The organism is uncultured Pseudoflavonifractor sp., from assembly GCF_944387805.1.
Taxonomy (GTDB): Bacteria; Bacillota; Clostridia; order Oscillospirales; family Oscillospiraceae; genus Pseudoflavonifractor.
Genome location: NZ_CALXGI010000008.1, coordinates 1 through 56,846, shown reverse-complemented (window position 1 = coordinate 56,846; position 56,846 = coordinate 1). Strand labels below are relative to the sequence as shown.

Here is a 56,846-nt window from a genome sequence, read left to right as displayed (position 1 = left end):
TGTTCACATCAGGTGAGAGTGGCCGGATTTTCGTGCGGCTAGAGCAGAGGCCTCTGGCCGCGGCGCTGTCTGTTGTGCCTGACAGCTGGCATTCTCCGCATATTGGAACAGCAGGGTGTATTATACCTGAATCAGTACTGCCGTCACATTGTCAGGTGCACCCCGAGACATGGCGATATCCAACAGCCGGCGGCAGCAGTCCTCCTTCTCTCCGCCGTGGATGATCTCATAGAGCAGCTCCTGATCCGTGACAATATTGGACAGCCCATCGGAACATAGGAGCAGGCAGTCCCCTACTGCTAAGTCCAAGTGGTACAAATCAGCACGCACACGCTCTTCTGCGCCTAAAGCACGTGTGATCAGATTTTTACGGGGGTGGAGTCGGGCTTCTTCAGGGGTAATCCGTCCCTTTTGAACCAGATCCTCTACCACAGAGTGATCACGTGTTACCCTGGAAATCCCAGTTTCTGTCACCAGATAGCATCTGCTGTCCCCGATATTGAGGATGTGGGCGCTCCGGTCTGTCAACAGTACCGCCACCATAGTAGTGCCCATGCCCTGACAGGCTGGATCACTGACTGCCCTGTCAAACACCGCTCTATTGGCCTGCTCCGCAGCCCGGGCCAGAGCATCATCCGGCTCCTGAGCATCAATACTGCCGCTGCGCAACGCCTCTACAAAGGTGTCCACCGCCAGTGTACTGGCCACATTGCCAGCCTTGGCGCCGCCCATTCCATCACAAACAACCGCCAGCGCCAAATTTCCTGGTACATCCAGGTAATAGGCATCCTGATTTTGATGTCTGACAGCACCACGATCTGTGATACCCCAAGCTTTTATCATGTCGATTGCCTCTTCTCTGTGGACAGTTTCCACACTGCCATCCATCCGAAATCGGGCGGCAGCTTCCGCTCAGTTCTCCTGCATAGCCTTTCTGCGCAGCTGACCGCAGGACGCGTCGATATCCCCGCCCAGCTTGCGCCGCACCGTCACCGTGATCCCGTGTTGCTCCAGCCGCTTTTGAAATGCTTCTACCCTGCGGCTCGGCTTCAGCAGGCTCTCTTTCACCTCGTTGAGCGGGATCAGATTCACATGTCCCGGCGTTCCCTTGAGATGCTTGGCCAGCAGGTCGGCCTGCCAATCAGAGTCATTGACGCCGTCAATCATGGCATACTCGTAAGAAATTCGCCGTCCGGTTTTTTCAAAATATTGGCGGCAGCTTTTGAACAGTCGCTCCACACCAACAGCCTTATTTACCGGCATAATACGGGAGCGGGTCTCGTCATCCGGCGCGTGCAGGGAGACAGACAACGTCAATTGTAACCGAAGATCGGCCAGTTTGTCAATTTTTTCGACCAAACCGCAGGTGGACAGGGATATATGGCGCATGCCGATATTGAGGCCATCCGGATGATTTACCAGCTCAAGGAAGCGCATTACCGTGTCAAAATTATCAAGTGGTTCGCCAATTCCCATCAGGACAATATTGGAGATGGGCGCCCCGGAATCCAGCTGGGTAAAGAGTACCTGGTCCAGCATTTCAGACGGTGTCAAGTTTCTCACCTTGCCGCCCAGAGTGGACGCGCAGAAGGCGCATCCCATCCGGCATCCCACCTGGGAAGAGATACACACAGTATTCCCATGGTGGTAGCGCATCAAAACAGTTTCAATGCAGTTTCCATCTCTCAGCCGCCAAAGGTATTTGATGGTCCCGTCCTGAGCTGAGACCTGTTTCCGCTCCACAATAGGCGCTGTAATATAGCAGCTGCCGCTCAGCTTTTCCCGCAAACTTTTGGAGAGATTGGTCATCTCATCAAAGGAGACGGCGCCCCGGTGGAGCCACTGGAACACCTGCTTAGCTCGAAAAGCCGGCTCCCCCAGCTCCCGGAAGTAGTCTGCCATCTCCCTTTGGTTCATAGATTTGATATCGGTCATAACTGTGTCGCTCCTAAATGGCAGCTGCCGTTCCGTTTTTTCTCCTCAGCTTCGCAATAAAAAAGCCGTCGGTCCCATGGCGCTGAGGCCAAAAGGTAAACATGCCGTTTTCCGCCCTTCCAAGGGGCGCCGGCAGTTGAAATTTCTCAAGTGTAAAGTCATGGTTCCTGTCAAGAAAACCTTGTATTACATCGCCGTTCTCCCGCTCCAGTAAGGTACAGGTGGCATAGAGCAGTACACCGCCCGGCTTTACATAGGTGGCAACATTGTCCAGAATAGCGCTCTGCACTGCTGGCAGTCCTCGCAACGGCTCCGGGTCCTTGTAACGAATATCCGGTTTTTTGCGGATAATACCCAGTCCAGAACAGGGCACATCGGCAATCACCAGATCAAATGCATTCTCAAAGGCGGGGCGATGTTTCTTCCCGTCCATTACAGCGGTCTTGATACAGGTAAAGCCAAGCCGCTCTGCGCCGGCCTGAATCAGCTTCTCCTTATGGGCGTGGATGTCGCAGGACAGAATCTCTCCCTCTCCGTTCATACGGATGGCGGCGGCAAAGGTCTTGCCGCCAGGCGCAGCGCAGGCATCCAGCACTTTCATCCCCGGCTTAGGATCCGCAGCTTCTACAGCCAGCCGGGCAGCCGGGTCCTGAATATAAAACAGGCCTTCCCGAAAAGCGGTAAGGTGCTCCAGATTACCTGTTCCTGTCAACACCAGGCAGTTAGGCAGCCACGGATGCGGCTGTGCCGCCACGCCGGCCTCTGACAAGCGCTCCAGCGTCTGCTCCATGGTGGTCCGGCAGATGTTGATTTGGGCCGTAATAGGGGGCTGGCCATTATCTGCCTCCAGCAGGGCCTCGGCCTCCTCGCTGCCCAAGAGATTGGTAAACTCCCGCACCAGCCACAGTGGGTGACTGTACCGGATGGAGAGATACTCCTCGCGGCTGTCGCTCTCAATCACTGGCAGGCGGTCAATGTTTCGGGATACGTTCCGAAGCACACCATTGACCATACCCGCAGCCCGAGGATTCTTGCAGTGCTTCTTGGTCAGCTCTACTGACTCGTTTACTGCCGCGTTATGAGGAATCTTGCTCATAAAGGCCATCTGGTAAACCCCCAGGCGGAGGGCATTACGCACCTTAATCTCCATCTTCTCAGGCCGTGTAGTAGAGAATTTTCCAATATAGAAGTCCAGCAGCATCCGGTTCTGGAGCACCCCGAAGCACAGCCGTGTAGCCAGAGCCGCGTCCCGGCTGTCCAGACCAGACTCCCGCAGTGTTTTTTTCAGGAACCCGTCAGACCAGGCTCCCTGCCGCTCACAGGCGGACAGCGCCAATAGCGCGGTCTCCCGGGCAGTTTGATCGGCGCTTGACATGGGTGTCCTCCTCTTTCTCTCTGTCTTTATGCGGCAGTCCATTGATTATGCCGCTGTATTTTTAAAATCATCCCTGAGACTGAACAGCAATGGGATGGCCCAGCAGATAATCCGCCGCCTTCATCCGCTTTTTGCCGGGAGCCTGGAGCTCGGTAATGCGAAGCACAGTGCCCTCTCCGCAGGCCACGTCAATCCCGTGCTTTCCAGCAGCCAGTACAGTACCAGGCTGGGCCTGGGTCTTGTCTCCCGTCTCTTCTGTACGGTAGACCTTGATAGTCTCGCCAGTCAGCTTCTCTGTGGATGCCACAGGCCAGGGCAGCAGGCCCCGAACCTGGCAGTGAAGGGCGTGGGCGGTACGGCTCCAGTCCATGGGTGAGAGCTCCTTGCTCAGCATGGGAGCAAGGGTGGCATCTGCCCCGTTCTGGGGGGTTCGCTGCGCGATCCCCGCCTCAATGGCGCTAACCGCCTGCACCAGAAGTCCGGCGCCCAGAACAGACAGGCGGCGATACAGTTCCTCCGCCGTCTCATCAGGGCCGATCTCCGTGGACTCCTGGACAATGATATCCCCTGCATCCAACTCCGTAGCCATATGCATAATGGTCACACCAGACACTGTGTCCCCGTTGAGCACCGCCCAATTGATAGGCGCTGCTCCCCGATATTTGGGCAGCAGGGACGAGTGGACGTTGATGCATCCCTTGGGTGGACAGGCCAGAATCTCATCCGGCAGAATTCTGCCGTAAGCTGCCACCACGATCAGATCAGGCGCCAGAGTCTGAATCTGAGCCAGAGCGGTGCCGTCCCTCATCTTCACCGGCTGGAAAACGGGGATATTGTGTGTGATGGCGCACTCCTTTACAGGCGTTGGCTGGAGCCTGTTCTGATGCCGTCCTACCGGTTTATCCGGCTGGGAAAACACCCCGCAGACTTCATGTCCGGCAGCCACCAGGGCCTCCAGAGAGGGGACAGCAAATTCAGGGGTGCCCATGAAGAGAATTCTCACGCCTGTCCCTCCTGCTCCATCAGCTTCTCCAGCTCATCTGAGGTGTAGAGCTTGTCGGTCAGCTCAGTGAAGAGGTGGCCGTCCAAATGGTCCAGTTCATGGCAGAAGCAGCGGGCGGTCAGGCCCTCGTCCTCTACCTCAAACCACTCACCCTGTCGGTTCTGCGCCCGGACTTTAGCCTTCATGGGACGCGTCACCTTGCCCCAGCGGCCGGGAACGGACAGGCAGCCCTCAAAGCCCACCTGCTCCCCTTCCGTGGCAATGATCTCCGGGTTAACCAGTTCAATGACCTGGTCCTCCCCATTAATAACCACTACTACCCGCCGCAGAATACCGATTTGAGGGGCCGCCAGACCTACGCCGCCAGAGTCCCGCAGGGTCTCTATCATATCGTCCAGCAGGACAGATAATTTCTGGTCAAAATTGGTGACAAGATGGGCCTTTTTCGTCAGTACAGGGTCACCTTTTGTAAGAATGGTCCGAAGCGCCATATTATGTTCCTCCTTAATCCGTGGGATTTACATCTGCAAACACAGATACCCCTTTCATTTCCTTATCACTGTGGGCGGCACAGAGCAGCGCGGCCACCAGCGTGCGCATAGTCTTTGAATTATGCCCAGATATGGTTAGATGGTAGCGATACCGATTGTTGACCTTGGCCACTGCGGCGGGTGCCGGGCCCAGCAGCTGAACATCCAAGCCCTGATAGGCCGGATCGGAAAACCAGCGCTCCAGAGTTTGGCGCAGCCGGACGCACATCCGTAATACTCGGCTCTCCTCCGTCCCGGAGGCGGTGAGTACAAAGAGATCCGCAAAGGGAGGGCAGCCCCGCACACGGCGCATGGTAATTTCCTGCTGATAAAAGGTATCGTAATCCTGAGCAGCTGCGGTGGTGATAACCTCGTTTTCCGGCGTAAAGGTCTGGATGATGGCACGACCGCTCTTTTCTCCCCGGCCGGCCCGTCCCACCACCTGAGTCAGGAGGGAAAAGGTTCGCTCTCCTGCCCGGTAGTCGTCGACATATAAGGAGAGATCTGCTGAGATAACGCCAACCAAAGTGACATTTTCAAAGTCCAGTCCCTTAGCCACCATCTGCGTACCCACCAAAATGGGCACCTTCTCCTTCTCAAAGCGGGAAAGCAGCTTCTCGTGGGACTGTACGGCGGACACGGTGTCTGTATCCATCCGCATAACCTCGGTGCCGGGAAACAGCATCTCCAGTTCTTCCTGTACCTTCTGGGTACCGCTGCCGATGAAGTGGAAGGCCCCGCCGCAGTGGTGGCAGGCATCCGGCAGGCGCTCCGAATGGCCGCAGTGGTGGCACATCAGCCGTCCGTTGGCTGAGTGGTAGGTCAGATAAGCAGAGCACCGGGGACAGGACGGCACCTCGCCGCATTCGCCACAGGCAGCCATCCGGCTGTTGCCACGGCGATTGAGAAAGAGGATGCTCTGCTCTCCCCGGTCCAAATTTGCCCTAAGCTCCTCCCGGAGCTGCTGGCTGATATCAGATCCGTTTCCGCTTCGAAGTTCTCGCTTCATATCCACGATATGCACCTGGGGAAGCGCCTGGGTGTTGTACCGGCTGCGAAGGATAAACAGATGATAGACCCCGGTTTTAGCCAGATACATGCTCTCCACAGATGGGGTTGCAGAGCCCAGCAGGAGTACTGCTCTGCTGCGGACACAGCGGAACTTCGCCACGTCCCGGGCATGATACCGGGGAACATTTTCGGATTTATAGGTATACTCCTGCTCTTCATCCAGTACAATGAGCCCCAGATTTTGCAGCGGCGCAAACACTGCTGACCGGGTACCAATAACCACCCTGGCTTTTCCAGTACGCACCCGTTTCCATTCGTCATACCGTTCCCCAGCCCGCAGAGAGCTGTGGAGCACAGCAATGGCGTCACCAAAGTGGGAGGTAAAAATGTGCAGCAGTTGGGGTGTCAGTGCAATTTCAGGCACCAAAACCATAGCGCTTTTCCCCCGCTTGAGGACCTCCTCAATAAGACGGATATAGACCTGAGTCTTGCCGCTGCCGGTCACACCGTAGAGCAGAGCAGCTGCTGACTCTCCCGCCTTACACAACTGGTTAATCCCCTCAAAGGCCGCTGTCTGTTCCCTATTAAGCACCACCGGCGGCGCGGGCTCAGTCTGCTCCGGTACGACCCGGCGGAATACCTCTCGCTTCTCCATTACGGCAATTCCGCTTTTTACCAAAGACCGCAGCGTGGCCGGAGAAGCTCCGGTAAAATAGCAAATCTCCTTGGATGAGGCCTGCCCCACTGCTGACAGCAGTTCTACCACCGCGTAGCGCAGAGGAGCGGTTTTCCTCTTCGGTGTCACCAGAGCAAGAGCCTCCTCCGGCGGCACAGCCAGGGATACCACCTGTTCGGTCTTGTCTCCTACACCACGGGACGCGCTGGTCTCCAGGGTCAGGATTCCCCGCTCTGTCAGCAGCTTAATGGCCGGATTAGGGTCCTTAGTACCAAACGCTGCCCGAATCTGTCCCATCTCAGCGGTACCGCCGCAGGCATACGCCAGATCCAGAATCCGGCGTGCATGGTCGGACCTGCCGGCTGCCTCATAGGCGGCCTCCTTATCCACACCCTTGGTGATGTGATACTGGTCCTGGAGCGAGAAATACAGCCCCGCCGGGAGCATGGCACGTGCCGCCTCATATACTGTGCAAAAATACCGCTCCCGCATCCACAGGGCCAGCTGGATACTCTCGCTGTCCAGCACGGGAGCATCGTCCAGCAGGGCAATAATTGCTTTCAGCCGCGGGCCGGGCTGCCCTTGGCTCAGAGCCAGGATAATGCCCTCAATCCGGCGGTTTCCCGCGCCAAAAGGCACTAAAACCCGCATACCGGGGGCAGCAGTTTCCCGCAGTTCGTCGGGGAGCAAATAGTCGTAGGGCTTATCAATTGCAAAGGTAGCCGCGCTGAGAGCTACTTTTGCCAGAATGACATGTTCCACGCTTCTGCTCCCCCCGATGATGAGACTTGTCCAACTATCCCGCAAAAGGCAAGTGACAGGCGCTGCCGCCCTTTCACTTGCCTTCCGGAGAAATCTGTGTTTCCTTTACTCCTCATCCTCGGCGTGAGGAATGCACTTACCTTCCGCTACTTCCCGCAGGGCCAGGGAGACGGGCTTATCCTCCAGGGAGATGCCCTCCTCCTCCGCCTCACTGGCAATCTGGCGGGCACGCTGGGCCACTACGTTCACCAGCATATAGCGGCTGGGGATCTGGGCGAGAAGTTCATTCATTGCGGGTTTCAGCATCATAAAGCATCGTTCCTTTCTTTGGGCCGCGTCCGCCGGAGCACGGCGGCGCGCGTTGGTGGCAAACAGTATGAACAACTGTTAGATTCCATCCACAAGGGCAAGGCGGTTTCGGGTCCGGCAGTCCTCCGCCGTCAGGATAGAGATAATCTCTGCCGCCGCGGTGGACACCTTGTCATTGACCACCAGGTAGTCGTAGTTGGGAATTTGGCGGTACTCCTCCCGGGCCTTCTGGAGTCGTCCTGCTATAACATCTTCATCGTCAGTAGCCCGGCCATGGAGCCGGCGGGAGAGCTCCTCAAAGGAGGGCGGAATAATGAAAATCAGCACAGCCTCCGGACATTTGCTGCGCACCTTGGCCGCACCCTGGACCTCAATGTCCAGCAGTACATCAATGCCGGCAGCCAGCTTGTCCTGAATAATCTTGAGAGAGGTGCCATAGTAGTTACCGACGTACTGGGCATATTCCAGCAATTCATCGGCGGCAATCATCCGCTCAAACTCCTCACGGCTGACAAAGTTGTAATTTACGCCGTTCGCCTCGCCTACACGGGGACTGCGGGTCGTGAAAGAGACGGAAAAATAGATGTCCTTCCTCTCTCCCAGCAATTCCGCAATTACAGTGCTCTTTCCCACCCCGGAGGGGCCGGAGAGCACGATCAGCTGTCCGCGAGTCTTCTTCTTTTTTATCATCCCTCGTCATCCTCCTCGGTTACCGGGTCCGGTGCGTCCTTGCCGCTCAGGCGGCCCGCCACGGTCTCCGGCTGAATGGCCGAGAGGACGATATGGTCACTGTCCATAATCAGAACGGCTCGGGTTCTGCGGCCGTAGGTGGCATCAATCAGCATGCCTCGGTCTCTTGCTTCCTGGATCATACGCTTGATAGGTGCGGATTCCGGACTCACAATGGCAATGAGCCGACCGGCGGAGACCATGTTGCCAAATCCAATATTGATAAGCTTCACTCTGAACCGCCCCTTTACTCAATGTTTTGGACCTGCTCCCGGATTTTTTCAATTTCCGCTTTGATGTCCACCACATGGCGGGCGGTCTCAATATCGTTGCATTTGGAGCCGATGGTGTTGGCTTCCCGGTTGAACTCCTGAATCAGAAAATCCAGCTTGCGGCCAATGGCGCCGCCCTGATCCAGCATATGGGACAGCTGGTCCAGATGGCTTCTCAGGCGCACCGTCTCTTCGTCCACAGCTACCTTATCCGCAAAGATGGCAGCCTCGGTGAGAATGCGGCTCTCATCAATTTGAGTATTCTGCAGCACCTCTGCCATCTTGGCCTCCAGCCGGGCCCGATAATCTGCCACAATGCCGGGGGCGCGTTCCTCAACCAGCGCCGTCAGGCTGCCGATGGTAGCGGCCCGCCCGCGGATATCCTCCTCCAGCTTGCCGCCCTCACGGGTACGCATGGCGTCAAAGTCTGCCAGGGCCATATCCAATACCGTACAGATATCGGCGGCCACCGCCTCCAAATCTTCCGGGCTCTTCTCCACCAGAAACACGTCCTGGAATCGGGAGAGCAGCGAGACAGAAATATCGTCCCGCAGGCCATAAGTATCCCGCATCTGGCACAGCGCGGAGTAGTAACCGTCTGCCACACCCCTGTTCAGGGAGATAGATACATCACCCGTCTCAGACTGTCCGATGGTCACAAAGATATCCACCTTGCCGCGGGAAATGCTTTTCTGTACCCGGGTCTTGATGGCCTCCTCCGCAAAGACATAGATCCGGGGCAGCTTGATGGTGCAGTCAAGATATCGGTTGTTAACGGAACGGAGCTCCACTGTAATGGTACGTCCGTGGAGCTCTGCCTCGCCTTTTCCATAGCCGGTCATGCTCTTCACCAAAGGGCTCGCTTCCCTTCTTTCGATTGTTTAGCAATATATTATATCAGATTTTTTTTACTTTGAAAACCCTTATCTCCGCCGTATCGCCTTATCTATTCTGGCTGCATAGAGCATCACCAATTTAGAGAAGCCGTAATCATAGACCAAGAATACCACATTCCCGCCCGCGTAGAGTACCCACAGCTGCTCAAACACTGCGGGGAGCCCGGCAAGCAGCGCATCCCGCAGCACAAACCAGCAAAAAGTGAGTACCACATTGAAGAATACCAGCTTGCACAGCCACTCCAGCGGGGCCCGCCGTAACCGCTCAATCAAGCTCTTTACCATGGGGTACACACCGAAAAAAATCAGATAGAGCAGTACATTTCCTTTATCAGGCGAGAGAATAAGGCCCAGAATACCAGCTACTGCCCAGCACAAGAAGCCGGAGTGAAGGCCGCCGGAGATGACAGCTGCAGCGTTGACCAGGCCAGCCACTGCCACAATTCCCATCCGTCCCGATGGGGAAACAGCTGCCAGCAGCAAAATTACCAGGGAAAGAGCGGCAAGGACACCAACCAGCGCTACCTGACGTGCCCCTGAATTTCGCTGTCTCATCTCAGTTGCAGCCTCCACACAGGCACTGCAAACACATCAGCGTGCTGCAGCAGTCACAGGCATCCATGCCTACGCCCGTATTGCCGTAAGGACGATAGGCTTGTCCACCCTGCTGCATCATGTTCAGCGCCTGACGGTACTCCATGTTGCCCGGGTCAGCGTTACAGGCAATTTGATATTGCTGCCGCGCCTCGTCCAGCCAGCCCCGGCGATAGGCAATGCAGCCGGAGAGAAAGTGCCACTCCGCATCCTGAGCGGGAGCCTGACGCAGCAGATTCTCTGCGGCGTCAATATTGCCGGCATTAATGGCCTGCCGTACCCGGCTGTACAGATTGCCGGCGGAAGAAGACTGACTCTGCTGCTGATAGCCGTAGCCATAGCTGCTGCCGCTCTGCTGGTAGGCGCTGCCGCTGTAGCTTCCGCCGCTGCGCATCTTATTGATGGCGTCGTAGGCCTCGTTAATTTCCTTCATCTTTTCCTCAGCCAGATCGGCCAAGGGATTGTTCTGGTAGTTGTCCGGATGGTATTTCCGAGCCAGCTCGCGGTATGCCTTTTTAATCTCCTCATCGCTGGCATTGGGGGAAACTCCGAGTACGCTGTATGGATCGCTCATGTATTTCTGTCTCCTGTCCTAAATCATTGACATCTATCTCTGTTGGGATCTGCCCGAATCAACGCCCAAAATTGTCCGCCGCTTCATCTGCTTCCAGCATCCGCGGAATACCATTTCTTCTACCATGGGCATTCCCAGACACAGGATATTTCCCAACACCGGCTCCCAGCAGCCCCGATTTAACAGGGCAAACGCAGAGAGAGCCAGATTGCGAGAGTGGAGCAGGGTAGTACGCAGGTATTCCTGCTCTGCCTCTTCCCTGCCGCCAAAGCGGGCATGGATGGGATTATATCTTCCGGCAGAAACATCTTCTTGAAGGTCATCCCATGCATCAATCAGATAAATCCATCGTCCCACATGATAGAGCAGCTGTCCCAACGCCCGATCCTCTGCCTCATTCTCTGTCTTAGGTGCTGCGGCCTGGAGAATCCGGGCAAAAGTGTCTGCCGTCCGGTCCAGTGAAGGCGTATCTGACTTCTCCAGCCGGCGCAATGTCTCCAGCTGACGGCAGACTTCACGGTCAAATTCCGGCCGTGCTGCCGCCGCCCGGCGGTAGCCTCTCCGAAGAAGCAGAGAGAGTGTGCGGGCGCCGATCCGCTCCCAGAAGCCGCCGTCCTCAATACTGTCACGCACTTTCCAGTAGCTGAGAATGACGCTCTCATCCGCCGCAGCCTCCAGCCACGGTCCGGAAGCGCAGGTACATTTCTTACGCAGGAAGAGCTTGGCGGGACAGCGGCGCATGCAGGTAGACGGTCTGCGTTCCGGCGGAGAAAGCAGCATGGCCAGAAAGGTAAAATCATAATTGAGCAGCATCCGGGCCGTAAAGCCGCAGCGCTTGCCCATCACCTGGCACAGGCCGCAGTACATGGCCTGGTAGTCCTCCAGTTCCCGGACCTTTAGCTCCTCGCGGTTGGGTCGAATATAGCCAAACATATCAGCTTCGCCTGCCGTCCTGATTTCTGCACTGCCTCAAACCGGCGGTTTCCGCCATCACATTTCCTCCTGTTGTTATTCCGCCAGGGTGAAATTGACCAGCACGTCATATTCGCCGCCCAGCACACCCACATTACTGCTGCCGTCTATAATGACTTGGGCCTGAACCGTCTGCCGTCCTGTGGCCAGTTGGGCCTGGGACAAGTCCACTACAATCCGCAGTTGAGACTGGAAGAGCGCATCCACCGCCTCCTCAGGTCCGCGGACAGTCACCAGCCGGGATTCGGTTATCAGTTCCGCATTGTATCCATCCGGCTTATTGATCATCTGGATATTGTCTACGGTAAACTCCCGGGTAGTCAGTTTTGTGTCATCAATGGTGACGGTCACATCCACTGAGCTGATACCGCTCTCATTCGTAAAGTCCTCATTGAGCGTCACCGGGAAGCTGAAGGTCTCCTCGGTATATACCTTGGAGAGGTCAATCTCGCCCAGCACAATCTTGTCATAGGTCTCAAGTTCGTCCTCGGGGCCAGAGATGGTGAGGTACATGACGGCCTCGTGACTGACACCGTAGGTGATATTCACATCGTCCTCTGTTGCGCCGCCGCCGGGAATAATATCAACTGTCACCGGCACCTGCTTGGTCTTTACAATGGGATACTCTACATGGACGGTATCCACATTGGCTGTTACCGTCAAGTCCGTCAGCTCCGTCCCATCTGCGCCCACATACACAAAGGGCAGATCGCCCTCATAGCTCTCGCTCATATTCTCAATGGTGAGGACCACCTTCGCATAGGCCACCTGATTTACCAGCTCCTGCTGCCCGCTGATATTGATGGTACCCGGCGTAATAGTGGGCTTGCCCGCCATATAGTCCTCGGCATAGCTCCCCTTGAACTCCAGCCGGACCGGGATTTCTTTGCTCTCCAGTTCGGAGACCGTGAACTCCACATAGAGATCGGAAACATCGTTATTTACCGTCACATCCAACTGGTTGACATTGATGGGATAACTGGGCTTTACCAGGAGCCGATAGGTGCCAGGCTCTGAAATCTGGGATACATCCACGCTCAGGGTAATGTTCTCACGGTTTAGCTTGGCAAATACATCCGACTTTGCTTCCAGCGCTAATGTCATGGTCTGGTCCGCTCCCTCAGAGATAATCAGGTTGCGAGCCGCCAGTATTTCCGTTCCGGTAAAGGTAATGGGAATATTGGAAATGGAGCGTTCAATTGAGGGGTTGGCCTCTTTTACTACGTAAATCCACAGGACGGAGGCCATCAGAAGAGAGAGCACAACGTAGAGCCATTTACTGTCTTTTATCTTTTTCCACATCGGCCTTCTCCCCTCTCTTTGACTTCAAGATGATATTGATCAGGTTGAATTTGGGCTTATCATTCTCGTCATTCTGGGGCAAAAGCTCATTGCGCAGCAGACGCTCCAGGGTTTCCGGCGCCAGATGGCGTTTCAGCATGCCGCCCACTGCCACAGAAATAGAACCCGTCTCTTCCGAGACAATGGCTACTACTGCGTCCGAGTTTTCGCTGGCTCCAATGCCAGCCCGGTGGCGCATACCCAGATCTCGGGAGAGGTTGACATTTCCGGACAGAGGCAGCATGCAGCCCGCGCCCACAATCCGCCCAGCCCGCACAATCACCGCGCCATCATGAAGGGGCGCCTTGTTCCAGAAGATATTTTTGAGCAGTTCCGCGTTGACCACGCAGTCCAAAGCTGTTCCGGTTTTAATGGCGTCATCCAGCTGGTTCTTACGCTCAAACACCATTAATGCGCCCGTCTTGGTTTTGGACAAGTCCGTATAGGCCAGCACGGTCTGGGTGATGGCGTTCTCCAGCTCACCGGGAGCCTCCTCCCGCACAAATACACTGCCAATGCTGCTGCGGCCCATCTGCTCCAAAAAGCGCCGTATCTCGGGCTGAAATAAAATGACCAGAGCCAGAACGCCATATTCCAGCACCTTGCCCATCAAGTAGCTGAGCATCCTGAGTTGGAAAGCACTGACCAGGACAAAGGCCACTATAACAAGGAGAACCCCCTTCATAACCTGTCCTGAACTGGTACGGCGGACAATCATCAGCAGTTTATAAAAAATAAATGCCATGATAAGGATATCCAGAATATCCGCTATACCGATGGAAGGAAAGGCCATAAAGCTCTCCTGAATCCACTGTATTATCTGTTCCATTCTTCCCTTCACCTGCATTTCAGCCGTCCGGGCATATTCGCTCATGGGCAGGTCAGACTTAGTCTCTTCATACTCTGCCTATTCTAAAGATTATACTTTATTGCTGAGAAAATGGCAATACAACAGAAGTGAATTTTCTATAAATTCCCTAGCCTCACCAAAGGCTCCACATTCCGTGTCATTTTTTCAGCGCAGAACCCGCTATGCTTTGGGACACAAAGCATAGCGGGTTTGTTAACGCGTTCTGTTGTTTTCCGTGCGTGCGGCAATACACCTCACTGCATGGACGAAATGTTCGGTTTCACAAGCGGTATTAAAGGCCGAAAAGCTGGCGCGAATTGTACCAGTTCCCAATGTACCTGCCGAACGGTGAGCCAGCGGGGCGCAGTGTAACCCGGCGCGGACTGCAATTCCCATCTCCCCCAGCGCAGCGCCAGCTTCCTCACAGTCCATCCCACGAATCTGAAAGGACAGCACACCCGCCTGCCCTAAGCCTTTCTCAGCAGCATACACGGTTACCGCAGGAATTCTGACCAAAGCCCGGGCTGCACGCTGGGTAAGCCGCGTCTCATGGGCCAATATATTTTCTGCCCCTGTTCGGGTCACATACCGGATGCCCTCCAAAAGTCCGGCAATGCCTGCGATATTGTGTGTCCCTGCTTCCAGCCGATCAGGCAGAAAGTCTGGCATCTCCTGAAGCGCAGACAAACTACCTGTGCCGCCCTCCAGCAGGGGCTGTGTCTGTGCGCCGCACAGCAGCAGTCCGGTCCCCTGAGGGCCGTACAATCCTTTGTGGCCTGGCATGGCGATAAAGGATGCGCCTAATTCGTCCATCCGTACCCTCAGACAGCCGGCGGACTGGGAAGCATCCAGAATGAACGGCACCCCCCGTTCTCTGCACAGAGCGGCAATCCGATCCACTGGGAGAATATAACCAAACACATTGGACACATGAGTACAAATAACCGCCCGCACCTCGTCAGTCAACAGAGCCTCGAACTGCTGGAATATCTGTTCCGGACAAAACAGCGGCCCGGATGCTACTCTAACCTGCACATCCTGCATACAGTGGAGCGGCCGGGTTACCGCGTTGTGCTCGTAGCCAGAGATAAGAACCGTATCGCCCGGGCGGATCAGAGACTTGATTGCCAGATTGAGTCCGTGGGTAGCATTCATGGTAAACACAACCTGCTCCGGGCTCTCCACTCCAAATAATGCAGCAGCGGCCTGGCGGCAGGCAAAGGCCGTATCTGCCGCCAGCGCCGCTGGGCGATGGCTCCCCCGCCCCGGACTGGCCATGTGGCCCATGGCGTAGGCTGCCGCCCGGGCAACGGACGGCGGCTTCTGCATAGTGGTGGCAGCGCTGTCCAGATAAATCATAGCAGCCGCACCTCTTTATATCCCCCGTCAGCCGCCTGAATAAAGACCCGCTTTGGCGGGAGGCCCACCCGCCCCAGAATTGCCAGCGCGTCTGCCAAATTGCGCTCGGACACCTTTACTGCATGACTGCATCCTTCGCCGGAAACGCTTCTGGGGGAGCGCAGAATATGGGCGGTAATGCCAGCCCGCTCCAGTACTTGGGCTGTCCGCTGGGCATAGGTCAGGGAGCGGCAAATAATTAGGTAGTACACCATCAAACATGACCATTCCTTTCCTGGGGATTTCTCAATAGCCGCAGCCTTACGAGAGGAATGTCACTGATTTAATATTTGTTCTGCTCTGTCCGTGCCGGCACGGCAGGACAAAACGCTCCTCTCACCCCAGTATATGCCGCGCTCTAAGGTCTGGTCACTGAATATAAGAAGAGGCGCCGCCTTTTGACGGCGCCTTCCGCGCTCTTATGTCTCTTCCAACAGGATAACCGCGTGGGCGGCAATCCCCTCCCCACGGCCGGTGAAGCCCAGCCCTTCCTCAGTGGTGGCCTTTACGTTCACCTGGCTTTCAGAGGCGCTCATATGCCGGGCCAAAACTTCCCGCATGGCTGGGATATAACCTGCCAGCTTGGGGCGTTGGGCCAGGATGGTCATATCTGCATTACCAAGTTTGAACCCACCGGCACGTATCCGCTCCATCACCCGGTCCAACAGTACCAGGCTGGAGATCCCCTCATAGGCCGGGTCGTTATCGGGAAACAGCTTTCCAATGTCGCCCAGTGCCGCAGCCCCCAAAAGGGCGTCCATCAATGCGTGGGTCAGCACATCGGCGTCTGAGTGCCCCAGCAGCCCTTTTTCCCACGGAATCTCCACGCCGCCTAAAATCAGCTTTCGCGTTGGCACCAGGCGGTGCACATCATATCCGTGTCCAATCCGCAATCCCGCTCACTCGCTTTCCTCCGCCCGGTCTGTTCGGACAGAATAATATTCCGGTATTCTATGTATCCCGGCTGCGCAGGATGGCCTCCGCCGCCAGCATATCCGCAGGAGTTGTAATCTTGATATTCTCATAGGAACCAGCGGTCAGGTAAACCTTCATGCCAATGCGTTCCACTGCACCGCAATCATCGGTAATAGGCGCACCATCTTCGACAGCCTTATGAAGAGCCCCCACAAGGAGGTCGCTGTCAAACACCTGCGGCGTCTGAATGGCAAAAAGCTGAGACCTGTCCGGCGTCTCAACCACCACTCCGTCCACAGCCCGCTTGATGGTATCCTTTACCGGAACTGCCGGCGCCGCTGCTCCGCACTCTGCCGCCTTCTGGATGGCCGCATCAATCACTTCAGTTGTTACCAGAGGCCGGGCGCCGTCATGAACCGCGATTAGCTCCGCTCGGCTGCTGACCTCTTCCACACCAGCCAAAACAGAATCTGTCCTGGTAGCGCCGCCAACCAGCACCTTTTTCACCTTAGCCAGCGCGCAATCCCGGCACAGCTGCCCCACTGGAACTATCAGATCCTCCCGAGTTACCACTACAATCTCCTGTATCCATTCTGAAGCGCTCAGTGCCTGGAGCGTATGAACCAGGACAGGAACGTCATCTAAAGGCAGCAGAATTTTGTCCTGCCCCTCCATCCGCTGGGATGAGCCCGCCGCTGGTACCACCGCCGCACACCACGGGCGATGAGGCTTCCGCTTTTTTCGCAGCCGTTTAAGCAGTCCCACGCTCTTTCTCCCTTCCGGGTCTGTCTCCCCATCTATTTTTATGACAAGCAAAAGCACAACCTTCCCCCGGACCTTGACGCCCCCGCGTCAGCCGAGGGAAAGTTGTGCTTCCGGCAAACCGCAGATGTTCTGCCCGGCGACAAGGCACATTTCTATCTTTATTATGCCATTGCGCCGTTTATACGCGCCTCCACGTCCTCATAGCTGGCATTCTGGGAGAGGACAATTTCAGAGATCAGAATCTGCTTTGCAGAGTGGAGCATTTTGCGCTCACCAGTAGAGAGTCCATGGTCCACGTCGCGGCGCATCAGCCCCTTGACTACCCGGGCAACTTCCAACAAATCACCGCTCTTCAGGCGCATCATGTTTTCCCGGTAGCGACGGTTCCAGTTCTGGGTCATTTCCACCTCAATATTCGGTATAGCCGCAAGGATTCTGTCTGCCTCGTCCCGCTTACAGACTGGGCGTACGCCGATCTCTTCGCTGTTCTCCGTGGGAACCATGACCAGCATTCCCCCCACAGGCAGCTTGAGAATGTAGTACTCCCGCACCACGCCGTTCACCTTCTTGCGGACAATGCTGTCTACTACACCTGCGCCGTGCATTGGATGGACAATTTTGTCGCCTACCTGAAACATGTTACACCTCCATGTACCCGTTTATACCTCCACTACGTCTTATAATAAATATTATAGTCACTTTTTAAATGCTTTGCAAGGGAACAACGGCAAAATCTGCAATTAGATTGCAAAAAATATGAAAAAAGCAGCCTGTTTTCAAGCGAAAACAGGCTGCTTCTGGCTCGGTATTGCGGGATTATTCTCCGTCAGTGCCGGCGAAGTCGTCAGACACTTCGGTGCCCTCGCTGTCGGAAGTGGCGACCAGAGTGTCAGTGCCATCGGCAGCAGCAGCGGCGGAACGCTGAGCATCCTCCAGCAGAGCACGGATGGACAGGGAAACCTTCTTGCGGTCCATGTCGATGTCGGTGATCTTCACATCCACCATCTGGCCCTCGCTGAGCACATCACCGGGCTTGTCGATGCGGTGATCGGCAATCTGGGAGATGTGGATCAGGCCGTCCACGCCGGGGACAATCTCAGCAAAGGCGCCAAAGGTCATCAGCTTGACAATCTTGACGTTGGCAGTGTCGCCCACGCTGTACTTGCTGGTGAACACAGTCCAGGGATCCTGGCTGCGGTCCTTCATACCCAGAGAGATCTTCTTCTTCTCTTTGTCGAAGGAAATAACGTACACCTCCACGGTGTCGCCCACCTTCACCACCTCAGAGGGGTGCTTGATGCGGCTCCAGGAGAGCTCGGAGATGTGGACCATGCCGTCCACGCCGCCGATATCCACGAAGGCGCCGTAAGAAGTCAGGGACTTCACAGTGCCGGTGTACTTCTTGCCCTCTTCGATGTTCTCCCACACCTCAGCTGCCTTGGCGGCGCGCTCCTCGGCGGTGACAGCACGGATGGAACCCACCACACGGCGGCGGGCACGGTTGACCTCGGTGATGCGGAGACGGACACGCTTCTTCAGCAGCTCGCTCATGGGAGTCTCGCGGGGCAGGCCGGTCTGAGAGGCAGGCACAAATACCCGGACACCCTTGATGTTGACCACAACACCGCCCTTGTTCTCCTCAGTGACAACGCCCTCGACAGTGGTGTGATCCTCACGGGCCTGCTCAATATCGTCCCAGCTCTTGACGGTGTCGAGACGCTTTTTGGACAGGGTGACAACACCCTCCTGATCGTTGACGCGCATAACATAGGTCTCGATCTCGTCGCCCACATGGACCAGATCTTCAACCTTTACAGTGGGATCATCGGTCAGCTCGGACACCGGTATGTAACCGGCGTGCTTGGTACCAAGATCAACATAGATCTCAGTGGGCGTGATGCCAGTGACAACGCCTGTAACCTTCTCCCCTGTATTTAAAGTTTTGATCGATTTCTCCAGCATTTCGGCGAAGGATTCCTCGATCTCCATGTTTTCGTCGCTCATTTTCTCATAGACCTCCTTTATAATCCACCCGGGCGTGGACGCACCCGCGGTGATTCCAATAGAAGCCTTCCCGTACAGGTTGGAAGGTTCCAGATCCTCTGCCCCTTCGATCCAGAGAACCTGAGGACAGAGCGCTGCGCACAGCTCCGCAAGCCGTCTTGTGTTGGAACTTTTACGGTCCCCGATCACAATCATGGCGTCACTTTTAGCAGCCAGAGCCTGGGCTGCTTCCTGGCGCTTGCACGTAGCACTACATATTGTATCAAAAATTTTTAAATTTGTACACTCTTTTTTTGCTTTTTCTACGCACAAATCCCAACTTTTTCTGGCAGCAGTGGTTTGAGAAACCAAAGTAAGGGGCTTTTTCCGATTTTCGGAATCTTTATCCAACCATTTTTCCAGCTCTTCAGCGTCTGCCAGAACCACAGGATGCGCACACCATCCGGCGATTGCGGTGATCTCCGGGTGATTGGGCGTACCGATGATAATAGGCTGCCGCCCGGTCTCCTCCGCCTGGGCCACAATTTTGTGGATACGGGACACATTGGGACAGGTGGCATCCAAAATATCCCCTCTGGCATGCAATGCCTCATAGACGGCCTTGGGTTCTCCGTGGGAACGGACGATTACAGTCGCCCCTTCCGGAACCTCCTCGGGCCGCGACACAATAGTCAGGCCCATAGACTCCAGGCGGCGCACCACACTGTCGTTATGGATCAGACTGCCAAGCATAACGCATCGCTTCCCGGATGCTGCTGCCTGCTCCGCCATCTCCACTGCACGCTTGACTCCATAACAAAAGCCGGCGTGCTCTGCCATTGTCACCCTGCTCATGCGGCCTTGGCTCCCAGGGCGTGGATGCGATCCATTAGTTCCTCCGCAATTTCTTTGTATTCCTCTGCAGTCCCCTTCTTGCTCTCCACATGGGGATAGTAGGGCTCACCGATGACAATATTGGTAAAACGGAACCATTTCTTCTTCTCCGGGATATAGACCGGCACGATAGGCACGCCGGTGCGGACAGCCAGCATGGCCGCGCCGCTCTTGGCCTCGCTCTCATGTCCGTGCTTATCCACGCCGTCCTTCACACGGGTGCCCTCAGGAAACAGCAGGACCTTTTCGCCGTTTTTGAGGTACTTCATGGCAGTTTTAATAGCGCCGACATCGGACTTTCCGCGGTCAACGGCAAATACTCCCGCCTTTTTCAGCAGCCAGCCCAAAACCGGAATGTTCATAAACTCCGACTTGGCCATAGGCCGCAGCTGATATTTCCGCCCTACCGCCATCACCAGGCAGACCGGATCATTAAGACAGGAGTGGTTGGCGCAGAACAGGGCCCCGCCCTGTGGCAGGTTCTCTTTCCCGATGGCCCGGCAGGGATGGCACAGGCTGAAGAAGGGCCAGATGATGGTCCAAAGAATGGAATATACTCTATATATACTTTTCATGCGTCCAGACGCTCCTTAATGGTTTTCAGCAGCACCTCAAAGCTCTCCTCCAGGGAGTTTCCGGTCGTATCCACTGGAATGGCGTCCTCCGCCTTGCGCAGAGGCGCAGCTGCCCGGCGGGTATCCTTCTCATCTCGGGCGACAATTTCAGCGAGCACCGTTTCGTAGTTGCTATCTACTCCCCGCTCTTTCAGTTCAGCGTACCGGCGACGGGCCCGGTCCTCAGAACTGGCAGTGAGAAAGATCTTCACGTCCGCCTCCGGCAGTACCACTGTGCCGATATCCCGGCCGTCCATAATCACATTCTGACGACGAGCCAATTCCCGCTGCATATCCATCAAAAACGCCCGAACTTCAGGTATTGCAGACACCATGGAAGCATAGCGGGAAATCTCAGGCAGGCGGATCTCGTCGCTTACATCCTCGCTGTCCAGATACATATGCTGGAGGCCGTCTGTTCCGTGGCGCAGGTCAATGGACAACCCGGGCAGCATATGGATGACAGCGGCACTGTCGTCCGGAGAAATGCCGTTGCGGTAAGCAGCCAGCCCTACCGTGCGGTAAATAGCCCCTGTATCTACATAGAGGTATCCAAGGGATTTTGCCAGCATTCTGGCCAATGTGCTCTTTCCAGCGCCGGACGGTCCGTCCACCGCAATGCTTTTATACTTCAACCTAAATCTCCTCCCGCCTGTAATACGGCTTCCGCAGCGGACTCCCCCGCCGCATGACCGGTAGACCATGCAATCTGAAGATTAAAGCCGCCGGTATAAGCGTCGGCATCCAGTACCTCGCCGGCGAAGTAAACGCCCTTTACAAGCTTTGACTGCATTGTTCTGGGGTCCACCTCAGTAACTTTGATGCCGCCAGAGGTCACAATGGCCTCCTCTACCGGTCGGGGGCCGGCAATCTCTACGGGAAAGGCCTTCAACAGCTCCAATAGCCGCCGCCGTTCCTCTCGGGTCACGGAGTTGGCCTTTGTCCCGTCTGGGACACCGGTCAGCTCCGCCAGCACAGGCACCATCAGTCGGGGCACCAAACCGTCCAGCACATTGTGAAACGCCCGGTTAGGGTTCTCGCCCAAGTCCCGCAGCAGGCGGGCATCCAAGGTTTTCTCATCCAGGGCCGGCTTCATATCAATCCAGACGGTGTAGTGCTCCTTGTCAAAGTCCCGCATATGGGCGCTGGCGCTGAGAATCAGCGGACCGGAGAGGCCAAAGTGGGTAAACAGCAACTCCCCTTGTTCGTGAAAGAGAACCTTTTTCTTGCTGTTTTTTACCTTAATTGCCACATTCCGCAGGGATAGTCCCTGCATTCTGCGGCACAGGTCTCCTTCAGCCACCAGAGGGACAAGAGAAGGCTTGGCGGGAATGATGGTATGTCCCAGCGCCGCCGCCATCTGATAGCCGTCGCCGGTGGAACCTGTCAGAGGGTATGACACGCCGCCGGTGGCAAGTATAACTGCCTTGCAGTGATACTCCCCCCGCTCGGTTCGCACTTGCAGGCCTGTTCTGGTGGAACAGATGCCGGCGGCCCGCTCCTCCCGGATTTCAACCCCCGCCCTGCGCAGCCCTATCAGCAGGGCGTCAATGATATCTGACGCCTTGTCCGACTGGGGGAATACCCGGTTGCCCCGCTCCGTCTTCAGTGCCGCCCCCAGAGAGGTGAACAGCTCCATCACTGACGCGGGAGGAAAACGGGTCACCGAACTGGTGAGAAACCGGCTGTTATGGGGGATATTCTTCAATACCTCGTCTGGGGAGCAGTTGTTGGTAACGTTACAGCGGCCCTTTCCAGTAATGTACAGCTTGCGTCCCAATTTTTGATTACGTTCCAGCAGAATAACAGACGCACCGCTCCGGGCCGCAGTCAGGGCGGCCATGCATCCTGCTGCGCCGCCTCCTATGACAATGATCTCTGTCTCTATGGTCAAGTTCCCGCGCTCCTATCTGTCCCATCTTCTATTTTTTCATAGACCTCGTACTCGTCCCAGATCTGCTCCAGTTTTCCAAAGGTCTCAGAGAGGTCGTCGTTCTTTTTCCGGCCAACCGCCACAATCAGGGCGTTAACTAGGGAGAGCGGCGCCACCAGAGAGTCCACAAAGGAGGCCATATCGCTCTTGGCCAGCAGGGCGTGGTGGGCAATGGCAGCCAGAGGCGAGGCTTCGCTGTCTGTAATGGCCAGTACCGTGGCCCCCTGCTTCCGGGCAAACTCCATGGCCCGCACGGTCCTCCGGGAGTACCGCGGAAAGCTGGCGCCGATAATCACATCCCCCTCCCCCACTCGCAGGAGCTGCTCAAAAAGCTCGCTGGCGGCAGAGGTGTGTACCACAACCACATTGTCAAAAATCAGGTTAAAATAGAACCCGAGAAAGCTGCTGATGGCCGACGCAGAGCGAATGCCCATAATATAGATCCGCCGGGCCGCCACGATAGCGTCCACGGAGGCGGTAAAGGCCTCACGGTTGGTCTCCTCCATAGTCAGCCGAATTTTCTCCATGTCCGCCTGCATTACCATGGAGAGAATATCATGATCCCCGATCCGGTCGTTGGATACCTCAATCCGCTGGATGCTGGTCAGCTTGTTGCGAATCATCTCCTGGAGGGCCTTCTGCATGGCGGGGTACCCGTCATACCCCAATTCTGCGGCAAAGCGAACCACTGTGGATTCGCTGACATTCACTGTTTTGCCCAGCTTGCTGGCTGTCATAAAAGCGGCCTTGTCGTAGGACTCCAAAATAAAGTTGGCAATGAGCTTTTGCCCCTTGGAGAAGGTGCTCATATTGGACTGAATAGATGCTAAAACATCTCTCGGCATGGATGGGACCTCCCGCGTTCGCGCAATGATACCGCTGCATCCGGCATCACATTATTTTGTTGCGCAGATAGTAGCCGAAGCAGCGCCTTGTGCAGGGCAGAGACTCATTTGTACACAAGGCATGCGGCAAAATACCGCGCATCAGCTGTGCGCCTGGGCTGATGCGCGGGCAAGCCGCACTGCGGCTCACGGTAAAGCGGACATTGTCTGTCAGCAGGTCTTCAGGAAAAATTATGCGGCTTAACGCCGCACGAATAGTGGGTGTAAAATACCTCAACGATACTATGATAGCGGTTAGCGGGGAGAAAATCAACTGTCTTTTCCTGTACAGCCTGCGTGTTGTTCCTCCTGAAGCGCCAGCCGGATCTCCTCCTCCGTCAGCAGCCTCCACGCTCCAGGCCGCAATCCCCTCAATACGAGCCCACCCTCGCGGACCCGTTTGAGACGCTTTACCTCCAGTCCTGCCAGGGCGCACATCCTGCGCACCTGCCGGTTGCGTCCTTCGTGGATGACCACAGATAGCCGGGCGCGGTTGTCCCCTTCCCTGCTCAGTACGCTAACTTTGGCGGCTGAGAGCGGTACGCCGTCCAGCTTCATAGGGCTGGACAGCACGGGGAGTGCGCTGTCCACATCTCCCGATACAGTCACCAGGTATTCTTTTTCCACCTGGTGGCTGGGGTGTATCATCCGCTGGGTAAAATCCCCGTCATCCGTCATCAGAAGCAGGCCCTCAGAGTCCAGATCCAGCCGCCCTACGGGCCAGACTCGGGCGCCGCATCCGGACACCAGCTGGGCCACGGTTCTGCGTCCCCGCTCATCTGAGAGGGTGGTCACATAGCCCCTGGGTTTGTACAGCATCAGATATGTATAGGTTGACACCGGGCGGACGGTTTTCCCGTCCAGCTGGATGTCATCCCGCTCAGGATCTGCTTTTTCTCCCAACATGGCGGTACGGCCGTTGACCGTCACCCTGCCCGCTGTGAGGTACTCCTCCGCCCGCCGGCGGGAGGCCAGGCCGGCGGCGGATAAAATCTTCTGAATTCTCTCTTCCATGTCTGCCTCCGTATCTCGTCAGCGCCACTGGCGCTGGCTGTACGAGTTTAATATCTGGGGATAAAATGCTGCCTTTATGCCGCTGTGCCTGCCCCGGAAAAAGGAAAGAATCCGCTCCAGAATGCTCTGGGAATGGACCGTGTCACACGCCACACTGTGGGAATAGACCAGGTAGGTGCTGCCCACCTCTTTCCCGTCTACATAGTAGGTCAGGCTTCCGGCAATATCGCCTTCTTCTACTGGAGCCTCCACCACATCCGGCAGCTCAATCTTGGCGGTGACCCGTTCGTGCTCCGCCAGTGGATAGCAAACGTTCCGCTCGACCTGGACCGGAACAAACCGGACTAAACTCCCCTTAACGGGCAGCACACGAAAATCATGTCCGGCGGACGCCAGTAAAACAGCAGGCCACTGGGAGAACCCGTAGTCAAACATAGCCGCGTGGTCTGACCAGTCGTTGGGCGCGTTGAGCGTGACTGCAATGAGCCGCTGCCCGCCGCGCTCTGCACAGGAGACCAGAGTTCTGCCTGCCGCATCGGTATAGCCGGTCTTCATGCCCACGCATCCCTCGTACCGCCAGAGCAGCTTATTATGGTTGGTCATGGTTCGTCCCGCCAATGTGATTGACTTTGTACCCACAATCTCCGCCAAGTCAGGCTGTTCCATAACCACAATGGCCAGCTTGGCCATGTCCGCCGCGCTGGAATAGTGTCCCTCTGCCGGCAGGCCGTTGGGGTTGACAAAGTGGGTGTGCTCCATGCCAAGTTCCTGAGCCCGCAGATTCATCCACTCCACAAAGGTGTCTGTGTCTCCGGCGCAGAAGCCTGCAATGGCAAGGGCAGCGTCATTGCCCGACACCAGCAGGAGGCCATACAACAGCTCCCGCAGTGTCAGCTGCTCCCCTTCCCGCAGGTACATGGAGGACCCCTCCGCCAAAGTCCACTCCTTCTGAATGGTCACGATTCTGTCCAGGTCGGAGGTAGACTCTGCCGCCACCAGGGCGGTCATCAGCTTGGTAATGCTGGCAATGGCCCGCTCCTCATCGGCGTTCTTCGCCATCAGCACGCGGCCGCTCTCCGCATCCACCAGAATGGCACATGAGGCCGAGACGTCCGGCTCTCCGGCTGCTCCAGCGGACAACGGAAACCAGGTCAGGCACAGCACAGCGGCCGCAGCCGCAGCAAAAACACGCTTCATGCAGCATCACCTCAGAGCGCCTGTCAGCCGCACTGCACAGGCGCAAGTTGATGCTAGTATGGACCAAAGCCCGCCGAACCATACCCAGAATCAGAAGGATTCTTCCTCTGCCTTTTTCTCCTGCTGTTTTTCAATAAAGCCGGTCACCTTGTCGATGACCTCGGGCACCATCTCTACCACGCGGTCCACTGTGGTTCCAGGCGGAGGGGCAATGGGCAGCATACGCACCGTATCCCCTTTGACAATGAGGAAGGCAATGGGCATAATGTTCACGCCGGCGCCGCTGCCGCCGCCAAAAGCGTTATCCGCATCGGGCTTCTGGTTCTTGGTGGTAAAATCGCTGCCGCCGGAGGCAAAGCCGAAGCTCACCTTGGACACTGGAATAATGGTCACGTCTCCCGCCTCAATGGGCTTTCCTACGATGGTGTTCACATCTACCATCTCGCGGATCTTCTGCATAGTGGTGCTCATCAGGTCGCCGATAGGATGCTGCTTGTTTTCCATAGTCAGACCGCCTCTTTCTTTGTTTGCTCTTGATTCTGTCCGGACCACAGTTTCAGAAATTTTATTCCCAACGTCAGGGCCAGTACGACCGCCTGCCCCAGCCGCATGGAGAAGGCCCCGTATAGATAGGCCTCCGGCTCGGACAGCTTGAAGTCCACCTTTGTCCTGACGCGTCGTTCCCCAATATTGAAATTATTCTCCAGCAATGGCCAAATCATACCGATTGCCGCGTTTACACCTCCAAAGGCCAGGGCTGCCATGGCCGGGTCGGGTGCTGCCGCCGTCACATCCAGCAGAAGCTTGTCCACCCGCACCTTGCGCCGCAGCTGACCCGCTGCGTCTGCCACCAACGGGAGCATTGCCTTCAGCGTGGAAAGCTGTCCGCCCGGTCTTGGAGCCGGCTGCTCCTCCGTGGGCTTTGTGCCTTTCTTTCGCCGCTTTTCTGCCCTTGTCTCCTCTGCTTTACTTTTATGCTTTGGCTTAGGCGGATACACCCTGATGCACAGCGGCCCCGCACGCAGGTGGACCAGCGTACCGGAACGGCTGTACTCCACTGTACCGCCCACTGGAATGAGAGAGAGGAGCACCAGCGCGGCGGCGATTGCCCCCAGGACAATCCATACCGTCATGCACTCACGCCTCCGTCCCTTCTCCGCCGGGTCCTTCACCCTCCGGCTGGGCTGCTGCAGCCTCCTGCTCCGCCTTCAGCCGCTCCAGGTTGGCCTGCATTTCCATGGTGATCTGTCCGTCCTCCGGGCTGGCGCTGGGGAGCTCAGGCAGATCTTCCAGACTGCTCAGGCCAAAGGACCGCAGAAAGGTCTGGGTGGTGCGGTAGAGAATGGGCCTGCCGGGCACGGACAGGCGGCCGCACTCCTCAATCAGATCCCGCTCCAGCAGCAGACCCACAGTATAGGCGCTGTCAACACCGCGGAGCTGGTCCACGTAGGCTCTGGTGGTGGGCTGATAATAGGCTATAATGGCCAGTACCTCCAGGGCAGGCTGGGACAGACGGGCGGGCCGCCGGCTCTCAAAGGCGCGGCGGATGCAGTCGGCATACTCCGGAGCAGAGCAGAGCTGATAGCTGTTCTCCAGCCGCAGCAGGCGCACACCCCGCCGCTCATAGCTGTAATAATCGGCCAGGCGCTGGCAGACGGCGTCCACGGTGGCACGGTCCAGATCCAGCGCCATGCACAGCCGCTCCACTCCTACCGGGTCACCGGCGGCAAAGAGGATCCCCTCAATGGCGGACTCTATCTCCTTCACTTCCATGCGCAGCCCTCCGTATATTGTCAGTTCACATCCGTAGTAAATTCAAAATCCTCCGCCGCATCGTCGGTACAAGTCACCGTACAGTCAGTCTCCGTACCTGCCAGCCGCACCCGCCTGGCCCGGCACAGCTCCAGTACGGCGATAAATGTGGCTACAATTTCGCTGCGGCTGCGGTTTCCCTTGAACAGCGCCCGGAACCGAGTCACGCCAAAGCGAATGAGCTGCCGCAGAATCTCCCCCGCCTTCTCTGCAACCGGGTAGGGTTCTCTGCCCACAATTCCCTCAAAGGCGGCTATGGGCGGCGGAAGCCGGTTGCCCGACCGCTCCAGCACCGCCGCCATGGCCCGGCGCAAATCCTCTCCCTTGTGGACATAGCGGTATACCCTGTTGGAAGGAATGGCCTCGGGCGTTTTGGTAATGTAGTCCCGTCCTACCTCATTGCGGTCGGCCAGGGCAGGAATTACTGCCTTGATACGGTTAAAGTTCTCGTGGCGCTGGTGCTCCTCCAGAGAGGCGATGAGCTGCTCCATCTCGGAGAGCGCCTCCTCGTCGTGGATGGAGAGGAGCATTCTGGTTTTGATAAACACCAACTGGGCCGCCATGGCCACAAACTCGCTGGCCACCTCCAAGTCCATCTCCTTGCGCTTGTTCATCCAGTCCATGTATTGATCCAGAATCACCGCAATCTGAATGTCCTTGATCTCCATCTTATTCTTGGCCAGCAGGCTGAGGATCAGGTCCAAGGGTCCGATAAAGTCTTCCATGTCCTCGGCCTTGACTTTGACCACTTTTTCCAAATGAAAAATCGGCGTCTCTATGTCACTCACCCCAGAAAGTCCAGAATCTGCGAGCCCACCACCAGCACTTCCCAGGGCAGCCCGGTGATTCGGCACAGGAATTTCAGTACGCCGTTGATGCAGAAGGACAGCGGCCCGTCCAGCACATTGAAGAACACCAGTGCAATGACGGCGATCATGATATACCGCTCATAGCGCAGAATCGTGTAATATACCCGATCAGGCAGGAAAGAGAAAAGCACCTTGGAGCCGTCCAGGGGAGATATGGGAATCAGGTTAAACAACCCCAATCCCACACTCAGAATAGCCACATTACACAGAAAATAAAACACAATCAGCAGCACTACACTGTCTGTAGGCAGCAGCAGGCGGTACATCAGGGAGCAGATCAGCATGGTTACAATCGCCATCAGGAAGTTGGAGACGGGCCCCGCCAGAGCGGTAATCGCCATGCCCTGTTTCGGATTTTTAAAATAGCGCATATCCACCGGAACCGGCTTTGCCCAGCCTACACCCACAAAGAGCATCATCAGGAAGCCGATAACGTCCAGGTGCTTGATAGGGTTGAGAGTAAGCCGCCCCATCTGCTTGGCGGTGGGGTCGCCTAAGCGGTAGGCCACATAGCCGTGGGAGAGTTCATGGAAGGTAATGCACACCAACGCGGCCACTGCACTCACCAACAGCGAAACCAGGCCCATCCAGTTCATATTTGATATGTAGTCCATTACTCTGTGCACAAAAAAATCCCCTTTCGGAGGTGCGGGCTGTCCCGCGCTTCTGGAAACGCTTCAGACCGGTATATGGAATTCATCGTAGAGAAAATATTATACCAAAGATAAAAGAAAAACACAAGAAAAAGCCCTGTCATTGCGCCTTTTTCAAGTTTTTTCCGGATGCCCCTCGTGTGAAAAGGGCCGGCCCGGAGACAAGTGCCTGGTCTCCGGGCCGGCCGCTCTTTACCGGATATAGGTCCTCAGAACGCCAATCCCCTCAATCTCTACCTCCACCACGTCGCCGGGCTTCATGGCTCCGATGCCGGCAGGAGTCCCGGTGGTCACCACATCGCCGGGCTCCAGGGTCATGGATGCAGTGATGAACTCCATCAGCGCCGGGATTTTGGTCATAAACAGAGACGTGCGGGAGCTCTGCACCGTTTTGCCGTTGAGGCGGGTCTCGATTTTCAGGTCAGAGCCATCCACCTCGTCAGTCACAAGAGGGCCAATGGGAGCAAAGCCGTCCATGCTCTTGCCCCGGCTCCACTGGCCGTCCGACTTCTGTACATCCCGGGCGGTTACGTCGTTAAGGCAGGTATAGCCCAGGATATAGTCGGCGTAATCTGCAGCATTCACGTTTTTGGCCCGCTTCTTCACCACAAAAGCCAGTTCGCCTTCGTAGTCCAGCCGCTCCACGAAGTCAGGCGCAGATACCTCGCCCTCAGGGCGGTTAACCGTATTGGGGGCCTTGATGAAGAGGATGGGCCGATCGGGCACACCCTCCCCCATCTCCATAGCGTGGTCATAGTAGTTCTTGCCCACGCAGACGATCTTGGTGGGTTCACAGGGCGCCAGCAGGCGGCACCGGTCCAGGGGCAAACGTCCGCCATCAAAGTCCAGTTCCTCATAGGGTGCTTTCTCCAGAGTGAGAACCTCATCACCCTCCAGAACACCCCAAATTGCCTTTTCATCCCGTTCAATCCGTACCAGCTTCATTCCAATTCCCCCATGCTTTTCAGGATCTCACCCAGAAGCTCTTGCCGTCCGTCTCCCTTCTCTGCCGAAAAGGAAATTACCTTTACATCATGAGAGAGTGCAAGCGTTTCCCGGATGCGGGCAAGATTAGGCTCAATCTCGCTCTTGCGGAGCTTGTCAAGCTTGTTGGCCACCACCAGAAAGGGTTTCCCACTCTGCTTGAACCACTCGGCCATGGTGCAGTCGTTCGCCGTGGGCTTGTGGCGGGCATCCACCACCATGATACCTAAGGTCATCAGGGTATTATCTGCGAACCAACTTTCAATCAGCCGTCCCCAGCGGTCCCGTTCCGCCTGGGACACCTTAGCGTAGCCGTAACCCGGCAGGTCCACCAAATAGAGCTTCTCATCAATGAGAAAATAGTTAATATGCGTCGTTTTGCCAGGAGCCGCACCTACCCGGGCCAGGTTTTTCCGCAGCAAAATCTTATTAATCACCGAAGATTTGCCCACATTAGACCGGCCCGCAAAGACTACCTGGGGCAGCCCGTCCCGGGGAAAATCCGCTGCCTTGGCGGCAGAACGAACAAATTCTGCCCGCTGCAAATTCAAAGCCATGGAGCCATCCCCCCCTTACTGTGTGATACGGACATCGTTGTCCGTGCGGCAGGGCTTCGTCAGCGGAGCCGCCGGGGTCACTTCCCCACCCACGCACGCCTGACACAAGGCTTCAGCCAGGGCCTGGTCAGCTTCTTCAACAGGGACAAAGTGCAGCGCAGACCGGACGGCCTGGTCAATCTCCTCCAGATCCTTCACATTGTCCGCTGGAATCAGCACGGTGCGAATGCCATTGCGCAGGGCGGCCATGGTTTTCTCCTTCAGGCCGCCGATGGCCAAAGCTCTCCCCCGTAAAGTAATTTCACCTGTCATAGCTACGTCCTGTTTGACCGGAGCTCCGGTCAAGGCGGAGACCATCGCTACCGTGATAGCAATACCTGCAGAGGGACCATCCTTGGGAACCGCACCCTCAGGAAAATGGACATGGATGTCCTTTGTCTTGTAGAAATCAGCTTCAATGCCCAAACGGGCGGCCCGGCTGCGAATATAAGTGAGTGCCGCATGAGCGGACTCCTTCATCACATCTCCCAGATTGCCAGTCAGCTCAATCTTACCGCTGCCGGGAACCACATTGGCCTCTACTTCCAGCAGTTCACCGCCTACCTGGGTCCAGGCCAAGCCGTTAACCACGCCTACCAGTGCCTGAGCGGGACGCTTTTCCGGCTGATAGCGGCGGACGCCCAGCATCTGTTCCAAGCCGTCTCCTGTAACTCTTACGGACTTTACACCATCTGTTACTATATGCATTGCCGCCTTGCGGCACACGGCAGCCAGCTGCCGCTCCAGCACGCGCACGCCGGACTCACGGGTATACCCGGAAATAATCTCCCGGATGGCGTCATCAGTGATGCGCAGCTGGCCGCGCTTCAACCCGTGGCGCTTAAGCTCCTTGGGCAGCAGGTGACGTTTGGCAATCTGAAGCTTCTCTTCGTCGGTATAGCTGGTCAGTTCGATGACCTCCATACGGTCCAGCAGAGGCCTGGGAATCGTTTCCGTCGTATTGGCAGTGGTGATAAAGAGCACGTCGGACAGGTCAAACGGCAGTTCCAGGAAATTATCCCGGAAGGTGCTGTTCTGTTCCCCATCCAGCACTTCCAGCAATGCCGAAGAAGGATCTCCATGGATATCGGAAGCCAGCTTGTCTATCTCGTCCAAAAGCAGTAAAGGATTATTACTTCCCGCCTGTTTGATGGCGGAAATGATACGTCCGGGCATAGCGCCCACATAAGTCTTGCGGTGGCCGCGGATTTCTGCCTCGTCATGGACGCCGCCCAGGGAGATACGGGCCAGCTTCCGGTTGGTGGCTCTGGCCACAGACATGGCAATAGATGTCTTTCCCACACCCGGAGGTCCCACCAGGCAGAGCACCTGCCCTTTCAGCTCGGGAGCCAACTGCTTGACAGCCAGGAATTCCAGAATCCGCTCCTTCACCTTTTCCAGCCCGAAGTGCTCTCCGTCCAGTACCTTCCGGGCGGCAGCCACATCCACCCGCTCCTTGGTCTTCTTGTTCCAGGGCAGCTCCAGGCATACGTCTAAATAGTTGCGCAGTACAGTGGCCTCAGCTGAGCCGAAGGGCTGCTTCTCCAGCCGTCCCAGCTCCTTGGTCAGCTTCTCCTCTACCTCGGAGGGCAGCTTGGCGCGGGCAATTCTCTGCCGGTACTCCTCAATCTCGCTGTCAGCGTCAGCATCTTCACCCAGCTCCTGGCGAATGACTTTCAGCTGCTCCCGCAGCACATAGTCCCTCTGACTCCTGCTTAGGCCTTCCCGCACCTTGTTCTGCATGGACTGCTCCAGCTCCAGAATCTCCACCTCCCGGCGGAGCATCTGCTGCAGCTTTTCCAACCGGCGGACAGGGCGAAGCTCCTCCAGGACGACCTGCTTGTCCTCTGCCCGCATCACAATGTTCTGCGCAATATAGTCGGCAATATAGCCGGGGTCATCGCTGGCCATCACGCTCAGCAGCACATCCGGGGTCATTCTGGGTGCCAGCTCGGTATAGGCCTCAAACAAATCGTATGTTTGACGGATGAGCGCTTCAGTCCTGGGGGAATTCTTCACCGTCGCCCCCACCTCAATTTCTCCCACTTGGGCCTGGAGATAAGGCGCAGTCTGGAGCAGTGCCTCCAGGCGCCCCCGGGACACACCCTCCACCATAACGCGCACATTATCTCCCGGCAGGCGCAGAATCTGCCGCACCGTGGACACAGTTCCGATATTGTACAGATCCTCTTGCCGAGGGCTCTCCACCATCAGCTCCCGCTGGGCTACCAGGAAGATAGGCCGGCTGTTGGTCATGGCCTCATCCAGTGCCTTAATGGAAGCCTCCCGGCTCACATCAAAGTGCAGGAGCATATTAGGGAAAATGGTCAGGCCTCTCAGTGCCAAAACGGGCATGATGGTGGATATCTTCTCTTCAGACATAGAATTCACTTCCTTCTCAGTGAATGCAAAAAGGGCGGGAGCCACAGTCCCCCGCCCCTCAAAATGTTACAGCTGTCTCCCCGTAAGAACGGGCTGGACGCCTCTTTTCAAGTTCAGGACACGTTGCCCTGGGCCGGCATACCTCCACGCTCCGCCCGGAGCGCCGCCCCCCCAAGGTGGGGACGCTCGGTCCGGTTAGGATCCCGTTCAATGATAGGCTGGGCATGGTTCCGGATGGTGTCCGCTGTAATGGTCACAACAGTAATGGTAGGATCGGAGGGCACGTCATACATAATCTGAGTCACGCTCTCCTCCAGCACGGCGCGCAGGCCGCGGGCTCCAATCTCCCGCTCAATGGCCTTGTCAGCTGCTGCCTCCAGAGCTGCGGGCTCAAAGCGCAGGGCCACATTGTCATACTCCAGCAGCTTTTCGTACTGCTTCACCAGAGCGTTCTTGGGCTCGGTGAGGATCTGCACCAGCTGCTCCTTGTTCAGGGCACGCAGGGCGGTCACCACAGGCAGACGGCCTACCAGCTCGGGAATGATGCCGAACTTGATGAGATCATGGGGTTGGACATCCTTGAGCACGGCGGAGCTGTCCTTCTCCTTCTTGCTCTTAATATCTGCGCCAAATCCCATGGTCTTGCGGTCCTGACGCTGCTCAATGATCTTCTCCAGGCCGTCAAAGGCGCCGCCGCAGATGAAGAGAATATTCTTCGTGTTGAGCTGAATGAATTCCTGGTGGGGATGCTTGCGGCCGCCCTGGGGCGGGACATTGGCCACCGTGCCCTCCAGAATCTTCAGCAGCGCCTGCTGGACACCCTCGCCGGACACATCACGGGTGATGGAGGTATTCTCGCTCTTGCGGGCGATCTTGTCTATCTCGTCGATATAGATAATGCCGCGCTCAGCCAGTTCGATGTCGAAGTCGGCAGCCTGGACCAGGCGCAGGAGAATATTCTCCACGTCATCGCCCACATAGCCAGCCTCAGTCAGGGTAGTGGCATCAGCAATAGCGAAGGGGACCTTCAGAATCCGGGCCAGGGTCTGGGCGAAGAGCGTCTTTCCGCTGCCGGTGGGGCCCACCAGCAGGATATTGCTCTTCTGGAGCTCTACATCCTCCCCGCCGCCAAAGTAGATCCGCTTGTAGTGGTTATATACCGCCACAGAGAGGGCCACCTTGGCGTCCTCCTGGCCGATGATATACTGGTCCAGTACCCCACGGATCTCCCGGGGAGTGGGAATCACGTCGGGAATATCCGGGCAGACCTGTTCATCAGGGTCGTAGGTATCGTCCAGAATGCTCATGCACAGATGGACGCACTCATTGCAGATATAGGCGCCGGGCCCTGCGATGATACGGGCCACCTGCTCCTGATGTTTGCCGCAGAAGGAGCAGCGAACCGATTTTTTTTCGTCGTTTTTTGCCATATTATTGTTACCTCTTGACTCTCAGTTCAATTGCGGCGGCGCCGGGCGGAGCCTGCCCGGCCTGTATCTGCTGCGGATTTCAGCCGCAGGCCGCCGCCAAAGGAATGCTGGAACAGCGCGGGGGCACAGAATGCTCCCGCGCTGTCTTAGGGTTATCTCTGGTAGATGACCTTGTCAATCAGGCCATACTCACAGGCTTCCTCCGCGGACATGAAATTGTCGCGCTCACAGTCGGCCGTGACCACTTCCACCGGCTTCCCGGTGTTTCCGGCCAGAATCTTGTTCATCCGCTTCTTAATAACCTCCAGGCGCTTGAGGTGGATTGCCATGTCGGTAATCTGACCCTGGGTGCCAGCGGAGGGCTGATGAATCATAATCTCGGCATTGGGCAGCGCCAGTCGCTTACCCTTGGCGCCGGAAGACAACAGAAACGCGCCCATACTGGCCGCCATACCGATGCAGATTGTGGATACATCGCACTTGATGTACTGCATGGTATCATAGATAGCCATGCCGTCGGTTACAGAGCCGCCGGGGCTGTTGATATAGAACTGGATGTCCTTGTCCGGGTCCTGGGCCTCCAGATAGAGCATCTGGGCTACGACCAGGCTGGCAGTGGTGGCGTTAACTTCCTCACCCAGGAAAATAATACGGTCATTCAGCAGGCGAGAAAAGATATCATAAGATCGCTCGCCTCGGTTGGTCTGCTCCACTACATAAGGTACTAAGCTCATGGTTCATGATCTCCTTTGTTGGATGTAGGAACGCGGGAAGAGGCACACTTCCCCGCCCGGCACGTCCGCTCCCATCTCACCCCAGGACACACACCTGGAGAAGCGGCGGGCAGTCATACTGCTAAAGTATACCCGCCGGTTGGAATCTTATTCCTCAGTCTTGGGCTCCTCGCCCTCAGCCTCAGCCTTCTTGGCGGCCTTCTTCCGGGGCGCAGCCTTCTTCTTGGGCTTCTCCTCGCCCTCTGCCTTCTTGGCCTCGCCCACCTTGCCGCTGTTATAGACAATCTCAGCGGCCTTCTTCGTCTTCAGCTCGTTGACCAAATCGCTCTCAGCCACGGCGGACTTCACCTGCTCGGCCTTCATGCCGTACTGCTCGGCCAGGCGGTTATACTCGGCCTCCTTCTCCTCGTCGGAGATCTCAATGTTCTCAGCAACAGCAATGGCGTCCAGAGCCAGCTCCACCTGAATCTGGTGAAGAGCGCCCTCCTTGGCCTGCTCACGCATGGCCTCCTTGGTCATACCCATCATCTGCAGGTAGTTCTCGAAGGGGATGCCCTGGGAGGTAATGCGGCGGGCATAGTCGTCCATCATCTGGTCGGCACGGTAGTCCACCATGGCGTCAGGGATCTCAACCTCCATATTGGCGACAACCTGCTCCAGCAGAGCATTCTCGAAGTCGTCCTGAGCCTGCTTCTCCCGGCGCTCGGTCAGCTTCTTGGTCAGATCAGCCTTGAAGTCAGCCAGATTCTCAAACTCAGACACGTCCTTGGCAAACTCGTCGTCCACAGTGGGAACCTGCTTCTCCTTGACCTCGTTAATCTTCACATGGAAAACAACAGGCTTGCCGGCCAGGTCGGCGTGATAGTTCTCGGGGAAGGTAATGTTGATGTCCTTCTCCTCGCCGGCCTTCATGCCAACCAGCTGATCCTCAAAGCCGGGAACGAAGGCGCCGGAACCCAGCTCCAGGCTGTGGCCCTCAGCCTTGCCGCCCTCAAAGGGAACACCGTTGTCAAAGCCCTCGAAATCCAGCACCACAGTGTCGCCCAGCTTGGCCTCGCGGTCCACAGCCACCAGGCTGGTAGCACGCTGAATATAGGGCTTGAGTTCATTGTCGATGTCCTCGTCGGTGACGGTAACTTCGGCCTTGGGAGCAGTGAGGCCCTTGTACTCGCCCAGCTTCACCTCCGGGCGCACGGTGACGACAGCCTTGAAGGAGAAGCCGTCCTTGCCGGCATCCAGAATCTCCACCTCCGGCCAGGCAACTACATCCAGGTTCTCCTGCTTCACAGCCTGGCTGTAGGCCTCGGGGTAGATCTCATTGATGGCGTCTTCGTAGAACACGCCGGAGCCATACATGCCCTCAATAATCTTGCGGGGGGCGTGGCCCTTGCGGAAGCCGGGGACAGAGATCTTGCCGCGCTGCTTCTTGTAGACTTTGTCGATGGCAGCCTCGAACTCCTCGCGGCTCACTTCGATGACGAGCTCAACCTTGCTCTTCTCCTGCTTCTCTACGCTTTTGACATTCATCTTGTTATTTCCTCCTGTCAGCGCCGGGGCGAAAAATTCTGTCCATCCAGGCGCCTATTTGCGTTATCCGATTTATACTACCAGATCTTTTTCGAAATTACCAGTCTTTTTTCGAATTATTCACAGATTATTTGCGGTTCGAAGTTCAAGTAGTCCGCTGACACCAGGTGATATTCCACCGTACCGCACTTTCCTTCGATGGCCAGCCGATGGCTTCCGCCGTGGAGATGTCCGTAATAACAGCGCTTCACGCCATACCGCTCTAACAAGGCGATAATCTCCGGGCAAGTGTATCCCTGGTACCGGGGCGGATAGTGGAGAAAACAGAACTTCTCCCGCTCTCCCGCCGCCTTCAGGGAGGCCTCCAGACGGATCAGCTCTCGGTTGAATACTTTCTCGTTGTGGCCGTTCTGATCCTCCTCATAGAACCACCCCCGGGTGCCGCATAGCGCAATGTCCCCGTACTCCCCGCAGTTATTGTGGAGGATATTCAGGGTGGTAAAACCATTCTCCGAAAAAAAGCTGTTCATCTTGGCGGCTGTATTCCACCAATAGTCGTGATTTCCCTTTAAAATATACTTCTTCTTTCCGGGCAGAGCGTCCAGAAAGGCAAAGTCCTCTCTGGCCTGCTGAAGGCTCATTCCCCAGGACAGATCGCCGCAGAGCACCACGGTATCCTCCGGCCCTACCCGCTCAAAGCCCCGCTTCAGTTTGTCCACATATCCTGTCCAGTTACCGCCAAACACGTCCATAGGCTTGTCCACGGCTAGAGACAGGTGGGTATCTCCAATTGCGTAAAGGGCCATGCCATACCTCCTGGCAAAATTTCTTTAGCGGAGCATGTCCAGAACCGCGTCCACCATATGATCCTTGGCAACGGTCTTATCAAAGCGCAGGGCCTTGCCGGCCAGTCCGGCCAGGGGCGCGGGGGCCTCTACGCCGGTCTTCTTGGCCAGCTGGGCAATGATGTCGGTGCCGGAGGCCAGCTCCGTCACACCCAGCGCCCCCAGAACCGTGTCACAGAACTTAAATGGGCTGGCGGTGGAAACCACAATGGCAGCGGTGTTGTCCCCGCTCTCCTTGCGGTACTGCTCCAGTACGTCGTAGGCTACGGCCGTATGGGGGTCGATAAGATAGTGGAACTTGTTCCATACCTTGCCGATGACTTTCTGAGTCTCTGTGTCGTCACAGAACCCAGCGGCGAAGAGCTTTCCTATCTTCTTCTTGATCTCCTCGCTGACCTCGTAGCGGCCGTCGGCGGCCAGCTGGGCCATATAGCCCCGGACCTCCTCGTCGTTATTGTTGGTCAGTTCAAAGAGCATGCGCTCCAGATTGGAGGAGACAAGGATGTCCATGGAGGGAGACATGGTATTATAGAAGTGCCGGTTGCGGTCGTATACGCCAGTATTCAGGAAATCGGTCAGTACATTGTTGCTGTTAGACGCGCAGATCAGCTTCTGAATCGGCACGCCCATCTGTTTGGCGTAGTAGGCAGCCAGAATATTACCGAAGTTCCCAGTGGGAACGCAGACATTCACCGGATCACCCAGGGAAATTTTTCCCTCCCGCACCAGGTCACAATAGGCCGAGGCGTAGTAGACAATCTGAGGCAGCACACGGCCCCAATTGATGGAGTTGGCGCTGGAGAGGAAGTAGCCCCGCTCCGCCAGCTCTGCGCGCAGCTTCTCATCGGAGAACAGACGCTTGACACCGGTCTGGGCGTCGTCGAAGTTGCCCATCACGGCGCAGACCCCTACGTTCCCGCCCTCCTGTGTGTTCATCTGCAGCTCCTGGATGGCGGACACGCCGTCCTTTGGATAAAACACCAGAATCTTTGTGCCCTCCACATCCCGGAAGCCCTCCAGAGCGCCTTTTCCGGTGTCGCCAGAGGTGGCCACCAGAATGCAGGCCGTTTTCTTCTCGTCGTTCTTCTTCAGGGAGGCAGTCAGCAGATGGGGCAGCATCTGGAGCGCCATGTCCTTGAACGCGCAGGTGGGACCGTGCCACAGCTCCAAGCAGTAGGTATTCTCATCCACCTTGCGGACAGGGGCCACTTCGCGGACGTCAAATTTGTCCTTGCTGTATGCCTTGGCTGCAAAAGAGGCCAGCTCAGAGGCCGTAAAATCGTCCAGATAGGGCTTCATGATGTACACAGCCCGCTGCTGATAGGACATATCGGTGAGGGTTTTCAGACCGTTCTGGGACAGCTTGGGAAACACCTCCGGGGTCAGCAGACCGCCGTCCTCTGCAAGCCCCTGTGCAATGGCCTGAGAAGCGGCAAGCCGCGTCTGCTTGTTTCTTGTGCTCACATAGTACATACTTCACTCACAACCCTCATCAGATTATTAAAGAACACATCGCGCACCAGCGCTTCTGAATAATTGCGCCGCAGGAGCCGCTCGTACAGCTCCGCCATATCCTGAATGCCGGACATTCCCCGGGGCATTTTGGAAATTCCATCCCAGTCTCCCCCAATGGCCACGTTCTTCTCTCCCCCCAGGGAGAGAAAGTGTTCCAGGTGGGAAATTACTGTGTCGTAGTCCGGGTCGTCGCCCAGGAAGTCGGCAAACATGTTCAGCCCTGCCACACCATGATATTCTATTATGGCAGTAAATTGCCCGTCGGTCAAGTTTCTTGGGGCAGAAAATACGGCGCGGGCATTGGAATGGCTGGCAATGAAGGGCCCTTTACAGAACTCCGCCACGTCCCAGAAGCCGGGCTCGGACAGGTGAGACACGTCTACCAGCATACCCAGCTGGTTCATCCTTCGGACAAATGCCTTTCCATACTCAGACAGCCCTCTCTCCTGCTCCTCAGCATTGGAGCCGGACAGGATGTTGGCATGGTTCCAGGTAAGATTTACCGCCCGGACTCCCAGGCGATAGGCTTCTTCCAGGTGTTCCAGGCTGCAGTCCAGCAGCTCCGCCCCTTCTACTGAGAGAAAGGCAGCGCACTTTCCAGCCTGGAATGCGGCATCCGCCTCCTTCGCCGTGCGGCAATGGACTGCCAGGTCCCTGTTTGCCGCCAGTTCCCGCTGAAAAATAGCATATTCCTCTTGAAACAACTGACGCGGAGTCAGATTCGCTTCCGCAGCAGCGTCTCCAAATATTGCAAAAAACTGGGCGTAAGGGCCAAAGGACGCCGTCCGTTCCAGATCCAGGTGGCCGTCGCTCTTGCGGATGCCGCCGCCCCGCTCAAAACAGCGGGAGATGGTGTCACAATGGCCGTCAAACAGGCATACTCTTTCCGTTGCAATCACTTTCCTCCCTGTCCCCGCTGAGGGTGCGCTAAAATGCGTTCTCAAGATAGACAATACGGGGCTGAGCTGTGGCCGTCCCCTGGGGAGCGTAGACCTCCGCCACATCAAACCTCGGCTGGCGCTCCGTGGGATTCTGGGCCAGATATAGCTCCGCCGTGGTACGGATGCGCTCCTGCTTGCCCCGGTCCACAAAGGCCCGGCCAGGAGCAAAGCGGTCGCTTTTGCGCAGCTTAACCTCTACAAAGAGGAGATAAGGGCCGTCCTCCGCAATGAGATCGATTTCCCCGAAGCGGGTCCGGTAGCCCGAGGCCACCACGCGGCAGCCCCGCCGCCGCAGTTCCTCGGCCACCAAAGATTCCCCCCAGCGGCCCAGCAGGCTGGTATTCATACGCCCTCTCGCCTCTTTTTCTGTAAAGCTCTTTTCCTGCTCATCCCTTGCTTTGAGCTGCTTCCATCTTTTTCAGGAAGCTCTTCCTGTGGATGGGACAGGGGCCGTATTTCTTCAACAGCTCAAAGTGAAGCTTTGTGCCATAGCCCTTGTGCCGCTCGAACTCATATTCCGGGTACAGCTTCGCCATCTCCTCCATATAGCGATCCCGACTCACCTTGGCCAGAATGGAAGCCGCAGCAATATTGGCGCTGCGCCCGTCGCCTCTGACCACTGTCTCATGGGCGATGGTAATGCCTTTGTCCCGGTTTCCATCAATAAGCGCGTAGTCCGGCGCGGGAATCAAAGACTGAATGGCCAGTTCCATGGCCTTCATGCGGGCATTCAGAATATTGATGGCGTCAATCTCTTTCTCGTCCACCGACGCCACCGCCCAAGCCACCGCCTTCTCCCGAATCTCGTCAAAGAGCCAATCCCGCCGCTTGGGAGTCACCTTTTTGGAGTCGTTCAGCCCCTCCAGGACCAGCCCTTCGGGAAGGATGACCGCTCCCGCGTAGACCGGACCGGCCAGGGGTCCGGCTCCCGCCTCGTCGGCGCCGCAGATAAGCTGGTATCCCCGTGCCTTACAGGAGCGTTCAATCTCCCACAGGTCAGCCTGCACCTTCTGCTTCATTCCGTCTTCTCCGCAACTGTCTGGGGCTTCTCAAGTGTAAAGCGTCCAAGCTTGCCAGCTCGAAACTCATCCAGCAATACCTTTCCCATCCGCTCCGTGTCCGGCTCGCCGCCGGAGATAAGGAAGCCCCGCTTCCGGGCTGCCTGTTCCAGGAGGGCATAACCATAGGCAAGCCCCTCCTCTTCCGTCCCCCGCTCCGGCACTGCAATCTTGTAGCGCTCCGTCAAAGCGGCGGGATAGGCGGCCGCCAACTCCTCCAGCAGGTGGCAGGCCAGTGTCTCGGTGTCCATAATCTCATCCTTTACCGCACCGGTAAAGGCCAGGTGCAGGCCGGTCTGGGGGGCCTCAAACTTGGGCCACAGGATACCCGGCGTGTCCAGCAGGTCCAGACCGGCATCCACCGCCACCCACTGCTTGCCCCGGGTGACGCCCGGCTTATCGCTGGCCTTGGCCGACTTCCGGCGGGCCACCTTATTGATAAAGGTAGACTTGCCCACGTTGGGCACGCCCACAATCATGGCGCGAATGGGGCGGCCCACCTGGCCCTTGGACTGCCACTGCTGAATCTTGTCCTTCAGAACCTCCTTGACCACGGGAGAGAACTGGTTGATTCCCTTTCCCTCCTTGGCGTCGGTCTCCAGCACGGACCAGCCACGGCTCCTGAACCAGTCCCCCCATAGGCGGTTGCCCGCAGGGTCGGCCTGGTCAGCCCGGTTGAGCACGATAAGGCGGGGCTTCTCCCCTACCAGAGTGTCAATATCCGGGTTGCGGCTGGAGACGGGAATCCGGGCATCGATTACCTCGGCCACAATATCCACGAACTTCAGGTTCTCGGCGATCATCCGCTGGGTTTTTTTCATATGGCCGGGAAACCATTGAATATCCATCTTTTTTCCTCCGTATTCCGGCGGCCGCTAAGGTCGGCGGCCGCGGTCTCTCTTTTCTCCATCCGGAGCGTTTTGTCCACCGCGTTTCATTATACACAACTCTGCCGGAAAATGGAACCCTGTCCAGTTTGTTTTATGAAAATGCAAATGGGGAGCCGCCTTCTGGCGGCTCCCCTTCTGCGGTTTCGGATTAGAGCTTCTCCTTGATCTTGGCGCTCTTGCCCACGCGGTTGCGCAGGTAGTAGAGCTTGGCACGGCGGACCTTGCCGTGACGAACGACCTCGATCTTCTCGGTAGAGGGAGCATGGATGGGGAAAACCTTCTCCACGCCAACGCCATAGGAAACGCGGCGAACCGTGACAGTCTCCTCAATGCCGCCGTGCTTCTTGGCAATCACAGTACCCTCGAACACCTGGGTACGCTCGCGGTTGCCTTCCTTGACCTTGATGGACACACGGACGGTGTCGCCCACTTCGCACTTGGGGGGCTCGGCCTTGAGGTGCTTCTCGGTAAATGCCTTCATGAGATCCATTATAATTCCTCCTAGTTTATAGGCGTTCATGCCCGCTCTTTTCCGCCGTCACATTTCCGGCAGGGGCAGAGGACCACCCTTTATTGAGACTGAAATATGATATCACAGGCTTTTCCAAAATGCAAGGAAAACTTCTCTTTTCTTATGTTTCTTTCGCATCCCTGCCCTTGTCCGCTGTCCAAAGACCATTTCCTCACGGACATCTCTGCCAGCCTCCGCATAGGATGGTGCAAAAAGGAGGTATCCCCATGCCAAAAATTTATCTCTCTCCCTCCACCCAGGAGAATAACCTCTATGTCAACGGCGGTACGGAAGAGGAGTGGATGAACCGCCTGGCAGACGCCATGGAGCCCTTTCTCATAGCCAGCGGCATCCAGTTCACCCGCAACACGCCGGATATGACCGCCTCTTCTTCCATCACGGCCTCTAATGCCGGGCGGTATGATCTCCATTTGGCGCTCCACTCCAACGCCGCCCCCGATGGGCAGTACGGACAAATCCGAGGCATTATCGTCTTCTACTACCCCACCTCCGTCAAAGGACGGCGAGCAGCTGTTATCATGGCCGACAACCTGAAAACCATCTATCCCCTCCCCAACAATGTTCGGGCGGAGGGCACCACCTCCATCGGTGAAGTGCGCCGGGTTCGGGCGCCATCGGTCTTTCTGGAGCTGGGTTACCATGACAATCCCGACGATGCTGCCTGGATTAAAAACAATCTTGAACCTGTGGCCCGTAATCTGGTCCTCTCCCTCACCGAGTATTTTGACATCCCTTTTCTCACCCCAATTCCGCCCCGGCAAGGGGTCGTAGACGTAAATTGGGGGTATCTCAATATTCGCAGCCGCCCCGATCTCTCCGGTCAGATCATCGCCAGGGCCTACGACGGCACCCGGCTCACAGTGGTGAATCAGTGGCAGGGCTGGTATCTGGTGCGGTTTGACGGCGTAGTTGGCTATGCCAGCAGTGATTTCATTACGCTGCTCTCCTGAGGGGGAGGCCCCGCCATGGTAATCCATGTAGTTGCCCCCGGCGACACGCTGGTCTCAATCTCCTCCACCTACGGCGTCCCGCTCTCCCTTTTGGCTATTGACAACGGGCTGTCACCCCCCTACCGTCTGGCAGTGGGGCAGGCGCTGGTAATACAGTTTTCCAAACTGACCCACACCGTCCGCTCTGGTGAGACGCTCTCTGCTATCGCCAGCCAATACGGCATCTCTCTTCGGCAGCTGCTCCGCAACAATCCAGTGGTGGGCGGCGGCTCCATTATCTACCCTGGCCAGACTTTAGTTATCGCCTTTCAAGGCGAAAAGCTGGGATCACTTACCGTCAACGGCTACGCCTATCCCTTCATTGGACGCCGTGAACTTCAGGCGCTTCTCCCCTACCTCACCTATCTTACTCCTTTTACTTATGGTATCACGGCCCAGGGCGGGCTGATTTCTCCGGACGACAGTATCCTGACAGCCATGGCCCACCAGAGCGGAACTGCCCCCCTGCTCCATCTCTCTACCCTCACAGAGGACGGCAGCTTCTCCAACGAGCTGGCCAGCCTGGTACTCAATAATATGGATGTGCAGCGCGCGCTCATAGACAACCTGGAGCAGGCCGTTCTGGACAAAAACTACCAGGGACTGGATGTCGACTTTGAGTTTATTTCCCCTCAGGATGCCGGTGCCTACGCAGATTTTCTGGGCCGACTATCCGGCCGGTTTAACCCCATGGGCTATCTGGTTATTGCCGCTCTGGCTCCCAAGACCTCTGCTCAGCAAAAGGGGCTCCTCTACGAAGGGCACAACTACCGCGCCGTCGGTCAGGCCGTGAACCGGGTATTTCTCATGACCTACGAGTGGGGTTACACCTATGGCCCGCCTATGGCGGTGGCCCCGCTGCCAAATGTACGACAGGTGGTGGAATATGCGTTAACGGAAATTCCGGCGGAAAAGCTGTGGCTGGGCATTCCCAACTACGGCTATAACTGGACGCTCCCCTTTGTTCAGGGAGAAAGTCGGGCCCAGTCTCTCTCCAGCCAGGAGGCGGTGGCATTGGCCGTCAGGTATGGGGTGGAAATTCAGTACTCATCACAAGCCCAGTCACCTTTCTTCTACTACACCGATGAAACCGGCGCCGCCCACGAGGTCTGGTTTGAAGATGCCCGCAGTATCCGGGCCAAGTTATCTCTGGTTCCGCAGTACGGTTTGAGCGGGGTGGGCTACTGGAACTTAATGCGCCCTTTCCCCCAAAACTGGCGGGTAATCAACAGTCTGTATGACATTTTAGACCCCTAATCTCTGCAAATAAAAGAGGATTTCGTCATTCACAATTTGTTCATTCTCAGTTTGCAATCTGTCCATCACTTTCGCCGGAAATATGGTATCCTTATCAATGTCAGGAACCCATACAACTGACCTCCTCCCTCTCTTTATTCCAGGAATCCACACTGTCTCCCCGCAGAGCGGCAATCGCTCTCTGCGGGGATGACAGACCAAAATTACAGTGTCCTTCTTCTGGACGCTTTCATTTGTATATGATTTGAGACGCGGTTTTGCTGCGTCTCATTTTTGTTATACCAGCTCCTCTGCTTGGCCCCTTTTTTCGGATAAGAAATTTTTTCTTGGAAATTGAAATTTCCTCTTGCATTTTGTTTTTTTATGTGGTATTATAATCAAGCCGTCAGCGAGCGGGTAAAAAACCGCCAGCAAAGCGATATGCGGCTGTAGCTCAGTTGGATAGAGTGACTGGCTACGAACCAGTAGGTCGGGGGTTCGAATCCCTTCAGCCGTACCAATAGGCTTCTGAAATCGCAAGGTTTCAGAAGCCTATTGTTTTGCTTCCACATATTTTTCTCTTTTTTTATTTTTTACTTGCATTCTTCTCTCCTCTGTGGTATTATACATAAGCTGTCAGCGTAAGACAGGGCAGGCAGTATGCGGCTGTAGCTCAGCTGGATAGAGTGACTGGCTACGAACCAGTAGGTCGGGGGTTCGAATCCCTTCAGCCGTACCAATAGGCTTCTGAAATCGTAAGGTTTCAGAAGCCTATTGTTTTACCTGCCCAGGACAGTTCTTATCACATATATTGCAAAGCGCCAGGAGTGTCCCAAGTAGGACGCCCCTGGCGCTTTTATTATCCAATCGGTCTCTTTATCGGCAGGCGATGCCGCGAATCTCTGTACAGAGCTTCTCCAGTTCATATTGGCCGGAGACAATGTGAATCTGATGCGGCTCATTGTCAAAGCAGCCATGCTTTCTCTCCAGCATGTCCGCCACAGGGGCGGGCAACGCCCCGCGCATGCGGAGCGCAAAGCGGTTTTTGATGGTGTCCAGATCCGCTGTCACCAAAATCCGTACCGCCCGGTCGGGCAGCAGCGCCAGATGTTCCTTCTCGGAGATGACATAAATAATTGTACTGCCCTCCACCGCCTCCTGCAGCTTTTTGCAGAAGAGATTTTGGGCAGCGGCCTCATTTCCGGCGGCAAGGCGCAGATAGTCCCTGCCTGTATACACCTGGGCGTGAAAAATGTCCTTCAGCTGGGCTGCCAGAAAAGATTTTCCGGTACAGCTCTCCCCTATAATTCCAATCACCATATCGATCGCCTCACTGCTGATTCTGTTTTTCGATCTGCTCGGCCAGGTCGTTAAGATAGACCCACCGGTCCATCTTCTTCTCCAGCTCCCCTTCCAGCTGGGCCTGCTCCTCCTGGAGCTGCTGGAGCGCCACGTAGTCGCTGGCGCACTCCTCCTGCCGCCGCTTCACATTGGCCACCTTCTCCTCCAGATTGGCAATCTCTCCGTCAATGGATTCGTACTCCCGCTGTTCCTTATAGCTGAATTTCAGCTTCTTGTGGCTCTGGGGCCGCTCCTGCTTCTTCTCAGCCGGCGGAGCCTTGGGCGCTTTGGCCTTCTCCTCCGCCTGCCGGGCAGCCAGGTACTCGGTGTACCCGCCCGGATAGGCCCGGACTACGCCGTCTGCCTCCACGGCGAACACCCGGCGCACCACCTTATCCAGGAAAAACCGATCGTGAGAGACCGTGATAACAGCCCCTGGGAAGGTCTCCAGGTAGTCCTCCAGAATGGCCAGGGTCTGGATGTCCAGATCGTTGGTGGGCTCGTCCAGCAGCAGCACATTGGGCGCGGAGGCCAGCACCGCCATCAAAAACAGGCGCCGCTTTTCACCGCCGGACAGCTTGGAGATGGGGCTGTACTGAATGTCCCCTGGAAATAAAAACTTGTCCAGCAGCTGGGTGGCGGTGAGGGTACCCTCGGGTGTCTCGATATAGTTGCCGATCTCCTTGACGTAGTCAATGACCCGGGTCTCCGGAGGCATGACCGGGTTCTCCTGGCTGAAGTAGCCGATGCGCACCGTCTCTCCCCGCTCTATCTCTCCCCTGTCCGGGGTCAGCCGGCCGGCAATCAGGTTGAGTAACGTTGATTTGCCGCTGCCGTTGGCGCCCACAATGCCGATCCGGTCGTCCCGCAGAAGCATGCAGCTAAAGTCCCGCAGCACCGTCCGGCCCTCAAATACCTTGGTGACGCCCCGCAGCTCAATGGTCTTTTTCCCCAGGCGGCTGGAGATTGCCGACAGTGTCAGCTCGGCCCGCTGCTCCGGGCCCTTCTGCTCCTTCAGGGCCTCATACCGCTCCAGCCGCTCCCGGCTCTTGGTGCCCCGGGCGGTGGGGCCCTGCATCACCCACTGGTATTCACGGCGGAGAATGGACTGCCGCTTGCGTTCGCTGGCCTGGGCCATCTCCTCCCGCTCCGCCCGGATGCGGAGATAGTCCTCATAGTTTCCCTCATAGAAATAGAGCTTGCCCCGCTCCACCTCCGCCATCCGGGTGACCACCCGCTCCAGAAAGTAGCGGTCGTGGGTCACCATTACCAGGGCGCCCTTGTACTGGCGGAGATAATCCTCCAGCCAGCGGACCATCTCGCTGTCCAGGTGGTTGGTGGGCTCATCCAGGATGAGCACATCACTCTCATGGACCAGAGCGGAGGCCATGGCCACCCGCTTCCGCTGGCCGCCGGACAGGGTACCCACCCGCTGCTCAAAGTCTGTGATGCCCAGCCGGGTGAGGATGGTCTTGGCCTCATACTCTGCCAGTTCCCGGGCCTCGGGCGAGAGTCCGGCAAACACCTGCTCCAGCACGGTTCTGCTCCCCTCAAAGGCCGGGTTCTGGGGCAGGTACTCCACCCGGACATTGGGGTCCAGAGAGACAGTGCCCTCGTCCGGCTCCTCTGCCCCCGCCAGAATCTTCAGCAGGGTGGATTTTCCCGTGCCGTTGATGCCGATGACACCCACCTTGTCCCCCTGGTTCAGGTAGAGGGATACCCCGTCCAGCAGCACCTTGGTGCCGTATGCCTTTTTGATGTGCTCTGCCGACAAGAGCATATGTCATTCCCCTTTCTGGGTCTTTTGTATTACAGTTTTTCCAGCTTGGCCCGGAAGGAGATCCGCCTGGGCGTGGCTACCTCATCAAACTGGACCACGTGGGCGCCCCGCTCTCTGTCCACCTCTAAAATCGTGCCCAGGCCAAACATCTGGTGCCGCACCCGCTGTCCCACGGAAAAGGCAACGGCACTTTCATCCTCCGGCAGATACCGCTCACTGCTGGCGATGGCACATCTGGTCTCCCGGATCAACCCCTCCTCGGGCGGCCTGGTGTAGGTGAGCAGCTCCTGGTCGATATCCAGCAGGAACCGGGACGGATAGCGGGGCGAGCCGTCAAAATTGCGTCCGTCCGCCGCAGAGAGATAGAGTCCCTTCTCCGCGCGGGTCAGAGCCACAAAGGCCAGCCGCCGCTCCTCCTCAATGCCCTGGAGGGTGCGCACCTTCCGGGAGGGGAAAATCCCCTCGTTCATGCCGCACAGGAACACATAGGGAAACTCCAGGCCCTTGGCTGCGTGGACGGTCATCAGCTTCACCTTGTCTCCCTGGTCCCCGGTGTCACTGTTGCTGAACAGGGCGACATGGGTCAGGTAGTGTTCCAGAGTGGTCTCCTCGCCGCAGGTGGTCTCGTACTCGTACACCGACTGCTTCAGCTCCGCCAGATTGTCCAGCCGCTCCTGGCTGCCCTCAGTGCGGAGCATCCGCTCATAGCCGCTCTCGTTGAGGATTGCGGAGAGTACCTCCGAGATGGGACGCCCCTCATATCCAGCAGAAAAGGACTCTATCAGGGAGACGAAGGATTGGGCCTTTGTTCCCTTGAACACCGGGTCCTCCAAGTTGTCCAGCAGGCTCTGGTAAAGAGTTTTTCCATACTCTGCCGCATACTCCTCCAGAAAGGCCATCCGCCGCTTGCCCAGGTTCCGCTTGGGTACGTTGGCAATTCGCCGGAAGGACAGGTCGTCCTTGTAGACAATCATCCGCAGATAGGACAGGGCATCCTTGATCTCCATGCGGCCGAAAAACTGCACGCCGCTGTAAATGGTATAGGGAATTTTGGCCTGAAGCAGTACCTCCTCCACCGAACGTGACACATAGTGAGCCCGGTAGAGCACCGTCATATCCCGGTATGGAACCCCCTGACTATGAAGCCGTTCCATCTCCCCCGCTATCCATTTGGCCTCCGCCTCCTGGGTCTCCCCCAGATGGCACAGTACCGGGGCGCCGGAAGGCAGGGTTGGAATCAGCGTCTTCGGGATGCGGTATTTGTTCTTGTCAATCAGTGTGTTGGCTACCGCCAGAATCTCCGGCGTGGAGCGGTAGTTTTCCATCATCATAACAGTCTTTACTTTTGGAAAGTGCCGATCAAATTCCAATAGATACTTCACGTCAGCACCCCGCCAGGTGTAGATGGTCTGGTCCGGGTCCCCTACAATGAACAGATTTTTATGGTAGCCGCAGAGCACCTCCATCAGCTGGTACTGAAGCTGGTCAATATCCTGAAACTCATCGATCATGATGTACTCCAGCCGCTGCTGCCACTTGAGCTTAATATCCTCATGCTCCTGGAAGATATAGAGCGAAAACTTAATGAGGTCATTGTAGTCCAGGCCAAAGCACTTCTTCTCCTGGTAGAGGTAGCCGTAGAAAATGACGTCCCCTGTCTGCACGGCATTGAGATACTTCTCTTTTAAGGTGTCCAGAGACAGGTTAATCAGGTCCCGATAGTATTCCGGCTCCTTGAAGAGTTTGCGTATCTCAATCATGTCCCGGGCAGCAGAAAAGGTCATGTCCCGCAGGGTCAGTCCCCGCTCCTCGTAGATAATCTGGAGCATGGCGTCAATGTCGGAATTGTCCAGCACCAGAAAACTCTTGGGGTACTGGACCGCATAACCATCCTCCTGGAGGACGGAGACGCAGAAGCCGTGAAAGGTGTTGATGTATCCGGTATCATTGTCCCCGGTGAGCTGATGGATGCGCTGGCGCATCTCGTTGGCGGACTTATTGGTAAAGGTGACGCAGAGAATGTTGCCCGGCAGGATACCCAGCTCATTTACCAGGTAGGCAAACCGGCGGGACAGCGCCCGGGTCTTACCAGAGCCTGCGCCGGCAATGACGCAGACAAAGCCCTCCGTAGCCGTAACCGCTTCCCGCTGGGCGTGGTTCAGGCCCTCCAGAATATCTTGCATCCAGCTTCCCCCTATCAGAACAGTTGTTTTTATTATAGCAGGAATCCTCCAGCCGCTCAATATCAGCCCAGACCCTTTTCCCCTGTTTTGGAATAGAACCAGACCGCATGTGCCATAGGCTGATATTTTCCCATTGAGGAGATATTTTGAGCCAAACACATTGTTGGGAAAGCAATTTCAGATAAAATGTGGTATACTTGTGATATTCCATCAAAAGGTGGCGACGCTGCATGGAAAAGCGGGAAAAAGCGGCTATTGCTTCTTCCAACAACCAGAGGTTCAAAATTGGCCGCCGTGAGTATACCGGCGTGGACAAACGCACTTATCAGCTGGACAAAAAGATCCCGTCAGGAAAAGCCTGTATGAAAACCTGCGCAGTCCGCGTTGTCCGCGACCGTCCCAGCCTTATGGACATCTACCGTATTGAACACTGGCTCTCAGGAAAGGGATTTTATCAAAAGAGCGCTGTGCCCAGTGCGGACAGAGCGCGGCTGCTGGCGGAATACCATCTGCAATACAGCGAGGAACTCCGGCGGTACTACAATTCTGAAGAATCTCTGTGGGAACTGTTTCTGGAGAAGTTTCCAGACAAAATCGCGGAGGAACGCATCAGCAGCTACGGTGAACTCCTCTACCGGGCAAAGTATCGAAGATAGCCGCGCAGTGCGGCGTCCCCAATTCCTTTCATATTCCGCAGCCGCAAAAAGGGCGGGCCTGGAATATTCCAGGCCCGCCCTTATATCTGTCCGGCTTAAAGGCAATTTGTGGTCATCCCACTCCAACCTGGTCGTTTATCCAACCATTTTGACCACCAGCTACTCGCCCAATCTCTTTCTCAAAAAATTCTAAATTAGTTCTAAATCAAGCCAAAAACCGGGCTTAAAACAGAAAATAAATAAAAAAAGAGCCCGGGGAAACGAATTTCCTCGGACTCTTTTGTGAGTCATTATTTAGGGACAATGTGCTTGTTTGCGGGGGGACAAGTACAAGGTACCCAAGGGGAATTCGTTTCTTTAAAAAATCTTAACATCTTTGGGGTGGATTTTCAAGAGTGAATCATAAAGAAATTGTCTGCCGATAGATTTGAGTTGTCTTGCCTATAATCAGTCAGTAACTTAAATCTATATGTTTGGGAGGCAAGTCAATGTACCCACCTAAGATCCCAATGGATGGTATCTATCGAGTAAAAATTCTTGCAGTTATGCAGGATGATGCGGCTTATTATATCCGCTATGACATATCGGTTGGCCCATGTGTGGGATGGGCTACCTATATGTATCAGCAGACTGGAAAGTGGCCTTTGGTCTGGAGACTGGATAAGCGTAGAGGTACCACTGTCATCCGGTGTGCACTGGACGCACTCCACCTCAGTGGCTGCGCCAATGTACAATCATTGGCGCAGGCAGCCGGACATCATATATGTCTGGAGCTGCATCGCCAGACGGGCACCAGATATATAGATGTAAGGAGATCGTTGCCAGCATCCGCTTATCGAATTACCCCAGACGACATCCGTATTGGTACCGAAGGCGGGTGGCGGCAGGGCGATCCTAACTGGCGGCACGCATTGCTGTTAGCAAACTTGTCCGGGCTGCCCGTACTTAGTAGCGACAGCCGCGAAGGTAAATCTCCCATGGTCGATTGGTGTGCCGAGCATGGTGTTATTATTCTGCCGCAGTACTTACCTGCTGGAGATTATACTTTGTCAGGCAGTAATGTTATTGTAGACCGCAAAGATAACATCCTGGAGCTCTACAAGGATTTTGCAGGATCTCAAAACAGACAATCCTATGAAAATGCCGCACTCCTTACACAAATAGCTGGTAAACAACTGGTGTATGTGATTGGTACTGCCCCAGACGATCATGTGGTACAGATTTCGGATTTATCCCATTGGCAGTTCACATTTTAAAAATCAGACTTTTGTTGGAACCCACTTATACCAACAGGTATTGCGGCATCAGGCCATGTACCCACACATCAGCTTTATTTTTGCAAAGCGAGAAAAGGTCTGTCAGACAATTTGGGACACTCTCTCAAAGTGAAGTTCGTGATGCAATGCTGATTATCTGTAAAGTAAAAACATAAGTATTATATGCGATATCACAAACTCATATTTTGGGCCCTCTCAGAGTAACCCTTTCAGTGTGTAGGCGGATCTTTTACACAAAAAGATGATTAAGGGGAACTATAGTGTCGCACACAACAGTTTGATTGGTTTGGCTCATGTTGTGAGCAACGAGAAGTCTGTCTGCTGTTTTTAACAACAGGTCACGACTGCATGAGCCAAAAATACGCAGCATGATGGCGCAAGTCAAAAAGCAATATGCCCCTACTCTTTTGTATATAAGAAAAGCATCCCTATCTGCTCCAAACGCACTATATTTTACCGCTGCCCAGCAGCAAATTCTCCCATATGGATGTCCAACACTCCTCTGGGTGGCTGGATCAGGGCATCCTCATACTGGCACTTCCACTGGATTTCCCGACTCATTTGGCCATCCGCTACGCCGTCTACCGTTTCCCCATCCTTAATAGGGTTGTCATGCTCCAGAATATAGGACGCCACATTGTAGGCATGGTTTACCACCCAATTGGGATCCATGTCGTGGAAGTGGTACTGGAGATCCGGCAGGAACAGGGTACTCATGCCCACCGTATCGATGAGCATATCCTCGGTACCCTCAATGTTGAAGAAACGGACATTGACGCCAAAACGGATGAACCGATCTGAGCCTTCGATCTGATGGGAACGCACATCCTCCGCTAGCAGGAGCTTGCCGCAGTTCTGGAAATAGAACGCCTCACAGGTGGGGTACAGCTCCGCAAGGGCCTCCACAAAGTCGGCGTCCAGGCTGGCCCGCTCCAGCGTCGGAAGAGCCGCTGCCAGCATATCGGTAGCCACAACCTGATACCGGCACTCCCGAAAGATCCGCTCCCGATCCTCCTGACAATCCCACATCTGGCTCATCAGGAAGGCGTCAAAGCCTTTGCCCTTGAACTTGTCACATTTCATCACCATCAGCTGCACCGGGCATTTGCCATCCTGAAATTCCGCGACATGATCCAGGGCGGCAAAGCCAGCCATCTTTTTATCACGGCAGAAACACTCTACAGCGCCAATGTGCTTTTCCATTACAGCGGTCATTTCGTCCTTATCCGGCATGTCCACCAGCTCTTTGAACAGCATCTGAATGAGATAGGGGCCACCAGGCTGGTGGCCTTTTTTGTCGTTCAGGTTTTGCTGGAAAACCTTGTTGCTCATCTGTTATCCTCCTGCTTTTTATGAACCTACAGCTGCTGCATAGCGCCTGTGCCACTCATTCCAGAAGGCTAGATAGCCATTTCTCGCAAATTCGTCATCAGGGATATGTTTGGGCTGACAGGACTTATAGTAGGCCTCCACCTTATCTGCAAAGCGGATAACCACTCTTTGATACCCCTGCAAAGGCACCCATTCTTCTTCTCCGGATGGAAGTGTAAGCTTTACCCCTCCGTTCTCGTGGACAACAGACCAGTCTAAACCGTTATCGCAGCCTGAGATCGTGACTTCGGACAGATCCTTATTGGCAATCAAGAAGTGCCCACAGCACGGAACCATCTGGATATCATTTTCTGACATGATCTTATCCTCTGTCAAGGTCTTTAGTAAATAGAGTGCGGTCGCGCTGACAGTCCCATCATACTCCATCACTGTCTTGCCGATCTGTACCGTCACATGACCATGCAGACAGAGATCCTCGGGATCATCCTCCGGGCCGCAGATCCAGGAAAACTGGTCGGCATCTATCTTAAACATCTGTTTACCTCTCTTTGTCATGGTCTTAAAATAACTGGCTCCATTTTAGCCGGAGTTATAGATCTTTCATATCTATAGTCATGCAAGACTTGATCTATCAGCTCCTTAGCCTGTAGCTCTGGATAATAGCCTGTTTTTGCAAAGCCACACCGTCTCCGGGCAGGACTCCATCAATAATCCAGCAGGATGGGCACCTGCTGTTCCTCGGCAAACAGCATGGCCCGCCAGAACATGGAGAAGGCAAACTTGGCAAGGGATTGGGTGCCATACTGGGTGTGTTCCAGGATGTCCGCCTTGCTATACTGTCCATCCGAGCCTACGGTCCCGTCTACCGGGTATCCCTCCGTGTCTGCCCAATCAAGGATGGTATCCTCATCGGCCTGCCACGCCAGCTGGTTCAGCTTCTCCAACTCCTTCCGCAGACCGCCCAGGGTGGCGATCATCGCCCGATCATCGGTGGGCAGAGGCGCCTGAAATAAGAAGGAATCCGCCAGAGGCAGCCACCAGGTAGCCCCACGGAACAGGGACCACACCCGCTCCTCATCTGATCCAAGGCGCGCGACCAGAGGATGCTCCCCGAAGTTCCAGTCCTTTTCCACGGTGGGGGGTACCGGCTCATCGTATGTATGGCAGGCGGCCACCAGCAGCATAGCGCCGAAGGCATCCCAATCCGGCTTGTCGGTGTAATAGGGCTTCTCATTGTCCTCCGGCCAGGGAGTGTAGGGGGGCTGGCCCGGCTGAGAAATGGCGCTCAAGATCTGATCCCGCCAGTTCTCCACCGCCGTCTGGATCTCAGCCGGGGACATTTCTTCCTCGTTATCAGCAGGTTCTCCATCCGGCGTGATCCGGTTAAAGGCGTATCCGTTTTCCTCCGCCCACTGCTGAACAACTGTCTTCCAGCTGTGGGAATAGTACCGGGTCAATGTTCCGGCGTAGATATCAAGTCCCATAGTGATGCCTCCTTCTCTGTTATGCGGTCATCCTTTTGCTGGAGCGAACAGCCTGTCGATTTTCTCCAGATCGTACTCCAAGATCCAGCCATGAAACTGATGGTAAAGCGGCAAAAGCAGTTCTCTGGAACTGCCCAGCACATCCAGCCCCCGGTCATCGTACAGGTGGTAGAGGAACGGTCCCGGCCCTGTCAGATAGACGCTGGACACAAAGCCGCTCCAGCCTCCGATATCCCCCAGAATGATTTCCTGTAGAAGTTGCTCCGGCTGAAAGGTAATCCCGCTGAGATCCCAGTAAAACTGCACTTGTGCATGGGTATCCCCATCTTCATCCTGCTCTATGGCCGGAAGTTGCTCATCGGGAACCGGGAGTCCCATTCGCTGCCGGATAACTGTCAGCAGGGACTCGGCAGGTTCTTCATCGGGATACCCGTCGATCCGCAGAAGGTCCGGCACTGCCGGAAGTGCCCGATAGATTGCGGCGGCCCGGTTCAGCGCCCCCTGAACATAGGCGGGGTTGGTTTTCAGCTTCGCCGCACTCCTGTCCAGATAAATTGGTTCCTCCCCGCCGATTTCAAACCGGATGCCCACCGGCGCATGGTAGAACAGAGGGTGATCCAGCCCAGCCATGCCCAGATCATGTAAAATGTGTTTAAACCGCTTTGCCAGCATGGTATCCCTCCGTCTTACAACATTTCATACAGCAGTGCAGCGTCGCCCTGCACCAGTTCCAGATGGGAGCGCAGCGTTTCAAGTCCGCTTTGTACCGCCTCGGTGAGTAGATCCCAGTCTGGGGCAATTTTAGCGGCCAGCTCCGGGAGGTTCTGCTCCCGCAGAGCTACCAGCAGTTTAGACGCCAGCTCTCCCTTCAGCAGAGCGCAGTCCAGGGTGTCCTCCGTCTGGGGAGCAGGAAAACGGACATCCAGATCCAGCTCGCTCTCACACCAGTCCCAGATGGCCATATAGACCGCGCCGGAGCAGTCACCGTTGGACAGTTCCTGCCGCTGGCCGTCTTTGAGAAGATAAAAGGATGCGATCTGTGACATGGCAATTCCTCCTGAATATCATTCTTTTTCCATCAACCCTTCGGCCTGCATCCGAATCACATAGAAGGCCCGCACCCAGTCCAGTTCCTGCTCCATGGATTCCTCCAAAGCCAGCAGGCGGCGCTTTCCCAGCCTGCGGTCCAGAAGGGCAAAGATGCGGACAAGAGGATTCCCACTGACGAGGCTTTTCTCAATGCTCTGGTTGTCAAATTCGTGAAACGCCTCATAGAAAAAACCGTTGTCAAAACAGCCGTCGTTCAGCGTCCCTTCATGGGCCAGCCGGAAGGGGGCCTTTGGGTCGACCTCTCCGACACCCTCCCGCCGCAGGGCCTGATATCTGTTCCAAAAATGCTGTTCATAGGCATAGTAGTTGCTTCGCAGCACCTCCACGCCGTCCAATCGAATGGCCGCCCGGCCTGTTTGGTCATGGCTTTCCCAGTAGCTGGTGGCAAAATACTGGATGCGGCCCCGGAGCGCCGGGCACAGGTAATCATTCTCCAGTTTGTTCCGCATTCCGCTCCAAGTGGATACGCCTGCCATATCATCACTCCTTTTGATATCGTGACATTACGGACTGCAACCGCTCCAATGATACTCGCACTTCTTTCCACCGGCCATTCTCTGTATCGCAGCATCGGAGGAGCAGAGCGTCGCTTCTCCAGCGGACAAACTCGATATCGTCAAACCGGGTATTGTCCGGGTCAACGATGTGCCGCAGATCCAGCCAATGCTCCGGGGGCTGGGGCTGGAGCGGACAGGAAAAGTCCAGCACGATTAGTGGAGTAGGGACAGGCCCAAATGCAGCTGGTGACAGCCAGCAGATCAGCGCCAGGGTCATAGTCCGCGCCGGTCCAGATGAACACTTCTTCGGCTTTCTGGCCCTCCCCCGGGTGGACACAGGCAGGGACATAGTGCATCTCCTGTCCGCTCTCCACCTCCAGAACGCTGTATCCATACAGTTCTGTGCGGAAAATCAGATAGTGCTTTCCGTTGTGGTGGCGAAACAGGGAGCAGAATTCACCATCCGTGTCCAGATTACGCCAAGCATATCGCACCTTGCCCTCATTGTCCAGCAGTTCGCTCTCGCTGCCGCAGAGATGCAGATCGCCGTCATAGATGTAGGCTTTGGAGCGGATGGAATATCCATCCGTCAGCGGAAACTGCTCATCTTGCTGAGGAGATCGGTTCTCCGGTGCAAACATGGCATCATACTGCGCCCGCCAGTCCCGATAGCGTTTTTCATGGGCGATATTTTCAGTGCTCATTGAGATACCTCGCCAATTTCTTCTCCAGCAGTTCTGTCATATCATTGCAGAGGCGCTTTACCT

The 56,846-nt window shown here is 56.1% G+C and carries 59 protein-coding genes and 2 tRNA genes; 6 read left to right on the top strand and 55 right to left on the bottom strand.

Annotated elements, in window-relative coordinates:
* Positions 1–120: 120 nt before the first annotated feature.
* From Q0K06_RS03880 to rplS, 45 genes are all read right to left on the bottom strand, one after another.
* Entirely contained in the window at positions 121–843 is a 723-nt protein-coding gene (locus Q0K06_RS03880) for a Stp1/IreP family PP2C-type Ser/Thr phosphatase (protein WP_294548871.1), read from the bottom strand.
* A gap of 69 nt (positions 844–912) precedes the next feature.
* Complete coding sequence (rlmN, locus tag Q0K06_RS03875) at positions 913–1,935, bottom strand: 23S rRNA (adenine(2503)-C(2))-methyltransferase RlmN (RefSeq protein WP_294548833.1); 1,023 nt, start codon at positions 1,933–1,935, stop codon at positions 913–915.
* A gap of 13 nt (positions 1,936–1,948) precedes the next feature.
* Positions 1,949–3,310: a 16S rRNA (cytosine(967)-C(5))-methyltransferase RsmB gene (gene rsmB / locus Q0K06_RS03870; RefSeq protein WP_294548830.1), complete on the bottom strand. Its 1,362-nt coding sequence runs from the start codon at positions 3,308–3,310 to the stop codon at positions 1,949–1,951.
* A gap of 67 nt (positions 3,311–3,377) precedes the next feature.
* Entirely contained in the window at positions 3,378–4,313 is a 936-nt protein-coding gene (gene fmt / locus Q0K06_RS03865) for a methionyl-tRNA formyltransferase (protein ID WP_294548828.1), read from the bottom strand.
* On the bottom strand, positions 4,310–4,804 hold the full coding sequence (gene def / locus Q0K06_RS03860) for a peptide deformylase (RefSeq protein WP_294548825.1): 495 nt from the start codon (positions 4,802–4,804) through the stop codon (positions 4,310–4,312). The genes fmt and def overlap by 4 nt, the downstream gene beginning before the upstream one ends.
* Before the next feature lie 13 nt (positions 4,805–4,817).
* The gene (gene priA, locus Q0K06_RS03855; RefSeq protein ID WP_294548822.1) at positions 4,818–7,292 is read right to left on the bottom strand and encodes a primosomal protein N'; all 2,475 of its coding nucleotides are present in this window, start codon (positions 7,290–7,292) and stop codon (positions 4,818–4,820) included.
* 105 nt (positions 7,293–7,397) lie between these two features.
* Positions 7,398–7,601 (bottom strand): DNA-directed RNA polymerase subunit omega, encoded by a 204-nt coding sequence (gene rpoZ, locus Q0K06_RS03850; protein WP_294519254.1) that lies wholly within the window; start codon positions 7,599–7,601, stop codon positions 7,398–7,400.
* A gap of 78 nt (positions 7,602–7,679) precedes the next feature.
* Complete coding sequence (gene gmk / locus Q0K06_RS03845) at positions 7,680–8,291, bottom strand: guanylate kinase (RefSeq protein WP_294548819.1); 612 nt, start codon at positions 8,289–8,291, stop codon at positions 7,680–7,682.
* Entirely contained in the window at positions 8,288–8,563 is a 276-nt protein-coding gene (remA, locus tag Q0K06_RS03840; protein WP_294548817.1) for an extracellular matrix/biofilm regulator RemA, read from the bottom strand. Before remA ends, gmk begins: the two co-directional genes overlap by 4 nt.
* Before the next feature lie 14 nt (positions 8,564–8,577).
* Positions 8,578–9,444 carry a YicC/YloC family endoribonuclease gene (locus Q0K06_RS03835; RefSeq protein WP_294548868.1) on the bottom strand — a complete coding sequence of 289 codons (867 nt, stop codon included), beginning with the start codon at positions 9,442–9,444 and terminating at the stop codon, positions 8,578–8,580.
* A gap of 81 nt (positions 9,445–9,525) precedes the next feature.
* Positions 9,526–10,053 (bottom strand): hypothetical protein, encoded by a 528-nt coding sequence (locus tag Q0K06_RS03830; protein WP_294548814.1) that lies wholly within the window; start codon positions 10,051–10,053, stop codon positions 9,526–9,528.
* Between the two features lies 1 nt (position 10,054).
* On the bottom strand, positions 10,055–10,666 hold the full coding sequence (locus Q0K06_RS03825; protein WP_294548811.1) for a DnaJ domain-containing protein: 612 nt from the start codon (positions 10,664–10,666) through the stop codon (positions 10,055–10,057).
* 33 nt (positions 10,667–10,699) lie between these two features.
* The gene (locus tag Q0K06_RS03820) at positions 10,700–11,599 is read right to left on the bottom strand and encodes a DUF5685 family protein (protein ID WP_294548808.1); all 900 of its coding nucleotides are present in this window, start codon (positions 11,597–11,599) and stop codon (positions 10,700–10,702) included.
* 75 nt (positions 11,600–11,674) lie between these two features.
* Complete coding sequence (locus tag Q0K06_RS03815; protein ID WP_294548805.1) at positions 11,675–12,940, bottom strand: CdaR family protein; 1,266 nt, start codon at positions 12,938–12,940, stop codon at positions 11,675–11,677.
* Entirely contained in the window at positions 12,915–13,808 is an 894-nt protein-coding gene (gene cdaA / locus Q0K06_RS03810) for a diadenylate cyclase CdaA (protein ID WP_294548802.1), read from the bottom strand. The genes Q0K06_RS03815 and cdaA overlap by 26 nt, the downstream gene beginning before the upstream one ends.
* Positions 13,809–14,042: 234 nt before the next feature.
* Complete coding sequence (locus tag Q0K06_RS03805; protein ID WP_294548800.1) at positions 14,043–15,188, bottom strand: aminotransferase class V-fold PLP-dependent enzyme; 1,146 nt, start codon at positions 15,186–15,188, stop codon at positions 14,043–14,045.
* Positions 15,185–15,442: a DUF3343 domain-containing protein gene (locus Q0K06_RS03800; RefSeq protein ID WP_294548865.1), complete on the bottom strand. Its 258-nt coding sequence runs from the start codon at positions 15,440–15,442 to the stop codon at positions 15,185–15,187. The genes Q0K06_RS03805 and Q0K06_RS03800 overlap by 4 nt, the downstream gene beginning before the upstream one ends.
* A 204-nt stretch (positions 15,443–15,646) precedes the next feature.
* Positions 15,647–16,084: a 2-C-methyl-D-erythritol 2,4-cyclodiphosphate synthase gene (gene ispF / locus Q0K06_RS03795; RefSeq protein ID WP_365924555.1), complete on the bottom strand. Its 438-nt coding sequence runs from the start codon at positions 16,082–16,084 to the stop codon at positions 15,647–15,649.
* 94 nt (positions 16,085–16,178) lie between these two features.
* Positions 16,179–16,817, bottom strand: coding sequence for a 2-C-methyl-D-erythritol 4-phosphate cytidylyltransferase (ispD, locus tag Q0K06_RS03790; protein ID WP_294548862.1), 639 nt, complete (start codon positions 16,815–16,817; stop codon positions 16,179–16,181).
* A 251-nt stretch (positions 16,818–17,068) separates the two neighbouring features.
* Complete coding sequence (locus tag Q0K06_RS03785) at positions 17,069–17,545, bottom strand: CarD family transcriptional regulator (RefSeq protein WP_294548794.1); 477 nt, start codon at positions 17,543–17,545, stop codon at positions 17,069–17,071.
* Between the two features lie 178 nt (positions 17,546–17,723).
* Entirely contained in the window at positions 17,724–19,745 is a 2,022-nt protein-coding gene (locus Q0K06_RS03780) for a bifunctional 4-hydroxy-3-methylbut-2-enyl diphosphate reductase/30S ribosomal protein S1 (protein ID WP_294548791.1), read from the bottom strand.
* Entirely contained in the window at positions 19,742–20,359 is a 618-nt protein-coding gene (locus tag Q0K06_RS03775; protein ID WP_294548788.1) for a lysophospholipid acyltransferase family protein, read from the bottom strand. The genes Q0K06_RS03780 and Q0K06_RS03775 overlap by 4 nt, the downstream gene beginning before the upstream one ends.
* Positions 20,356–21,033 (bottom strand): (d)CMP kinase, encoded by a 678-nt coding sequence (cmk, locus tag Q0K06_RS03770; RefSeq protein ID WP_294548785.1) that lies wholly within the window; start codon positions 21,031–21,033, stop codon positions 20,356–20,358. The genes Q0K06_RS03775 and cmk overlap by 4 nt, the downstream gene beginning before the upstream one ends.
* On the bottom strand, positions 21,030–22,292 hold the full coding sequence (locus tag Q0K06_RS03765) for an NAD(P)/FAD-dependent oxidoreductase (protein WP_294548782.1): 1,263 nt from the start codon (positions 22,290–22,292) through the stop codon (positions 21,030–21,032). The genes cmk and Q0K06_RS03765 overlap by 4 nt, the downstream gene beginning before the upstream one ends.
* Positions 22,289–23,176 (bottom strand): MurR/RpiR family transcriptional regulator, encoded by an 888-nt coding sequence (locus tag Q0K06_RS03760; RefSeq protein ID WP_294548779.1) that lies wholly within the window; start codon positions 23,174–23,176, stop codon positions 22,289–22,291. The genes Q0K06_RS03765 and Q0K06_RS03760 overlap by 4 nt, the downstream gene beginning before the upstream one ends.
* Before the next feature lie 309 nt (positions 23,177–23,485).
* Entirely contained in the window at positions 23,486–24,229 is a 744-nt protein-coding gene (locus Q0K06_RS03755; RefSeq protein ID WP_294548777.1) for a pseudouridine synthase, read from the bottom strand.
* An 18-nt stretch (positions 24,230–24,247) separates the two neighbouring features.
* Complete coding sequence (locus Q0K06_RS03750; protein WP_294548775.1) at positions 24,248–25,426, bottom strand: D-alanyl-D-alanine carboxypeptidase family protein; 1,179 nt, start codon at positions 25,424–25,426, stop codon at positions 24,248–24,250.
* 90 nt (positions 25,427–25,516) lie between these two features.
* Positions 25,517–25,930: a GerW family sporulation protein gene (gene ytfJ / locus Q0K06_RS03745; RefSeq protein WP_294548772.1), complete on the bottom strand. Its 414-nt coding sequence runs from the start codon at positions 25,928–25,930 to the stop codon at positions 25,517–25,519.
* A gap of 2 nt (positions 25,931–25,932) precedes the next feature.
* On the bottom strand, positions 25,933–26,559 hold the full coding sequence (locus tag Q0K06_RS03740; RefSeq protein WP_294548770.1) for a DUF2953 domain-containing protein: 627 nt from the start codon (positions 26,557–26,559) through the stop codon (positions 25,933–25,935).
* A gap of 4 nt (positions 26,560–26,563) precedes the next feature.
* The gene (gene scpB, locus Q0K06_RS03735) at positions 26,564–27,199 is read right to left on the bottom strand and encodes an SMC-Scp complex subunit ScpB (protein WP_294548768.1); all 636 of its coding nucleotides are present in this window, start codon (positions 27,197–27,199) and stop codon (positions 26,564–26,566) included.
* Between the two features lie 20 nt (positions 27,200–27,219).
* A complete protein-coding gene (locus Q0K06_RS03730; protein WP_294548766.1) occupies positions 27,220–27,963 on the bottom strand; it encodes a segregation/condensation protein A in 744 nt (247 codons plus the stop codon).
* Between the two features lie 59 nt (positions 27,964–28,022).
* On the bottom strand, positions 28,023–28,733 hold the full coding sequence (locus tag Q0K06_RS03725) for a site-2 protease family protein (RefSeq protein WP_294548763.1): 711 nt from the start codon (positions 28,731–28,733) through the stop codon (positions 28,023–28,025).
* 219 nt (positions 28,734–28,952) lie between these two features.
* Complete coding sequence (locus Q0K06_RS03720; protein ID WP_294548761.1) at positions 28,953–29,705, bottom strand: fumarylacetoacetate hydrolase family protein; 753 nt, start codon at positions 29,703–29,705, stop codon at positions 28,953–28,955.
* Positions 29,702–30,301: a ribosome biogenesis GTP-binding protein YihA/YsxC gene (yihA, locus tag Q0K06_RS03715; protein ID WP_294548758.1), complete on the bottom strand. Its 600-nt coding sequence runs from the start codon at positions 30,299–30,301 to the stop codon at positions 29,702–29,704. The genes Q0K06_RS03720 and yihA overlap by 4 nt, the downstream gene beginning before the upstream one ends.
* A 15-nt stretch (positions 30,302–30,316) precedes the next feature.
* The gene (lon, locus tag Q0K06_RS03710) at positions 30,317–32,722 is read right to left on the bottom strand and encodes an endopeptidase La (RefSeq protein ID WP_294548756.1); all 2,406 of its coding nucleotides are present in this window, start codon (positions 32,720–32,722) and stop codon (positions 30,317–30,319) included.
* A gap of 113 nt (positions 32,723–32,835) precedes the next feature.
* Positions 32,836–34,152, bottom strand: coding sequence for an ATP-dependent Clp protease ATP-binding subunit ClpX (gene clpX, locus Q0K06_RS03705; RefSeq protein ID WP_294548754.1), 1,317 nt, complete (start codon positions 34,150–34,152; stop codon positions 32,836–32,838).
* A gap of 152 nt (positions 34,153–34,304) precedes the next feature.
* Positions 34,305–34,886, bottom strand: a complete 582-nt coding sequence (gene clpP, locus Q0K06_RS03700) for an ATP-dependent Clp endopeptidase proteolytic subunit ClpP (RefSeq protein WP_294548751.1) — start codon at positions 34,884–34,886, stop codon at positions 34,305–34,307.
* Positions 34,887–35,033: 147 nt separating this feature from the next.
* A complete protein-coding gene (gene tig / locus Q0K06_RS03695) occupies positions 35,034–36,413 on the bottom strand; it encodes a trigger factor (RefSeq protein ID WP_294548749.1) in 1,380 nt (459 codons plus the stop codon).
* 116 nt (positions 36,414–36,529) lie between these two features.
* Positions 36,530–37,219, bottom strand: a complete 690-nt coding sequence (locus Q0K06_RS03690) for a metallophosphoesterase (RefSeq protein ID WP_294548747.1) — start codon at positions 37,217–37,219, stop codon at positions 36,530–36,532.
* A gap of 24 nt (positions 37,220–37,243) precedes the next feature.
* The gene (gene thrC / locus Q0K06_RS03685) at positions 37,244–38,731 is read right to left on the bottom strand and encodes a threonine synthase (protein WP_294548745.1); all 1,488 of its coding nucleotides are present in this window, start codon (positions 38,729–38,731) and stop codon (positions 37,244–37,246) included.
* Entirely contained in the window at positions 38,719–39,672 is a 954-nt protein-coding gene (locus Q0K06_RS03680; protein ID WP_294548743.1) for a dipeptidase, read from the bottom strand. The genes thrC and Q0K06_RS03680 overlap by 13 nt, the downstream gene beginning before the upstream one ends.
* Before the next feature lie 28 nt (positions 39,673–39,700).
* Entirely contained in the window at positions 39,701–40,060 is a 360-nt protein-coding gene (locus Q0K06_RS03675; RefSeq protein ID WP_294548741.1) for a YraN family protein, read from the bottom strand.
* Positions 40,061–40,100: 40 nt separating this feature from the next.
* Complete coding sequence (locus tag Q0K06_RS03670; protein WP_294548739.1) at positions 40,101–40,733, bottom strand: ribonuclease HII; 633 nt, start codon at positions 40,731–40,733, stop codon at positions 40,101–40,103.
* Complete coding sequence (gene ylqF, locus Q0K06_RS03665; protein WP_294548737.1) at positions 40,730–41,620, bottom strand: ribosome biogenesis GTPase YlqF; 891 nt, start codon at positions 41,618–41,620, stop codon at positions 40,730–40,732. The genes Q0K06_RS03670 and ylqF overlap by 4 nt, the downstream gene beginning before the upstream one ends.
* Positions 41,621–41,810: 190 nt before the next feature.
* Positions 41,811–42,152, bottom strand: coding sequence for a 50S ribosomal protein L19 (gene rplS, locus Q0K06_RS03660; protein ID WP_294548735.1), 342 nt, complete (start codon positions 42,150–42,152; stop codon positions 41,811–41,813).
* A gap of 248 nt (positions 42,153–42,400) precedes the next feature.
* On the opposite strand from rplS, the gene Q0K06_RS03655 reads away from it, so the two are divergent.
* From Q0K06_RS03655 to Q0K06_RS03640, 4 genes are all read left to right on the top strand, one after another.
* Positions 42,401–43,144: an N-acetylmuramoyl-L-alanine amidase gene (locus Q0K06_RS03655; protein ID WP_294548733.1), complete on the top strand. Its 744-nt coding sequence runs from the start codon at positions 42,401–42,403 to the stop codon at positions 43,142–43,144.
* Positions 43,145–43,159: 15 nt separating this feature from the next.
* On the top strand, positions 43,160–44,440 hold the full coding sequence (locus tag Q0K06_RS03650) for a LysM peptidoglycan-binding domain-containing protein (RefSeq protein WP_294548731.1): 1,281 nt from the start codon (positions 43,160–43,162) through the stop codon (positions 44,438–44,440).
* A 422-nt stretch (positions 44,441–44,862) separates the two neighbouring features.
* Positions 44,863–44,939, top strand: a tRNA-Arg gene (locus Q0K06_RS03645).
* Positions 44,940–45,081: 142 nt separating this feature from the next.
* A tRNA-Arg gene (locus Q0K06_RS03640) sits at positions 45,082–45,158 on the top strand.
* A 137-nt stretch (positions 45,159–45,295) separates the two neighbouring features.
* On the opposite strand, the gene Q0K06_RS03635 is transcribed toward Q0K06_RS03640, so the two are convergent.
* From Q0K06_RS03635 to Q0K06_RS03625, 3 genes are read right to left on the bottom strand one after another with little or no spacing between them, the layout of a single operon-like run.
* Complete coding sequence (locus Q0K06_RS03635; RefSeq protein ID WP_294548729.1) at positions 45,296–45,739, bottom strand: hypothetical protein; 444 nt, start codon at positions 45,737–45,739, stop codon at positions 45,296–45,298.
* A 10-nt stretch (positions 45,740–45,749) separates the two neighbouring features.
* Positions 45,750–47,540, bottom strand: a complete 1,791-nt coding sequence (locus Q0K06_RS03630; protein ID WP_294548727.1) for an ABC-F family ATP-binding cassette domain-containing protein — start codon at positions 47,538–47,540, stop codon at positions 45,750–45,752.
* Between the two features lie 29 nt (positions 47,541–47,569).
* Positions 47,570–49,723: a UvrD-helicase domain-containing protein gene (locus Q0K06_RS03625; RefSeq protein WP_294548725.1), complete on the bottom strand. Its 2,154-nt coding sequence runs from the start codon at positions 49,721–49,723 to the stop codon at positions 47,570–47,572.
* 230 nt (positions 49,724–49,953) lie between these two features.
* On the opposite strand from Q0K06_RS03625, the gene Q0K06_RS03620 reads away from it, so the two are divergent.
* Entirely contained in the window at positions 49,954–50,379 is a 426-nt protein-coding gene (locus Q0K06_RS03620; protein ID WP_294548722.1) for a hypothetical protein, read from the top strand.
* Between the two features lie 488 nt (positions 50,380–50,867).
* Entirely contained in the window at positions 50,868–51,635 is a 768-nt protein-coding gene (locus Q0K06_RS03615; protein WP_294548720.1) for a hypothetical protein, read from the top strand.
* Positions 51,636–52,109: 474 nt separating this feature from the next.
* Here the strand turns inward: Q0K06_RS03615 and Q0K06_RS03610 are convergent, their stop codons facing one another.
* The 7 genes from Q0K06_RS03610 to Q0K06_RS03580 all read right to left on the bottom strand — a co-directional run bounded on the left by Q0K06_RS03610 (position 52,110) and on the right by Q0K06_RS03580 (position 56,783).
* On the bottom strand, positions 52,110–52,988 hold the full coding sequence (locus tag Q0K06_RS03610; RefSeq protein WP_294548718.1) for a DUF4261 domain-containing protein: 879 nt from the start codon (positions 52,986–52,988) through the stop codon (positions 52,110–52,112).
* An 18-nt stretch (positions 52,989–53,006) separates the two neighbouring features.
* Positions 53,007–53,522, bottom strand: coding sequence for a hypothetical protein (locus Q0K06_RS03605; protein ID WP_294548716.1), 516 nt, complete (start codon positions 53,520–53,522; stop codon positions 53,007–53,009).
* Positions 53,523–53,692: 170 nt separating this feature from the next.
* Entirely contained in the window at positions 53,693–54,472 is a 780-nt protein-coding gene (locus tag Q0K06_RS03600; protein WP_294548714.1) for a hypothetical protein, read from the bottom strand.
* 27 nt (positions 54,473–54,499) lie between these two features.
* A complete protein-coding gene (locus tag Q0K06_RS03595; protein ID WP_294548711.1) occupies positions 54,500–55,144 on the bottom strand; it encodes a DUF3885 domain-containing protein in 645 nt (214 codons plus the stop codon).
* A gap of 14 nt (positions 55,145–55,158) precedes the next feature.
* Positions 55,159–55,518: a hypothetical protein gene (locus tag Q0K06_RS03590; RefSeq protein WP_294548708.1), complete on the bottom strand. Its 360-nt coding sequence runs from the start codon at positions 55,516–55,518 to the stop codon at positions 55,159–55,161.
* An 18-nt stretch (positions 55,519–55,536) separates the two neighbouring features.
* A complete protein-coding gene (locus Q0K06_RS03585; RefSeq protein ID WP_294548705.1) occupies positions 55,537–56,058 on the bottom strand; it encodes a hypothetical protein in 522 nt (173 codons plus the stop codon).
* 161 nt (positions 56,059–56,219) lie between these two features.
* A complete protein-coding gene (locus Q0K06_RS03580) occupies positions 56,220–56,783 on the bottom strand; it encodes a hypothetical protein (RefSeq protein ID WP_294548702.1) in 564 nt (187 codons plus the stop codon).
* Positions 56,784–56,846: the final 63 nt, after the last annotated feature.

Coding starts and splice junctions, on each gene's coding strand:
- Q0K06_RS03880 (WP_294548871.1), bottom strand. CDS start 843: ATGATAAAAGCTTGGGGTATCACAGATCGTGGTGCTGTCAGACATCAA.
- rlmN (WP_294548833.1), bottom strand. CDS start 1,935: ATGACCGATATCAAATCTATGAACCAAAGGGAGATGGCAGACTACTTC.
- rsmB (WP_294548830.1), bottom strand. CDS start 3,310: ATGTCAAGCGCCGATCAAACTGCCCGGGAGACCGCGCTATTGGCGCTG.
- def (WP_294548825.1), bottom strand. CDS start 4,804: ATGGCGCTTCGGACCATTCTTACAAAAGGTGACCCTGTACTGACGAAA.
- rpoZ (WP_294519254.1), bottom strand. CDS start 7,601: ATGATGCTGAAACCCGCAATGAATGAACTTCTCGCCCAGATCCCCAGC.
- gmk (WP_294548819.1), bottom strand. CDS start 8,291: ATGATAAAAAAGAAGAAGACTCGCGGACAGCTGATCGTGCTCTCCGGC.
- Q0K06_RS03835 (WP_294548868.1), bottom strand. CDS start 9,444: ATGACCGGCTATGGAAAAGGCGAGGCAGAGCTCCACGGACGTACCATT.
- Q0K06_RS03830 (WP_294548814.1), bottom strand. CDS start 10,053: ATGAGACAGCGAAATTCAGGGGCACGTCAGGTAGCGCTGGTTGGTGTC.
- Q0K06_RS03825 (WP_294548811.1), bottom strand. CDS start 10,666: ATGAGCGATCCATACAGCGTACTCGGAGTTTCCCCCAATGCCAGCGAT.
- Q0K06_RS03820 (WP_294548808.1), bottom strand. CDS start 11,599: ATGTTTGGCTATATTCGACCCAACCGCGAGGAGCTAAAGGTCCGGGAA.
- Q0K06_RS03815 (WP_294548805.1), bottom strand. CDS start 12,940: ATGTGGAAAAAGATAAAAGACAGTAAATGGCTCTACGTTGTGCTCTCT.
- cdaA (WP_294548802.1), bottom strand. CDS start 13,808: ATGGAACAGATAATACAGTGGATTCAGGAGAGCTTTATGGCCTTTCCT.
- Q0K06_RS03805 (WP_294548800.1), bottom strand. CDS start 15,188: ATGATTTATCTGGACAGCGCTGCCACCACTATGCAGAAGCCGCCGTCC.
- Q0K06_RS03800 (WP_294548865.1), bottom strand. CDS start 15,442: ATGGTGTACTACCTAATTATTTGCCGCTCCCTGACCTATGCCCAGCGG.
- ispD (WP_294548862.1), bottom strand. CDS start 16,817: ATGGAGGGGCAGGACAAAATTCTGCTGCCTTTAGATGACGTTCCTGTC.
- Q0K06_RS03785 (WP_294548794.1), bottom strand. CDS start 17,545: ATGTTTCAGGTAGGCGACAAAATTGTCCATCCAATGCACGGCGCAGGT.
- Q0K06_RS03780 (WP_294548791.1), bottom strand. CDS start 19,745: ATGAGCAGGGTGACAATGGCAGAGCACGCCGGCTTTTGTTATGGAGTC.
- Q0K06_RS03775 (WP_294548788.1), bottom strand. CDS start 20,359: ATGAAAAGTATATATAGAGTATATTCCATTCTTTGGACCATCATCTGG.
- Q0K06_RS03760 (WP_294548779.1), bottom strand. CDS start 23,176: ATGCCGAGAGATGTTTTAGCATCTATTCAGTCCAATATGAGCACCTTC.
- Q0K06_RS03755 (WP_294548777.1), bottom strand. CDS start 24,229: ATGGAAGAGAGAATTCAGAAGATTTTATCCGCCGCCGGCCTGGCCTCC.
- Q0K06_RS03750 (WP_294548775.1), bottom strand. CDS start 25,426: ATGAAGCGTGTTTTTGCTGCGGCTGCGGCCGCTGTGCTGTGCCTGACC.
- ytfJ (WP_294548772.1), bottom strand. CDS start 25,930: ATGGAAAACAAGCAGCATCCTATCGGCGACCTGATGAGCACCACTATG.
- Q0K06_RS03740 (WP_294548770.1), bottom strand. CDS start 26,559: ATGACGGTATGGATTGTCCTGGGGGCAATCGCCGCCGCGCTGGTGCTC.
- scpB (WP_294548768.1), bottom strand. CDS start 27,199: ATGGAAGTGAAGGAGATAGAGTCCGCCATTGAGGGGATCCTCTTTGCC.
- Q0K06_RS03730 (WP_294548766.1), bottom strand. CDS start 27,963: ATGGAAGACTTTATCGGACCCTTGGACCTGATCCTCAGCCTGCTGGCC.
- Q0K06_RS03720 (WP_294548761.1), bottom strand. CDS start 29,705: ATGAAGCTGGTACGGATTGAACGGGATGAAAAGGCAATTTGGGGTGTT.
- yihA (WP_294548758.1), bottom strand. CDS start 30,301: ATGGCTTTGAATTTGCAGCGGGCAGAATTTGTTCGTTCTGCCGCCAAG.
- lon (WP_294548756.1), bottom strand. CDS start 32,722: ATGTCTGAAGAGAAGATATCCACCATCATGCCCGTTTTGGCACTGAGA.
- clpX (WP_294548754.1), bottom strand. CDS start 34,152: ATGGCAAAAAACGACGAAAAAAAATCGGTTCGCTGCTCCTTCTGCGGC.
- clpP (WP_294548751.1), bottom strand. CDS start 34,886: ATGAGCTTAGTACCTTATGTAGTGGAGCAGACCAACCGAGGCGAGCGA.
- tig (WP_294548749.1), bottom strand. CDS start 36,413: ATGAATGTCAAAAGCGTAGAGAAGCAGGAGAAGAGCAAGGTTGAGCTC.
- Q0K06_RS03690 (WP_294548747.1), bottom strand. CDS start 37,219: ATGGCCCTTTACGCAATTGGAGATACCCACCTGTCTCTAGCCGTGGAC.
- thrC (WP_294548745.1), bottom strand. CDS start 38,731: ATGTACTATGTGAGCACAAGAAACAAGCAGACGCGGCTTGCCGCTTCT.
- Q0K06_RS03675 (WP_294548741.1), bottom strand. CDS start 40,060: ATGAATACCAGCCTGCTGGGCCGCTGGGGGGAATCTTTGGTGGCCGAG.
- Q0K06_RS03670 (WP_294548739.1), bottom strand. CDS start 40,733: ATGAAGCAGAAGGTGCAGGCTGACCTGTGGGAGATTGAACGCTCCTGT.
- ylqF (WP_294548737.1), bottom strand. CDS start 41,620: ATGGATATTCAATGGTTTCCCGGCCATATGAAAAAAACCCAGCGGATG.
- rplS (WP_294548735.1), bottom strand. CDS start 42,152: ATGGATCTCATGAAGGCATTTACCGAGAAGCACCTCAAGGCCGAGCCC.
- Q0K06_RS03655 (WP_294548733.1), top strand. CDS start 42,401: ATGCCAAAAATTTATCTCTCTCCCTCCACCCAGGAGAATAACCTCTAT.
- Q0K06_RS03650 (WP_294548731.1), top strand. CDS start 43,160: ATGGTAATCCATGTAGTTGCCCCCGGCGACACGCTGGTCTCAATCTCC.
- Q0K06_RS03635 (WP_294548729.1), bottom strand. CDS start 45,739: ATGGTGATTGGAATTATAGGGGAGAGCTGTACCGGAAAATCTTTTCTG.
- Q0K06_RS03630 (WP_294548727.1), bottom strand. CDS start 47,540: ATGCTCTTGTCGGCAGAGCACATCAAAAAGGCATACGGCACCAAGGTG.
- Q0K06_RS03625 (WP_294548725.1), bottom strand. CDS start 49,723: ATGCAAGATATTCTGGAGGGCCTGAACCACGCCCAGCGGGAAGCGGTT.
- Q0K06_RS03620 (WP_294548722.1), top strand. CDS start 49,954: ATGGAAAAGCGGGAAAAAGCGGCTATTGCTTCTTCCAACAACCAGAGG.
- Q0K06_RS03615 (WP_294548720.1), top strand. CDS start 50,868: ATGTACCCACCTAAGATCCCAATGGATGGTATCTATCGAGTAAAAATT.
- Q0K06_RS03610 (WP_294548718.1), bottom strand. CDS start 52,988: ATGAGCAACAAGGTTTTCCAGCAAAACCTGAACGACAAAAAAGGCCAC.
- Q0K06_RS03605 (WP_294548716.1), bottom strand. CDS start 53,522: ATGTTTAAGATAGATGCCGACCAGTTTTCCTGGATCTGCGGCCCGGAG.
- Q0K06_RS03600 (WP_294548714.1), bottom strand. CDS start 54,472: ATGGGACTTGATATCTACGCCGGAACATTGACCCGGTACTATTCCCAC.
- Q0K06_RS03595 (WP_294548711.1), bottom strand. CDS start 55,144: ATGCTGGCAAAGCGGTTTAAACACATTTTACATGATCTGGGCATGGCT.
- Q0K06_RS03590 (WP_294548708.1), bottom strand. CDS start 55,518: ATGTCACAGATCGCATCCTTTTATCTTCTCAAAGACGGCCAGCGGCAG.
- Q0K06_RS03585 (WP_294548705.1), bottom strand. CDS start 56,058: ATGGCAGGCGTATCCACTTGGAGCGGAATGCGGAACAAACTGGAGAAT.
- Q0K06_RS03580 (WP_294548702.1), bottom strand. CDS start 56,783: ATGAGCACTGAAAATATCGCCCATGAAAAACGCTATCGGGACTGGCGG.